53 protein-coding genes and 3 pseudogenes are annotated in these 52,709 nt (G+C 70.9%); 29 read left to right on the forward strand and 27 right to left on the reverse strand.

Translation table 11 applies throughout. From position 1 onward, the window contains the following. The 3 genes and pseudogenes from IEY87_RS13380 to IEY87_RS13390 form a co-directional block, all read left to right on the forward strand. Window positions 1-540: patatin-like phospholipase family protein (locus IEY87_RS13380; RefSeq protein ID WP_229699329.1), on the forward strand; the 540-nt coding region annotated here is incomplete at its 5' end. Then, a complete protein-coding gene (locus tag IEY87_RS13385) occupies window positions 533-1,333 on the forward strand; it encodes a patatin-like phospholipase family protein (protein ID WP_189138951.1) in 801 nt (266 codons plus the stop codon). The genes IEY87_RS13380 and IEY87_RS13385, both read left to right, overlap by 8 nt. A 273-nt stretch (window positions 1,334-1,606) precedes the next feature. Then, window positions 1,607-2,380: pseudogene (locus tag IEY87_RS13390) on the forward strand (transposase family protein). 357 nt (window positions 2,381-2,737) lie between these two features. On the opposite strand, the gene IEY87_RS13395 reads toward IEY87_RS13390, so the two are convergent. The 6 genes and pseudogenes from IEY87_RS13395 to IEY87_RS13415 all read right to left on the reverse strand — a co-directional run bounded on the left by IEY87_RS13395 (window position 2,738) and on the right by IEY87_RS13415 (window position 7,509). Beyond that, complete coding sequence (locus IEY87_RS13395; protein ID WP_189138952.1) at window positions 2,738-4,207, reverse strand: hypothetical protein; 1,470 nt, start codon at window positions 4,205-4,207, stop codon at window positions 2,738-2,740. A 161-nt stretch (window positions 4,208-4,368) separates the two neighbouring features. Then, window positions 4,369-4,509: pseudogene (locus tag IEY87_RS45695) on the reverse strand (helix-turn-helix domain-containing protein); the annotation flags it as partial. Window positions 4,510-4,540: 31 nt separating this feature from the next. Continuing rightward, window positions 4,541-4,957, reverse strand: a pseudogene (locus IEY87_RS45700) (recombinase family protein); the annotation flags it as partial. 86 nt (window positions 4,958-5,043) lie between these two features. Further along, a complete protein-coding gene (locus IEY87_RS13405) occupies window positions 5,044-5,823 on the reverse strand; it encodes a hypothetical protein (protein WP_189138953.1) in 780 nt (259 codons plus the stop codon). Window positions 5,824-5,832: 9 nt separating this feature from the next. Beyond that, the gene (locus tag IEY87_RS13410) at window positions 5,833-6,168 is read right to left on the reverse strand and encodes a hypothetical protein (protein ID WP_189138954.1); all 336 of its coding nucleotides are present in this window, start codon (window positions 6,166-6,168) and stop codon (window positions 5,833-5,835) included. 747 nt (window positions 6,169-6,915) lie between these two features. Next, the gene (locus tag IEY87_RS13415; protein WP_189138955.1) at window positions 6,916-7,509 is read right to left on the reverse strand and encodes a TetR/AcrR family transcriptional regulator; all 594 of its coding nucleotides are present in this window, start codon (window positions 7,507-7,509) and stop codon (window positions 6,916-6,918) included. A gap of 107 nt (window positions 7,510-7,616) precedes the next feature. Here IEY87_RS13415 and IEY87_RS13420 point away from each other — a divergent pair, with 107 nt between their 5' ends. Next, window positions 7,617-8,687 (forward strand): glycoside hydrolase family 113 protein, encoded by a 1,071-nt coding sequence (locus IEY87_RS13420; RefSeq protein WP_189138956.1) that lies wholly within the window; start codon window positions 7,617-7,619, stop codon window positions 8,685-8,687. Between the two features lie 31 nt (window positions 8,688-8,718). Here the strand turns inward: IEY87_RS13420 and IEY87_RS13425 are convergent, their stop codons facing one another. Next, entirely contained in the window at window positions 8,719-9,537 is an 819-nt protein-coding gene (locus IEY87_RS13425; RefSeq protein WP_189138957.1) for an SDR family NAD(P)-dependent oxidoreductase, read from the reverse strand. A 93-nt stretch (window positions 9,538-9,630) separates the two neighbouring features. On the opposite strand from IEY87_RS13425, the gene IEY87_RS13430 reads away from it, so the two are divergent. Then, window positions 9,631-10,098, forward strand: coding sequence for a MarR family winged helix-turn-helix transcriptional regulator (locus tag IEY87_RS13430; protein ID WP_189138958.1), 468 nt, complete (start codon window positions 9,631-9,633; stop codon window positions 10,096-10,098). Window positions 10,099-10,187: 89 nt separating this feature from the next. Here the strand turns inward: IEY87_RS13430 and IEY87_RS13435 are convergent, their stop codons facing one another. Then, a complete protein-coding gene (locus tag IEY87_RS13435) occupies window positions 10,188-11,756 on the reverse strand; it encodes an FAD-binding oxidoreductase (protein ID WP_189138959.1) in 1,569 nt (522 codons plus the stop codon). 162 nt (window positions 11,757-11,918) lie between these two features. Continuing rightward, window positions 11,919-12,419, reverse strand: coding sequence for an FBP domain-containing protein (locus tag IEY87_RS13440; RefSeq protein ID WP_189138960.1), 501 nt, complete (start codon window positions 12,417-12,419; stop codon window positions 11,919-11,921). Window positions 12,420-12,487: 68 nt separating this feature from the next. Here IEY87_RS13440 and IEY87_RS13445 point away from each other — a divergent pair, with 68 nt between their 5' ends. Further along, window positions 12,488-13,072 carry a TetR/AcrR family transcriptional regulator gene (locus IEY87_RS13445; protein WP_189138961.1) on the forward strand — a complete coding sequence of 195 codons (585 nt, stop codon included), beginning with the start codon at window positions 12,488-12,490 and terminating at the stop codon, window positions 13,070-13,072. Between the two features lie 39 nt (window positions 13,073-13,111). Here IEY87_RS13445 and lspA read toward each other — a convergent pair whose 3' ends face one another. After that, on the reverse strand, window positions 13,112-13,606 hold the full coding sequence (gene lspA / locus IEY87_RS13450; protein WP_225277363.1) for a signal peptidase II: 495 nt from the start codon (window positions 13,604-13,606) through the stop codon (window positions 13,112-13,114). A 180-nt stretch (window positions 13,607-13,786) separates the two neighbouring features. Here lspA and IEY87_RS13455 point away from each other — a divergent pair, with 180 nt between their 5' ends. Further along, on the forward strand, window positions 13,787-14,692 hold the full coding sequence (locus tag IEY87_RS13455) for a TIGR03620 family F420-dependent LLM class oxidoreductase (RefSeq protein ID WP_225277362.1): 906 nt from the start codon (window positions 13,787-13,789) through the stop codon (window positions 14,690-14,692). Window positions 14,693-14,697: 5 nt separating this feature from the next. Here IEY87_RS13455 and IEY87_RS13460 read toward each other — a convergent pair whose 3' ends face one another. Next, entirely contained in the window at window positions 14,698-15,567 is an 870-nt protein-coding gene (locus IEY87_RS13460) for an LLM class F420-dependent oxidoreductase (protein ID WP_189138963.1), read from the reverse strand. A 144-nt stretch (window positions 15,568-15,711) separates the two neighbouring features. Here IEY87_RS13460 and IEY87_RS13465 point away from each other — a divergent pair, with 144 nt between their 5' ends. Genes IEY87_RS13465 through IEY87_RS13480 form a run of 4 tightly spaced genes read left to right on the forward strand, consistent with a single transcriptional unit; the run spans window position 15,712 to window position 19,716 of the window. Next, entirely contained in the window at window positions 15,712-16,233 is a 522-nt protein-coding gene (locus IEY87_RS13465; protein WP_189138964.1) for a PadR family transcriptional regulator, read from the forward strand. 11 nt (window positions 16,234-16,244) lie between these two features. Next, window positions 16,245-16,928, forward strand: a complete 684-nt coding sequence (locus tag IEY87_RS13470; protein ID WP_189138965.1) for an ABC transporter ATP-binding protein — start codon at window positions 16,245-16,247, stop codon at window positions 16,926-16,928. Continuing rightward, entirely contained in the window at window positions 16,925-19,204 is a 2,280-nt protein-coding gene (locus tag IEY87_RS13475) for an FtsX-like permease family protein (protein WP_189138966.1), read from the forward strand. Before IEY87_RS13470 ends, IEY87_RS13475 begins: the two co-directional genes overlap by 4 nt. A gap of 32 nt (window positions 19,205-19,236) precedes the next feature. Next, window positions 19,237-19,716 (forward strand): hypothetical protein, encoded by a 480-nt coding sequence (locus tag IEY87_RS13480; RefSeq protein WP_189138967.1) that lies wholly within the window; start codon window positions 19,237-19,239, stop codon window positions 19,714-19,716. An 83-nt stretch (window positions 19,717-19,799) separates the two neighbouring features. Here the strand turns inward: IEY87_RS13480 and IEY87_RS13485 are convergent, their stop codons facing one another. The 3 genes from IEY87_RS13485 to IEY87_RS13495 form a co-directional block, all read right to left on the reverse strand. Beyond that, a complete protein-coding gene (locus tag IEY87_RS13485; protein WP_189138968.1) occupies window positions 19,800-20,201 on the reverse strand; it encodes a GNAT family N-acetyltransferase in 402 nt (133 codons plus the stop codon). A gap of 163 nt (window positions 20,202-20,364) precedes the next feature. Continuing rightward, window positions 20,365-21,042, reverse strand: a complete 678-nt coding sequence (locus IEY87_RS13490) for a response regulator transcription factor (RefSeq protein WP_189138969.1) — start codon at window positions 21,040-21,042, stop codon at window positions 20,365-20,367. A 49-nt stretch (window positions 21,043-21,091) separates the two neighbouring features. Beyond that, window positions 21,092-22,225 carry a HAMP domain-containing sensor histidine kinase gene (locus IEY87_RS13495; RefSeq protein ID WP_189138970.1) on the reverse strand — a complete coding sequence of 378 codons (1,134 nt, stop codon included), beginning with the start codon at window positions 22,223-22,225 and terminating at the stop codon, window positions 21,092-21,094. Window positions 22,226-22,332: 107 nt separating this feature from the next. Between IEY87_RS13495 and IEY87_RS13500 the strand changes: the two genes are divergently transcribed. The 3 genes from IEY87_RS13500 to IEY87_RS13510 are packed head-to-tail and all read left to right on the forward strand — an operon-like array spanning window position 22,333 to window position 25,516. After that, window positions 22,333-23,247, forward strand: coding sequence for an ABC transporter ATP-binding protein (locus IEY87_RS13500; protein ID WP_189138971.1), 915 nt, complete (start codon window positions 22,333-22,335; stop codon window positions 23,245-23,247). Beyond that, entirely contained in the window at window positions 23,244-24,758 is a 1,515-nt protein-coding gene (locus IEY87_RS13505) for a hypothetical protein (protein ID WP_189138972.1), read from the forward strand. Before IEY87_RS13500 ends, IEY87_RS13505 begins: the two co-directional genes overlap by 4 nt. Further along, window positions 24,755-25,516 (forward strand): ABC transporter permease, encoded by a 762-nt coding sequence (locus tag IEY87_RS13510; RefSeq protein WP_189138973.1) that lies wholly within the window; start codon window positions 24,755-24,757, stop codon window positions 25,514-25,516. The genes IEY87_RS13505 and IEY87_RS13510 overlap by 4 nt, the downstream gene beginning before the upstream one ends. Before the next feature lie 96 nt (window positions 25,517-25,612). Here the strand turns inward: IEY87_RS13510 and IEY87_RS13515 are convergent, their stop codons facing one another. After that, window positions 25,613-26,047, reverse strand: a complete 435-nt coding sequence (locus IEY87_RS13515; RefSeq protein WP_189138974.1) for a MerR family transcriptional regulator — start codon at window positions 26,045-26,047, stop codon at window positions 25,613-25,615. A gap of 56 nt (window positions 26,048-26,103) precedes the next feature. On the opposite strand from IEY87_RS13515, the gene IEY87_RS13520 reads away from it, so the two are divergent. Then, window positions 26,104-27,039, forward strand: coding sequence for an NmrA family NAD(P)-binding protein (locus IEY87_RS13520; protein WP_189138975.1), 936 nt, complete (start codon window positions 26,104-26,106; stop codon window positions 27,037-27,039). A 7-nt stretch (window positions 27,040-27,046) separates the two neighbouring features. On the opposite strand, the gene IEY87_RS13525 is transcribed toward IEY87_RS13520, so the two are convergent. Beyond that, complete coding sequence (locus IEY87_RS13525; RefSeq protein ID WP_189138976.1) at window positions 27,047-27,469, reverse strand: VOC family protein; 423 nt, start codon at window positions 27,467-27,469, stop codon at window positions 27,047-27,049. 85 nt (window positions 27,470-27,554) lie between these two features. After that, the gene (locus IEY87_RS13530; RefSeq protein WP_189138977.1) at window positions 27,555-29,216 is read right to left on the reverse strand and encodes a pyruvate, phosphate dikinase; all 1,662 of its coding nucleotides are present in this window, start codon (window positions 29,214-29,216) and stop codon (window positions 27,555-27,557) included. A gap of 77 nt (window positions 29,217-29,293) precedes the next feature. Here IEY87_RS13530 and IEY87_RS13535 point away from each other — a divergent pair, with 77 nt between their 5' ends. Then, complete coding sequence (locus tag IEY87_RS13535; protein WP_225277361.1) at window positions 29,294-29,860, forward strand: transcriptional regulator; 567 nt, start codon at window positions 29,294-29,296, stop codon at window positions 29,858-29,860. Window positions 29,861-29,999: 139 nt separating this feature from the next. On the opposite strand, the gene IEY87_RS13540 is transcribed toward IEY87_RS13535, so the two are convergent. From IEY87_RS13540 to IEY87_RS13560, 5 genes are all read right to left on the reverse strand, one after another. After that, window positions 30,000-31,061 (reverse strand): TetR/AcrR family transcriptional regulator, encoded by a 1,062-nt coding sequence (locus tag IEY87_RS13540; protein ID WP_189138978.1) that lies wholly within the window; start codon window positions 31,059-31,061, stop codon window positions 30,000-30,002. Between the two features lie 30 nt (window positions 31,062-31,091). Continuing rightward, window positions 31,092-31,382, reverse strand: coding sequence for a hypothetical protein (locus tag IEY87_RS13545; protein ID WP_189138979.1), 291 nt, complete (start codon window positions 31,380-31,382; stop codon window positions 31,092-31,094). A gap of 188 nt (window positions 31,383-31,570) precedes the next feature. Continuing rightward, entirely contained in the window at window positions 31,571-32,008 is a 438-nt protein-coding gene (locus tag IEY87_RS13550; protein ID WP_189138980.1) for a hypothetical protein, read from the reverse strand. Continuing rightward, the gene (locus IEY87_RS46660; protein ID WP_268241357.1) at window positions 32,005-35,805 is read right to left on the reverse strand and encodes a DUF8744 domain-containing protein; all 3,801 of its coding nucleotides are present in this window, start codon (window positions 35,803-35,805) and stop codon (window positions 32,005-32,007) included. Before IEY87_RS46660 ends, IEY87_RS13550 begins: the two co-directional genes overlap by 4 nt. Before the next feature lie 344 nt (window positions 35,806-36,149). Next, window positions 36,150-36,500 (reverse strand): site-specific integrase, encoded by a 351-nt coding sequence (locus IEY87_RS13560; protein ID WP_189138981.1) that lies wholly within the window; start codon window positions 36,498-36,500, stop codon window positions 36,150-36,152. 212 nt (window positions 36,501-36,712) lie between these two features. On the opposite strand from IEY87_RS13560, the gene IEY87_RS13565 reads away from it, so the two are divergent. Continuing rightward, on the forward strand, window positions 36,713-37,153 hold the full coding sequence (locus tag IEY87_RS13565; protein ID WP_189138982.1) for a pyridoxamine 5'-phosphate oxidase family protein: 441 nt from the start codon (window positions 36,713-36,715) through the stop codon (window positions 37,151-37,153). A 47-nt stretch (window positions 37,154-37,200) separates the two neighbouring features. Here the strand turns inward: IEY87_RS13565 and IEY87_RS13570 are convergent, their stop codons facing one another. The 3 genes from IEY87_RS13570 to IEY87_RS13580 form a co-directional block, all read right to left on the reverse strand. After that, on the reverse strand, window positions 37,201-38,613 hold the full coding sequence (locus IEY87_RS13570) for a nitronate monooxygenase (RefSeq protein ID WP_189138983.1): 1,413 nt from the start codon (window positions 38,611-38,613) through the stop codon (window positions 37,201-37,203). Window positions 38,614-38,618: 5 nt separating this feature from the next. Beyond that, window positions 38,619-38,813 carry a hypothetical protein gene (locus IEY87_RS13575; protein WP_189139454.1) on the reverse strand — a complete coding sequence of 65 codons (195 nt, stop codon included), beginning with the start codon at window positions 38,811-38,813 and terminating at the stop codon, window positions 38,619-38,621. 114 nt (window positions 38,814-38,927) lie between these two features. Then, window positions 38,928-40,193: an MFS transporter gene (locus IEY87_RS13580; protein WP_189138984.1), complete on the reverse strand. Its 1,266-nt coding sequence runs from the start codon at window positions 40,191-40,193 to the stop codon at window positions 38,928-38,930. Window positions 40,194-40,462: 269 nt separating this feature from the next. On the opposite strand from IEY87_RS13580, the gene IEY87_RS13585 reads away from it, so the two are divergent. From IEY87_RS13585 to IEY87_RS13620, 8 genes are all read left to right on the forward strand, one after another. After that, window positions 40,463-41,263: an IclR family transcriptional regulator domain-containing protein gene (locus tag IEY87_RS13585; RefSeq protein ID WP_189138985.1), complete on the forward strand. Its 801-nt coding sequence runs from the start codon at window positions 40,463-40,465 to the stop codon at window positions 41,261-41,263. An 84-nt stretch (window positions 41,264-41,347) separates the two neighbouring features. Further along, window positions 41,348-42,538, forward strand: coding sequence for a CaiB/BaiF CoA transferase family protein (locus IEY87_RS13590; RefSeq protein ID WP_189138986.1), 1,191 nt, complete (start codon window positions 41,348-41,350; stop codon window positions 42,536-42,538). Beyond that, window positions 42,535-43,341, forward strand: coding sequence for a citryl-CoA lyase (locus IEY87_RS13595; RefSeq protein WP_189138987.1), 807 nt, complete (start codon window positions 42,535-42,537; stop codon window positions 43,339-43,341). The genes IEY87_RS13590 and IEY87_RS13595 overlap by 4 nt, the downstream gene beginning before the upstream one ends. A 24-nt stretch (window positions 43,342-43,365) precedes the next feature. After that, window positions 43,366-44,229 carry a DODA-type extradiol aromatic ring-opening family dioxygenase gene (locus IEY87_RS13600; RefSeq protein WP_189138988.1) on the forward strand — a complete coding sequence of 288 codons (864 nt, stop codon included), beginning with the start codon at window positions 43,366-43,368 and terminating at the stop codon, window positions 44,227-44,229. Further along, window positions 44,226-44,588, forward strand: a complete 363-nt coding sequence (locus IEY87_RS13605) for a hypothetical protein (protein ID WP_189138989.1) — start codon at window positions 44,226-44,228, stop codon at window positions 44,586-44,588. The genes IEY87_RS13600 and IEY87_RS13605 overlap by 4 nt, the downstream gene beginning before the upstream one ends. Then, entirely contained in the window at window positions 44,585-45,625 is a 1,041-nt protein-coding gene (locus tag IEY87_RS13610) for a quinone oxidoreductase family protein (protein WP_225277360.1), read from the forward strand. The genes IEY87_RS13605 and IEY87_RS13610 overlap by 4 nt, the downstream gene beginning before the upstream one ends. 257 nt (window positions 45,626-45,882) lie before the next feature. Continuing rightward, window positions 45,883-47,352, forward strand: coding sequence for an amidohydrolase family protein (locus IEY87_RS13615; RefSeq protein WP_189138990.1), 1,470 nt, complete (start codon window positions 45,883-45,885; stop codon window positions 47,350-47,352). Window positions 47,353-47,499: 147 nt separating this feature from the next. After that, the gene (locus IEY87_RS13620; protein WP_225277359.1) at window positions 47,500-47,760 is read left to right on the forward strand and encodes a class I SAM-dependent methyltransferase; all 261 of its coding nucleotides are present in this window, start codon (window positions 47,500-47,502) and stop codon (window positions 47,758-47,760) included. A gap of 156 nt (window positions 47,761-47,916) precedes the next feature. On the opposite strand, the gene tnpA is transcribed toward IEY87_RS13620, so the two are convergent. Then, window positions 47,917-48,345: an IS200/IS605 family transposase gene (gene tnpA / locus IEY87_RS13625; protein ID WP_189138991.1), complete on the reverse strand. Its 429-nt coding sequence runs from the start codon at window positions 48,343-48,345 to the stop codon at window positions 47,917-47,919. 23 nt (window positions 48,346-48,368) lie between these two features. On the opposite strand from tnpA, the gene IEY87_RS13630 reads away from it, so the two are divergent. Continuing rightward, window positions 48,369-49,646: an RNA-guided endonuclease InsQ/TnpB family protein gene (locus IEY87_RS13630; protein WP_225277358.1), complete on the forward strand. Its 1,278-nt coding sequence runs from the start codon at window positions 48,369-48,371 to the stop codon at window positions 49,644-49,646. Further along, complete coding sequence (locus tag IEY87_RS13635; protein ID WP_225277357.1) at window positions 49,591-50,076, forward strand: class I SAM-dependent methyltransferase; 486 nt, start codon at window positions 49,591-49,593, stop codon at window positions 50,074-50,076. Before IEY87_RS13630 ends, IEY87_RS13635 begins: the two co-directional genes overlap by 56 nt. Window positions 50,077-50,162: 86 nt before the next feature. Here the strand turns inward: IEY87_RS13635 and IEY87_RS13640 are convergent, their stop codons facing one another. Next, the gene (locus IEY87_RS13640; protein ID WP_189138992.1) at window positions 50,163-50,741 is read right to left on the reverse strand and encodes a TetR family transcriptional regulator; all 579 of its coding nucleotides are present in this window, start codon (window positions 50,739-50,741) and stop codon (window positions 50,163-50,165) included. Between the two features lie 353 nt (window positions 50,742-51,094). On the opposite strand from IEY87_RS13640, the gene IEY87_RS13645 reads away from it, so the two are divergent. Continuing rightward, window positions 51,095-52,480: an L-lactate MFS transporter gene (locus IEY87_RS13645; RefSeq protein ID WP_225277356.1), complete on the forward strand. Its 1,386-nt coding sequence runs from the start codon at window positions 51,095-51,097 to the stop codon at window positions 52,478-52,480. Window positions 52,481-52,512: 32 nt separating this feature from the next. Further along, the gene (locus IEY87_RS46665; RefSeq protein WP_263652116.1) at window positions 52,513-52,644 is read left to right on the forward strand and encodes an MFS transporter small subunit; all 132 of its coding nucleotides are present in this window, start codon (window positions 52,513-52,515) and stop codon (window positions 52,642-52,644) included. The last annotated feature ends 65 nt before the right edge of the window (window positions 52,645-52,709 follow it).

The raw sequence follows: 52,709 nt of genomic DNA on the forward strand, positions 1-52,709 counted from the left end.
CAAAGGCACTTTTCTCATGTGAACGATCAGCCCGGCTCAAATTCCCCGCGAAAGCCCGAGGCTAACCAAGCCAACGGCGGCCGGGTGGACCGTACGAAGCTGGCCTACCTGGCGCTGGAGGGCGGAGGTGGCAAGGGAGCCACCTTCTTAGGCGCCATCCAGGCGCTGAAAACGATGAAGATCCTGCCGATCGACATCGAGAATCCAGGGACGAGCCAGATCGCCGGGATCAGCGGCTCGTCGGCGGGCGCTATTACCGCACTACTACTCGGCATGGGGATGACGGCGCAGCAACTCAAGGCTGTGCTCTCCCGATCGTCGACCTTCGCGGGCTTTTTCGACGGACCGGCACCGGGCCAGTACCGACTCGTCAACAGCAGAGGCGAATCGGCGGTGGGAGGCAAACCCAGGATCGACCGCCCCAGCACGGCACGAAGGGCTTTGACCATGGCAGCTCCGCTGCCCATGCTTGCTCTCGGTGCCGCTGCCTCGGCGCTGCTCGACGCCTTGCTTGGAACGTTGGACTCTCCGCATGGCTGAGCAGGTACGCCGGGCCCCGCAGGCATATCTCAACAACCTGCTGCTGGATCGGGGCCTGTTCTCCGGGTTCGCTGCCCGGACGTTCTTCCAATCGATGATGTCGCGGCATCTGGGACGCCGCTTGCTCGCCGCAGCGGGTCGCTATCCCGCCAGAGTCCAACCTCCCGAACAGATAGGGTTCGCCACCTTCTATGAACTCACCGGTGTGGATCTGGTGATCACGGGGGTGAATATTTCCAAAGGAATCCCCGCCATGTTCTCCCGACGGCTCACGCCCGACTTCCCCGTGGTGGATGCAGTGACCATCTTCATGAGCCTGCCCATCCTGTTCAAGCCAGCGTACGTGGAAGCCGAGGTGCCGGTCACCGCGTTCAACCCCGATCCCCAGGCCTACCAGGGATTCTGGGTGGATGGCGGCGTGCTGAACAACGTGCCCATGTACGCATTCGATGACAACTTCACCGCCGCTTCCAAGGCTTCCACTCTGGCACCCCTCAACCCGCAGGTGGTGGGCCTGCGGCTCACTCCAGGAGCCCCTGGGCAGCCACCCCCGCCGTTCGCCGATCCGGCGAGCACAGGCCTTGGCATCTTTCTCAAGGGTATGGCGGAAACGCTGCTGTATCCGTCAGAGCAAGGACAGCTGCTCACATGTGCGGAGATCGAGCAGACCATCGATCTGCACACCTACGACCTACAGTTGACGGAGTTCGCGCCTCCACCGAGCCAGTCCGCCGAGCCCATCGCCAACGCGGAAAGGTCGGTCCTGGGCTACTTCAACCCGGGCCTGCATTGATCCGCGATCAAAGTGACGCTGGGCTTTCCCGTGGCATCTGCTTGCTGGAAGTCGTCGTAGTCGCGACGCAACCGCCGTTGGCCTGCTACAACGAGCCGTCTATATCCGACACTATTGTTCTGTGCGGTTGAGACAATGAGCCTTTTTCATCCCCCTGGCGGCGGATCGCTGGTCACAGCATGATCGCGAGCTTGGTGTTCGCCTGCTGACGTAAGAAACCCCTGGTAGATGGATTGATCACCACAACCAGATCCGTCACAACCAGGGGCTCGGATGCTTTTCTATCGTGCTGCCGTCGATTTGTCGCCTCGGACGCTGAACTACGTCGCCGGGATGATCCGGCGTCACCGTAAGGCGATCGGGTCGCTCTGGCGGCGGCTCAACCCCGGCCGGCAGGCGTTGCTGGTGCTGGTCTACCTGCGTAAAGGCGAGACGTTCACCGGGCTCGGGGCAGGCTTCGGGGTCTCCACCGCCACCGCGTGGCGGTACGTGGAAGAGACAGTGACGCTGTTGTCGGCCCGCTCGCCCAAGCTCACGGCGGCGTTGCGCAAGGCAAAGCGGGACGGACTGCACTACCTGGTGCTGGACGGCACGCTGATCCACACCGACCGAGTCAAGGCCGACCGCCCGTACTTCTCCGGCAAGCACCGCGTGCACGGGATGAACGTCCAGGTGATCGCCTCCCCGGACGGGACGATTCTGTGGACCTCCGGAGCGCTGCCCGGCAAGGCCCACGATCTGAGCGCCGCCCGGGTCTGAGGCATCCTGCGCGCGCTGGAGCAGGCCGGGATCATCACCCTGGCCGACAAGGCGTATCAGGGAGCCGAGGGCCCGGTCCGCACCCCGTACAAGGGCAAGAACAAACCCCAGTCCCAGAAGCAGGCCAACCGCACCCACGCCAGGCTCCGCGGACCCGGAGAACGCGCGAACGCCCAGCTGAAGAGCTGGAAGATCCTTCGCAAGCTACGCTGCAGCCCGAGCAAGGCCGGCCATCTCTGCAAGGCCATCGCCGTCCTTCAGAATCACCGCGTTGCTCAGGCCGCCTGAGGATGAAAAAGGGTCAATATGCCGAATAGCGATGCGAAATCGCGCCATCGAGCGATCTAAGTCACACGCGGGCCGGTCGGGCGGGTCTTCAGAAAACGATCGTTCGTGACTCTTGTGGCTGTTCAGGCGTGTTTTCGGTGGATGACCAGAACAGCAGGTGGCACCGCGAACGTGGTCATGGGGGGAAGGTTGGGGAGTTCCTGTCGTGGTGCTGGCTGCAGGGATGGGTGCCGCCGATGCTGGTCGACGCCCTGTCCCGGCCGGAGTATCTGTGGTTTCTGCTTTCAGGGTTCAATGCGGGTGAGGACGGCCAGAACCGGACGATGATGGCCCGCACGATCAAGTTCCGGGGTCGCTTCAGGGGCGAGGCGCAGCGGGTGTGGGAGGGTACGACTGGTCGCGGGTGAGGAGCGCACCGAGGGCGGCGGCGAGGAGGGGAAGGCCGGCGGCGACGGCCACGATCGCCGGCCAGGGGGTCTCGAACGGCACCCGTACCGGTTCCTCCCACGTGGTGCGCACCGTCAGGGGCCACAGCAGCAACATCCCGGCGGGACATCCGGCGATCGCGCCAAGGGCTGTTCCGTACAGGGCGCTCAGACCCGCGCGGAAGGCGCAGAACCATCGGAAGGCCGTGGCTGATCCGTTGCCGGCCCGCCTCAGGACCCGGGCCTGGCGTGCGTTCGCGGCCTTGCCGAAGCCGGCGGCCAGCGCGCACGCGAGGGCGATGAGGAACGCCGCCGCGACGACGGGCAGCCAGCCGGTCGAAGCCTCGAAGCCCCGCTCGATGTATGTTTCCGCGACCGCGTCGTCCAGCCGGTCGTCGAGGCGTTCTTGCTCTTGCACCGTGACCCGGCGGACAGCGGGGTCCACGATCAGTTCGTCCGGTTGGAGCTGGTAGCCGAGGTCCCGGACGATCTTCGAGGGAACGAAGATTGTCTCCATGTGCGGGTCAGCGGTCCTGGCGGTGACCGCCCGGAGGGTCCTGGTGGTCGTCGTCTCGTCGTTCTCGTGGATCTCGTAGGAGAGCTGGACCGAGTCGACCTTCACGTCGGCTGACGTGATCACCACGGCCATGCTCTCGTCGTACGGTGTCGACTGATCGCCCGTGAGGTACCGCAGCAGCTTCTCGTCACCGATGGCCTGGTCCCAGTAGACGGCCTCCTCCGGTATCTCGACGTTCTCCGCCCTCGCACGGAAGTACCAGGATTCGACGGAAGGGCGCTCGCTCTGGGCGATCGGCACCCCGGGCAATTCCCGCTCGATCGCCGCTTGTACGGTGCCCGCATCGGCCGCCGAGAAAGGCTGCTGCGCGAACAAGGCGCTCGACCGGATCAACAAGCTGCCCGGCCGGGCCCGGGGAGAGTATTCGGCCCTGCTCTGCGTCGTTTCGCCGACCGAGATGACCGTCAGCGCGATGCCGAAGGCCGTCGCCATCATCGCCAGCGTGATCGCGAGCACCGCGCGACCACGACGGTGGGCCAGGTCGCGGGCCGCCAGGCGGAAGGGCAGCGGCAGCCGTTCCGCGTACGGACCGGGGAGCTGCAGCAGCCACGAAGGCAGCGGGCCGAGACCGGCGACAACCAGACCCGCACCTATGAGGGAGATCAGCAGCATCCCGATGGATTCGATGGCGCCGTAGCGCGAATCCTCACGCCCCAGCCACGCGCCGAGCCCCATCAATAAGACGCCGGCGAACGACACCAACAGTCCCACGACGACGAATCGCAAGCGCATGAACTTGTGGCGGTTGGGCGGGGCGGAGAGCACCGCGGCAGGGATGGCCCAGGCCGCGGGAAGGCCCGCGAACAGGACGAAAAACACGGCCATGAATGCGTACCGTGCAAGATCGAAAGGCATGGCGGAATAGTAGTGAGCCGCACCGGCGACGCATACGCGCCGTGAACGCAGGGAGGCGGCCCAAGGCGATCAGCCGGTCCCTGTCCCAAGCCAGGGACGATGAGCTTCACGTCGGAGTTGCTGGTGGCCGCCTACTCCGCGTTCTTGTGACGATCGAGTACCCGGTAGACGGTGGGCCGGGAGACGGTGAAGAGTTCGGCGACGTCGGCGATGGTGTAGTCGCCGGTGGCGTGCATCCGGCACAGCTCGCCTTGCTGGCGGGTGGTCAGCTTGGGTTTCTTGCCTTTTGAGTTTGCCTTTGGCTCGAGCTACGGCCATGCCTTCGCGGGTGCGCATGCGCAGCAGGTCGACTTCGAATTCGGCGAAGGTGGCCAGGATGTTGAAGAACATCTTGCCCATCGGGTCGGTGGGGTCGTAGAGGGTGCCACCGAGGGAGAGTTTGACGCCGCGGTGGGCGAGGGAGTCGCCGATGTCGGGGACGGAGCGGGCCAACCGGTCGAGTTTCGGGACGACGAGGGTATCGCCGGCGAGGACGGCGGCCAGGCCTCGATGGCCTCCAGAAGAGCCGGGTCGATGTCGGGCAGGTCGGCCAGGGCGGCGAGGGCGGCGTGCAGCACGAGCTGGAGGTGGGCGGTGAGCAGGGGGTAGAGCTGCTTGCCGGCCATGTGCGGCCAGCGGCGGGCGGTCTCGATCAGTACCGTCAGTGCGGTGCGAGTCCACACAGGTGGCTGGTTCTGGCTGACGGACGTGGTCAGGAGCGGGATGAGTGCGCTGCCTGCCCAGGCGTCCTCGGTGCTCGTGTCGGCTCAGGGGGTGATGTTTTCGGGAGCTGTGTTGCCGGGTGTGGACAGGGCAACGAAGTCCTCGCCGAGCCGGTCGGGATACAGCGGTTCCAGCACCGTGGCCGGATCGTGGGGCGGGTAACAGCGCTGGTGGTCGGTCAGGGCCTGGGCGGCGTTCTCGGGCAGGGTGGCGATCTGGACCCGCGCCAATACCGTCACCCCGTCGGGATGCGATAACGCGCCGGTCAAGGTCGCCGCCCACACCGCCCGCCCCATGATCTGCGGCGGGGTGGGCAACGGGTCGTCGGGGCGGGCGTGCCACTGCTGCCAGTGCGCGCGCTCGCGGCGCAGGAGATAGGCCGAGACCCGCTCCGGATCGGCAGGAATCGAGGTGCCGTGGTGGTGGGCGTCGACGGCGGCTAGCGCGGCCATGTGCACGGTCAGCACCTGCGCAAACCCGGCATCGTCCAACCCGCCCGGCGGATCGATGGCCTGGCAGCCGTCCACGTTCATGGCGGCGGCGAACCGGTCCCGGGCGGTGGTGAACAGCTCGACCCGGTTGACCTCACCGCCCAGCGGCGCCAGCGTCACCTGGTCGGCGGGCAGGTCCAAGTCGGTATCCAGCCATTCCTCCAGGCCCTGCCACCACCCGGCCAAGCGGGCCAGCAGGAGCACCCGCACCGCCGACCCGCCGGGCATGCGCACCGCCAGCGTGCGCAGGTCGGTGAGCAGAGCCTGCAGGTGCGAAAACGCCCACCGGTCGGCGTAGTCCACCACCAGTACGCCCGCCACCCCGGCCGGCATGCTCAGCCGTTAGGGTGAGGTGGCGGTCGGCAGCGGTTGGCGCGCCTGCCACACCTGCCAGCTCTGTGCACCGGCGGTGTGCTCGCGGGCCAGGAAGGCGGCCAGGCGGGTCTTGCCCTGCCCGCCCGGCCCGTGCACCAGCCGCACTGAGACCGGCCCCTCTGGCCCGCCCATCCAGTCCACCAACTTCTGCACCAGCACATCGCGGCCAGGGAACGGCACCACCTCATAGCGGGACAACAACAGCCGAGAGGGTTGCGCACGCGCCTGCTCCACCCCCGGCCGGCTCCGCGGCGAGGGGAAAGCCTCCACCCGGTACACCGGCCTGCTCAACGTGATGGTCAAGTCGATCTCGGCATCGCCGCCGACCCATCGACCTGCCGCACCTCGCCACCGACCTGTGAACCGGTGGCCGACTGCCCGCCCTGCGGCTCCACGAGCGGTGCCGGAGTCGGGGTCGTGGGGGAGGGCTGGGCCGGAGCCGCCTCAGGAGTGGGAGTAGGTGCGGAGGGAACACCGATACGCAGATTACCGGTGACGCCTTTGACCTGAGTGACTCCACCCCTAACGGTGGAATCGGAAACCGACTGCCCCGCCTTTGGATGCGACGTCGTCGCTGAACGGGTGAGGCGATGAGTGACCCACACCCCGCCGACAGGGCGACCGCGATCGGTACCCACCACCACGTCCACTGCCCATCGTTGAGAATCTGATTGCCGGCCACCGCGCCGCCTACCGGCAACACCACCTACGCCGCCAGCAACGATCTGCGCACAGAGGTACCCGTTCCTTCCATAGCGTCACTATGAACGCCAGGCAGCGAGCAGCCCAGCCAAACGCCGCAATCGACCACGTCCTCCAACGGACGCGTCCCGACAGAAGTCACTGTCGCGGTCGGCAGTGGTTCTCAAGACCCTTCATAAACCGATCGTTATCTGAAGGAGAAGGCCGAGTCGACGGCCCTACATATTCAAGATCAATCTCAGCGCCAACGGCTGCTCCGCTGTTCCCCGAGGCCGGGCCTCCCGGGCTCCCGGCCTCGCGGCCTCGCGGCTCGCGGCGGTGACCGTATGACGGTGGTCGGGTGGCGGGTCAGGCGGTCGGCGCGCGTCGCCGTACCAGCGGCAGGTACACCTCGTCGACGATCTCGACGAGGACGTCGTCGGAGGTGGTCGGGGCGCCGCGCATGACGAACTCGTTGCGCAGCAGGACGATGGCCACGGTGGCGACCCGTGGATGGAGGGCTTCGGGCGAGGCTTCACCGCGAGCGACCGCGCGCCCCAGGATGGTCAGCCAGGGGGCGGCCACGGCGTCGCCGGACTGCTCTCGCAGCTGCGCCAGGGCTTGCGACGCGCCGCCGGCCGCGGAGAGCAGCTCGCGCAGGATCGCGCCGAGGGGCGAGCTCCAGTGGCGGTTCGCCTGGCGTAGCAGCTCCAGCACGTCGCCGCGCAGGTCGCCGGTGTCGGGCGGCGGGACCGTTATGGCCAGTTGGCGGTAGGCGGCGATGCCGAGCGCGAGGCGGTTCGGCCAGCGGCGGTAGATGGCGTTCTTGTTGGTGCCGGCGCGGGCGGCGACCTTGTCCATGGTCAGCCCCGCGTATCCGGACGCGGTGAGTTCGGCCACCGCGGCATGCAGGATCGCCTCCTCCAGCGCGGCCCCGCGCCGCCGCGTCCCTCCGGCACCCATCGGATCCCCTCTCCCTACCGGTACTGATCGTACCCTCCCGCGCGGCCTTGTCAGGGCCGTGCTCATAAGTTTAAGGTACGGCCAGTACCGTCAAAGGAGGGCATGAGATGCGAGCCAAGGGCATCAGTTACGACACCGGCTTCGTTCACAAGGGAGTGATCGGCCGCGGGGACCTCAACCCGGAGGTCGTCAGGCGCGAGCTTCGCATCATCCGCGATGACCTGCACTGCACCGCGGTGCGCGTCATGGGAGGCGACCCGGAACGGATGGAGCTCGCCGCGGCGCACGCCGCCGACCTGGGCCTGGAGGTCTGGTTCTCCCCCTACCCGCTTGAGCTGTCCCCGGAGGAGACGCTGTCGCTGTTCGCCGACTGCGCCGCCCGCGCGGAGCGGCTCAGGCTGCGGGGAGCCGAGGTCGTGTTCGTCACCGGCGCCGAGCTCAGCCTGATGAACAAGGGCTTCCTGCCCGGCGACAGCATCGACGAGCGCGTCGCGTTCCTGCTCCGGCCGGAGCACCTGCGCGAGCAACTCGGCGAGGTCAGCACCCGCGTCAACGACTTCCTCGGCCGGGCCGTCACACTCGTCCGCGAGCACTTCGGCGGCAAGGTGACGTACGCCTCCGTACCTCTTGAGCGCGTCGACTGGGCGCCCTTCGACATCGTGTCCGTGGATCTCTACCGGTCGGCCGAGATCGCCGACCGGTTCGCCGAAGGCATCCGCGGCCTCGTCGCGCAGGGCAAGCCGGTCGCGATCACCGAGTTCGGCGCGGCCGGCTACCAGGGCGCCGGCGAGAGGGGCGCGCACGGTCTGGAGATCGTGGAGTACGACAAGGACACGCGCGAACCCGTCCGGCTGAACGGTGCGTACCTCCGCGACGAGGCCGGCCAGGCCGCCTATCTGCGCGAACTGCTGGCCGCCTTCGAGGCCGGCGGCGTCGACAGCGCCTTCGTCTTCACCTTCGCCCTGTACGACCACGTGCACCGCCCCGACGGCGACCCCCGCGAGGACCTGGACCTGGCCAGCTACGGCATCGTCAAGGTCTACGAGGACCGTCTCGGCGTCACCTACCCCGGCCTGCCCTGGGAACCCAAGGCCGCGTTCACCGCCCTGGCCGACCACTACCGCCCGGAGGCCGGCTCACCCACCGACCTTCAGCCGGCCGTACGCCACCTCGGATAGCCACGCGCGCCGGTGGCGGCGCGCCTGTCCTTCATGACGTGGCGGAGCTGACATCGCTGACGTCCTGGAATCCGGCTCTGCGGTTGAGGCCGCCGGTGATCCCGGCGACCGTGCCCCGTGGCAGCAGGCGCGAGGCCCAGGTCGCGGCACGGTTGCAGGCGCGACCTGGATAGGAGACGGACCGGCCGCGTGCGAAGTCGTCGAGCGTGTTCGCCGCGACGCTCGCCGGGGTGTCCGCCTTCGGGTCCATGGACGCGGTCGTCCCGCTGAAGAACCCGGTGTCGGTGGCCCCGGGATGCGCTGCCATCACCCGCAGACCGGTCCCCCGGAGCTCTTCGGTGAGCGCCTCGGTGAACGAGAGCACGAACGCTTTGGTCGCGGCGTAACTCGCCTGGTACGGCATGGGCTGGAAGGCGGCCGTGGAAGCGACGTTGATGATGCCGCCGCGACCGCGTTCGAGCATGCCGGCGCCCACCAGGTGGACCAGGCCCATCAGGGCGGCGACGTTCACCTCGACCGACTGGAGATTGGGTTCGAGAGGGCGGCTCAGGAAGGGGCCGACCGCTCCCAGCCCGGCATTGTTGACCAGGAGGTCCACCTCCAGACCGAGACGCTTGAGCTCGTCGACCACCGCCTGCGGGGAACGCCGGTCCGAGAGGTCTGCGGCGATCACGTGCACGCTGACGTGGTGCGCGGCTTGGATCCGCTCGGCGAGAGTGTGAAGCGCGCCGGCGGAGCGGGCGACGAGGACGAGGTTCGCACCTCGGCGGGCGAGCTCATGCGCATACGCCTCGCCCAGTCCTTTCGAGGCGCCGGTGACCAGGGCCGTGGTGTTCGAGTAGTCGTGCATGGGCGATCGCTTCCTGTCAGATGCGGAAATTACTTCGAGACTCGAATCAACGTAACACTTCGAGTCTCGAAGTACAAAAGCTAGGATGGGGTCATGACCCGGAGCATCCTTGAAGCAGTGGTGGTCGCGAGCCATGAGGTGTCCATGCTGACCGGCGACCGGATCGCGGCCGTACTGGCTGAGCAGGGTCTGACCCCCGCGACCGCTCAGGCCCTCTGGTTGATCGATCCCGATGAGGCGCCGCCGTCGATGAAGACGATGGCCCATCGGTTGTTCTGCAACGCGCCCAACCTCAGCTTCATCACGAACCAGCTCGTCGAGCGGGAGTTCGTCGAGCGGTCCGTCGACCCTGCCGACCGCCGTTCACGCGTGTTGACCCTCACGGAGAGCGGACGGCGCGCGCGGGCCACCGTGATCGCCGCGACGCTGGCCCTGACCCCGTTCGCTCGGCTGAGCCCCGAGGACCTGCGTGAGCTGATGAAGCTCCTGCGGAAGACGCTCGAGCCCGCTGACCAGGAAACCGGCGGCCCGGCTGCGGCAACAGGCGAAATCCAGGGCTGACACCGGCTGCGGTCCTGCCCGTCCGCCGCCCAGAGCTCGACGGCCGACCCGGCCGACGTCCAGAACTCGACGGGCTGGCCGGCCGTCGCTCAGAGCTCGATGGACTGGCCGTGGCGGAAGACGTTGCGGGGGTCCCAGCGCCGCTTGGCACGTTGCAGCCGGGGATAGTTGCCGCCGTAGTAGAGGGTGGACCAGGGCACTCCGGAGGTGTTCCAGGCGGGGTCGCTCAGGTCGAGGTCCGGATAGTTGATGTAGCACCCGTCGGTGGTGTCGTCGGGGACGGGCGCTCCGCCGGGATACATGCCCTGGTAAAGGGTGCGGATCCACCGTAGGTGGTCGGCGCCGTCCTGGTCCTGCGGCCAGTAGATCTGGTGCTGCAGCTTCATGATGGAGTCGCGCTGCGCCATCGCGGTCTCCTCCGGCCGCAGCCGGTTGACGGCGGAGCCGTAGGAGTCGATCTGCACCACCGCCTCGCGGGGAGTCTCCCGATCTTCGGTCAGCCCCTTCCACAGTGCGGTGACCTGCTCCGCGGGCAGCGGCCTGCGCATGTAGGCGGACTTGTACTTGCCGCATTTGTCGTTGGGTTTCGGGGCGCCCATGACCCTGCTGATGACCGTCCAGGGCAGCGCCGGGAGCCTGCGGATCCGGCTCTCCCCGGTGATGAGGCCCACCTGCTCGCCGAACGCCTCGCCGAGGGCGAAGGCCGCGTGCTCGCCGAGCACCTCGGTCAGCGGGTGCAGCGCTCGGCCGACATCCCGGTTGATCTCCCGCTCGAAGTCGACGATCAGGTCGCGGGCGTGCGGGACCTCGGCATCGATCTGGGCGATCAGGCCGATCTCGGGCCGGCTCGCGTGGGTCAGCAGGAGGATGGCGAACAGGTCGGCGTACTCGTCGTCGGGGCCGCCCCGGTGCCGGTCGAAGAAGGCGCCGAAGTTGCCGACGATGCGCCGGAACCGGTCCTCGTCCACCTCCGCCCACTTCCAGCCCCCGGTGGCGAGCAGCACGCTCTTCGGCGCCTGGGGAAGATCGCGGAACCACATCCGGGTGACGATGCCGAAGTTGCCTCCGCCGCCCCCCGTGTGCGCCCACCACAGGTCCCTGAGGTCGGGATCGGCGTCGTCCCTGGTGGCGGTGACCAGCTCCACCCCACCGGCCTCGTCGACGACGGCCACCTCCACGGCGTACAGATAGTCGACGGTGAGGCCGTACTGCCGCGACAGCAGGCCGAAACCGCCGCCGGCCACGTGGCCGCCGAGCCCGACCGTCGCGCACGAGCCACCGGGCAGCGCCTTGCCGGTCGCCTGGTAGAGCTTCTTGTACAGCTGCCCGATGGTGGCGCCGGCCTCCATGCAGACGGCGTCCATGGCGCCGTCGGCGTAGACGCCGTCCATCAGCGACATGTCGATGATCACCCGTACGTCGGGAGAGCAGACGAAGTCCTCGTAGCAGTGACCGCCGGAGCGGACCGTGATGCGTGACCGGTGCGGGGGCGCGGGTTCGCCGACCGCTTCCCGCAGCGCGTGCCTGACCTCGTCACCGGTGCGCGGAAGCCGGATGTAGTCGGGCCGGGCGGCCAGCCACCGGGAGTTGAACCCGCGCCGGAGCGGCTCGTAGCGGGGGTCGTCGGGCTCGATCTTGGTCCCGGAGTGACGTGCCATCGTCGAGCCTTTCGAAGTACGGCCTCCTCGGCGGCCGGCGTGGAGCTAGCCTGACCGTCAGTAATATATCAACTTCGAAGAGTGATGAACGATCGCACGCCTCTCACGCGGCAGGCGGCGATACCGACGCCGATCGGCCTGATGCAGGACGACGTCACGACGTCATTCGAGGACTTTGTCGATGAAGGCGGCCAGGTTGGTCCGGGTGCGGGCGGCTCGCTCGTCCATGGAGAGGGTCTCGTCGAAGTCAGCCCCTACGACCGTCTGCTTCTTGCCCCGGATATAGAGGGAGCAGGCCAGATCGGCGCACAGATACTGCCCGACGGTGTTGCCCAGACGGCCGGCCTCGCCGGTGCGGCGGGCGGTCATCAGCGCCACGCCGCCGCTGGTGTGGGTGGTCAGGCAGAGCGAGCACATGCTGCGCGAGGTGAAGCCTCGCGCGGTGCCGGGGGCCGCCCGGAGCGCGATCCCGGCGAGCGTGCCGTCGTCGCGTTCGGTGACGAGATAGCCGCGCTCGGGGGCGCCGGGATCTCGCCAGCCGAGGAAGTCGAGGTCGTCCCAGGGCTGCTCGTCGAGGTCCCTGGGCACGCCCAGGCGCTTGGTCTCGCCCTTGGAGCAGTTGACGAACGACCCTCGCAGGTCGCTCTCGGTGATGGGTCTCATGTACGGCGAGGCTAGCTACCCTAATACAATTAGACAAATGCTTAATTTTGTTAGCCAGTGGAGGTTCCATGGCACGCGCGGGCATCAATGCCGCACGCCTCACCCAGACGGCGGCGGAGCTGGCCGACGAGATCGGCTTCGACCAGGTGACCGGCTCGGCGGTCGCGCGCCGGCTCGGCATCAAGGACCCGAGCCTGTACGCGCACATCGCCAACGCGCGCGAGCTGAAGGTGCGGGTGGCGCTGCTGGCCCTGGAGGAGATGGCCGACCAGGCCGCCGCCGCGCTGGCCGGGCGCGCCGGCAAGGACGCGCTGGTGGCGCTCGCCAACACCTATCGCGACTACGCCAAGAAGCATCCGGGCCGCTACACCGCCTCCCGGTTCGAGCTCGACGCGCAGACCGCGGCCGCCAGCGCGGGACCCCGGCACGCGGAGATGACGCGGGCGCTGCTGCGCGGCTACGACCTGCCGGAGCCCGACCAGACCGACGCGGTGCGCCTGCTGGGCAGCACCTTTCACGGCTACGTGAGCCTGGAGATGGCGGGCAGCTTCCGCCACACCCCACGCGACGCCGACGCCTCCTGGGCCTGGACCCTGGACACCCTCGACTTCGCCCTCAGAAACCACCCCAGAAGAGACAGCCCACAGGCATGAGCAGCCGTGAGCAGCCGGTCGGTCAGCGTGCGCCGCTTCCTACACCGACGGACTCCCCTTGTCCACCACTCCCCCGATCGGGATGTCGCGCAGGGTGAGCACCATGAGCAGGACACAGCTCCCGGTGAGCGCGATGTCGGCGACGTTGCCGACGAACAACCCGCCGTAGTCGATGAAGTCCACCACATGCCCCTGAGCGAAGCCGGGTGCCCGGAAGAGGCGGTCGAGCAGATGCGAGAAGGCGCCGCCCAGCAGCGCTCCCAGCACGACCGTCCAGGCCGTCGAGCGCAACCGCCGCCCGACGTACAGAATCGCGGCGACCGCGGCGGCGGCCACGAGGGTGAACACCCACGTCACCCCTTCCCCGATCGAGAAGGCGGCGCCGGGGTTGCGCAGCAGCCGCAACTGGATCAGCTCGGGGATCACCACGACGCGCTCGCCGTTCGAGAGCGCGGAGACCGCCCAATACTTGGCGGCCTGGTCCACGACGAGAACCACCGCGGCCAGCATGAGCATCCATCCGTATGGCCGCATGTCTCGTCTCATCTCCTGTGCACATCGTGCTCCCGGCACCCGAAGGTCAAATCTATCGACGTCACCATCATGATCGTCACCTGGCACGGCATCGCGACACGGCAAGTCGTGACCCGGAGTCCGGAGAGCGGCTGCCTATCGTGGTGGGAGGCAGGTGGCGACTGAGGCGGGTGAGCTGTGGTGACTGATGTGGCGGCGCTCAAGCGGCGCATGGGACGGGTAGGGGTCTGGAACGGCACCCTGGGCGGGGAGTCCGCGGCTTTCGAGCGCGAGGCGGCCGCCGAGGTGGAGCGGCTGGGCTTCAAGACGCTGTGGATCGGGGAGACCCCGACCGGCAAGGAGGCGCTGGTCCATTCGGCCCTCCTGCTGGGCGCGACACGGCATCTGATGGTCGCGACCGGGATCGCCAGCATCTGGGGCCGCGACGCGACCGCCGCCGCCAACGGCGCGGACGCGCTGGCCGAAGCGTTCGACGGCAGGTTCGTGCTCGGCCTGGGCGTGAGCCACGCCCCCGCGGTGGCGGCACGCGGTCACGACTACAGCCGGCCGGTCTCGGCGATGCGGACCTACCTGGACGCGATGGACGCGACGAAGTACAGCGGCCCGCTGCCGGAGCCGGCACCACGATTGCTGGCCGCGCTCCGCCCCAACATGCTCGAACTCGCCGCACGACGTGCCCAGGGGGCGCACCCGTACTTCGTGCCGGTCGAGCACACCGCGCGCGCTCGTGCCGTCCTCGGCCCCGAGCCGATCCTGGCGCCGGAGCAGACGGTGGTGCTCGACACCGATCCGGCGCGGGCGCGGCGGACCGCCCGCCGTTTCATGTCGCTCTACCTGGCTCTGCCGAACTACGTGAACAACCTGCGCGAGCTGGGCTGGCGTGACGAGGACTTCGCCGACGGCGGCAGCGACGCGCTGGTGGACGCCATCGTGGCCTGGGGCGAGCCAGACAAGATCATCGATCGGGTACGGGCGCACCTGGACGCGGGCGCGGACCACGTCTGCATCCAGCCGCTCGCCGACACGCCCCGCGACGCTCTGGAGCACCTGCGCGTCCTGGCCGCCGCCGACGCGGTCACGACCTGACGGCCCTAGCCGGTACGCAGGCCGAGCGCGTCCGCGGCGGCGGCCAGGGCGCCGATGTGCTCGTCGGCCGAGCGCAGTCCCGCCTTCATGGTGTTGACGGCGAGGTGCGTGGCGCCGGACTCCCGCCACCGGCGGGCCGACGCCACCAGGTCCCCGGCGTCGCCCGTCCAGCTGACCCGGCCTTCCATGCCGAGCGTGGCCGGGTCACGCCCGGCCTGCGCGGCGGCCTCCTCGACCATCGCCTTGGCCGCGTCCAGATCGGGCCCCGGGGGCATCTGCGGGAACCACCCGTCGGCCAGGCGTCCGGCCCGGCGGTAGGCCGGGGGTGACTGCCCGCCGAACCAGACGGGGATCGGCCGCCGCACCGGCAGCGGCGCCAGGCCCGCTCCCGTCACCCGGTGGAAGGCGCCGCCGAACGTGACCGACTCCTCGGTCCACAACCGGCGCATCAGCCCGACCTGCTCCTCGATCCGCCTGCCTCGGGTGGTGAAGTCCTGGCCGAGCGCCTCGTACTCGACCTGGTTCCAGCCGAGCCCCACGCCCAGCCGCAACCGGCCGGCACTGAGCAGATCGACCTCAGCCGCCTGCTTGGCCACCAGCACCGTCTGCCGCTGCGGCAGGATGATGACGCCGGTGACGAGTTCCAGCGAGGTCAGCGCGGCGAGATAGCCGAACAGGACCATCGGCTCGTGGAAGGTGCTGCGCAGGTCATAGGGCCCCTGCCAGCCCTGGTGGACCGCGGGGTCGGCGCCGACGACGTGGTCGTAGGCCATCAGGTGCCGGAAGCCCAGCTCCTCGGCGGCCTGTCCGTACGCGCGCACCGCACCCACGTCCGCGCCGATCTCGGTCTGCGGAAAAACGACACCGATTCGCATACAGGACTCCCGTCAAGTCGGCTTCTTCCGCCTCCATTCCTGCCCAGAGCACCGCTCCCCCACGCGACGCCCCGGTGGGTGCCCCGCCGTGCGGGCCAGGGCGACTAGACACTCTGTGTATAAACCATGTGTATAGTGATCGGCATGTCCGTTGGTTTCGCCCTCCTGGGCCTGCTGGAGTCCGGTCCACGACACGGTTACGACCTCAAGCGCTTCTACGACGAGCGGTTCGGCCACGGCCGGGCGCTGCACTACGGCCAGGTCTATTCAACCCTCGCGCGGCTGCTGAAGAACGGCCTCGTGGAGGTGGAATCCGAGCCCGGCGACGGCCCGGAGCGCAAGCGGTACGCGATCACCTCGGCCGGCGTCACCGACGTGGCTGGCTGGCTGGCCCAGCCGGAGAAGCCCGAGCCGTACCTGCAGAGCACGCTCTACACCAAGGTCGTCCTGGCGCTGCTCACCGGGCGGGACGCCGCCGACCTGCTGGACGGCCAGCGCGCCGAGCACCTGCGGCTGATGCGCGAGCTGACCCGCCGCAAGAGCGACGGGGACCTGGCCGACCAGCTCATCTGCGACCACGCCCTGTTCCACCTGGAGGCCGACTTGCGCTGGCTGGAGCTCACCGCCGCCCGCCTCGACCAGCTCGCCGACCAGGTCCGCCCGTGATGGCGTCCCCCATGGCCGATGACGCCCTCCTGACCGCCGAGGACCTGCACCTGAGCTTCGGTCCCACTCCGGCGTTGAGCTCCGCGTCGCTGCGGGTGCACGCCGGGGAGGTGCTGGCGCTGATGGGGCCGTCCGGCTCCGGCAAGTCCACGCTGCTGCACTGCCTGGCCGGGATCCTCTCCCCTGACTCCGGCCGGGTGAGGTTCGACGGTCATGACCTGTCGGCGATGTCCGACGCGCGGCGCAGCGCGCTGCGCCGGACCGAGTTCGGCTTCGTCTTCCAGTTCGGGCAGTTGGTGCCTGAGCTGAGCTGCCTGGAGAACGTGGCGCTGCCGTTGCGGCTGGCCGGCGTCGGCCGTCGCCAGGCGCAGCGGTCCGCCGCCGAATGGCTGGACCGCCTGGAGGTCGCCGACGTGGCCGGGAAGCGCCCGGGGCAGGCTTCCGGCGGGCAGGGGCAGCGGGTGGCCGTGGCCCGCGCGCTGGTCACCCGTCCGCGGGTGATCTTCGCCGACGAGCCGACAGGGGCGCTGGACTCCCTGAACGGCGAGCGGGTGATGCGGTTGTTCACCGCGGCGGCCCAGCAGACCGGCGCGGCGGTGGTGCTGGTGACCCATGAGGCACGGGTAGCCGCCTACTCCGACCGGGAGGCCGTGGTCCGCGACGGCCGCGTACGCGAGCAGGAGTATGTGCGGTGAGGGCCGGGCGGTGGGGTGGTGAGCTGGCGTTGGGGGTTCGGCTGAGTGTGGCGGGCCGCTCGGGCTGGGCTCGGCTGGCCATGATCTCCGTCGGAGTGGGACTCGGGGTGGCCATGCTGCTCATCGCCGCGACGATCCCGTCCCTGGTGGCAGCCCGCGACGCCCGGCTCGCCGCCCGCGCGGTCGTCGCGGCGGAGCCGGTGCCCCGGGGCGCCGACACGCTGCTGACGGCCGCCGTCGACTCGCACTACCGGGACCGGACGATCCACGGCCGGCTGGTGCGGCCGGAGGGTGCGCGGGCTCCGCTGCCGCCCGGTGTGACCAGGTGGCCGGCTCCCGGCGAGATGGTGGCCTCACCCGCTCTCGCCCAGCTGCTCACCGCCGAGGAGGGGGCGCTGCTGCGTGGCCGGTGGGGTGCGCGGGTGGTCGGCACGATCGGCGCGCCAGGGCTGGCCGGCCCCGGGGAGTACGCGTTCTACCTCGGCAGCGACCGGCTGACCGAGGACTCCGCCACCCGGATCCGGTCGTTCGGCACGCGGGACGCCGACGAGGGGATCGCGGCGATTCTGCTGCTGCTGGGCGCGGTCGGCCTGGTGGTGCTGCTGCTGCCGGTCGCGGTCTTCCTGGCCACCGCGGTGCGTTTCGGCGGCGAGGCCCGTGACCGGCAACTCGCCGCGCTGCGGCTGGTCGGCGCGGACGCCGCCATGACGCGCCGGATCGCCGCCGGGGAGACCTTGGCCGGCGCGCTGCTGGGGCTCGTCGCAGGTGGGCTGCTCTTCCTCGTGGCAGGCCTGCTGGCCGCCCGGTTCGTGCCGGCCGACCTGAGCTTCTACCTGGCCGATCTCCGGCCGGCCCCGGCTCTGGCGGCGCTGGTCGTGGTGCTCGTCCCGGTCGCCGCGGTGCTGGTCACGGTGTCCTCGCTGCGGCGGGTGCTGGTCGAACCGCTCGGCGTGGTCCGCCGTGGTGGTGACCGCCGTCGCCGGCTGTGGTGGCGGCTCATCCTGCCGGTGACCGGCCTCGGCCTGCTCGCTCCGATGTTCTCCGGCGGTTCCGGCCTCACGGACGGGTTCGCGTACCAGGTCATGGCGGGGGTGGCGGCGCTGCTGATCGGCGTGGCGCTGTTGCTGCCCTGGCTGGTGGCGGCGGCGGTCCGCCGGCTGGGCGGCGGTGGCGTCGCCTGGCAGCTGGCGGTACGCCGGCTGCAGCTCGACAGTGGCACGGCGGTGCGCGCCGTGTCCGGCATCGCCGTCTCGGTCGCGGCCGCGATCGCGGTGCAGGGGCTGCTGGTCGCGGTGCAGGCTCAGTACACGCAGGAGACCGGGCGGGACACCGGCCGGTTTCAGGTCGTGGTGCTGCCGCACGCCGGCACCCAGGAGCGCTGGTCGGCCTCGCTCAGCACGGCTTCCGGGGTCCGCGCGGCCGACTCCGTGGCACAGGTGACGGCCACGCCGGCGCGATCCGCCGCGCAGGCGGCCGGGACCAGGCTGAAGGTCGGCGACTGCGCCGTCTTACGGCAGCTCGCCGCGCTTGACGCCTGCGCCGACGGCGACACGTTCGTGGTCGCCGGGCCGAACGCGGCGGTGCCCCGCGCCGGCAGCGCTTACACCCTCGGCGAACCGGGCGAGCGGGCCCCGGGGTGGACCCTGCCCGCCTCGGCCCGCACCGTCCCCGCCGTCCGGGGCGACCTGCCCCAAGCCGGGACGACCCTCCTGGTCACCCCCGCCGCGCTGCGCGGCACTCGTCCGGACCTGTCGTTCTTCGACCTTTACGTGGGCTTGGATCCCGCCGATCCCGACGCCCTCGACCGGCTCCGCAACGCCGCCGCCCAGGTCGACCCGACCGCCCAGGTCATGCTGATCCAGACGCGGACCGTGGAGGAGACGCTGGTGGGCATCCGGCAGGGGCTTCTCGTCGGAGCCACGGCGCTGCTGCTGCTCATCGGCGCGAGCATGCTGGTCAACATCGTCGAGCAACTCCGCGAACGGCGCCGGCTGCTCGCCGTGCTCGTCGCCTTCGGCACCCCCCGGGCGACCCTGGCCGGATCGGTCCTCTACCAGATGGCCATCCCCGTACTGCTCGGCCTGTCCTTGGCCGTCGTCACCGGCGCCGGCCTGGCGGCGATCCTGCAGGCCACCGCATCAGCCCCGATCCGGTTCGACTGGCTCGGCATCGGCGCCACCTCCGGCGCGGCCGCCCTGGTCATCCTCCTGACCACCACGGCCAGTCTGCCGCTGCTCTGGCGCCTGACCAAGCCAGGCGGACTGCGCAGCGAATGAGATCCCATCCCTGACCGATCAGGAAGACACACATGAACACTCCCGGACGTCCCCGCACCATGACGATCGCCGCGGCCCTTCTGGTCGTCCAGGCGGCCCTCGAACTCACCGACCTCGCCTTATCGTTCGCGCTCCGCGATGTCCTGGGCGGGGAGATGACCGCCGACGCGCTCGCCAAGCAACTCTCCGAGGGGCCCACGAACATCTCCTGGCTCGGCGTCGCCACCTCGGTGCTGATGTCGGCGATCTTCGTCGTCCTGGCCGCGGTGGTGCTCCGGGGCAGCACCACCGCCCGTGTCGCCGCCTGGGTGTTCGCCGGCCTCGGCCTGCTCGGCTTCGTGGCCGGCGCCCTGTTCAGCACCCCGGCGCCGGCGAATCCGTCGGTGCCCGGCTGGTACCTGGAGTACAGCGGGCTCGCCTCCGCGCTGACACTGGCGGCCTATGTCGCGATCATCGTGCTGCTGGCGCCGCGCCCCGCCGGCTTCGCCAGGCGTCCCGTGCCCGCAGGCTGACTCGAACAGCGGGGAGGAGACCCGCGTACGACATCACCGACGATCAGCCGTCACCCGATGAGGTCGGGACGGCGTGCTTCCGGTCAGACGCCGGCCACGGAGCTGCGCCGTTCCATCATCACGACATCGCGCCATACGCCGTAGTGCCGGCCGATTCGCTCACGGACGCTCACCACGCGGAACCCAAACGCCTGGTGCAGGGACAGGCTGGCGGCGTTGTCCGGGAAGATCCCGGTCTGAATCGTCCACACGTTCGCGTCCTCGCTGCCGGTCACGAAGGCCGACAGCAACGCCCTGCCGATGCCGTGGGCCTGGCAGCCCGGATGGACGTAGATGCTGTGCTCGACCACCCCGGCGTACACCGGACGGGCCGACACCGCCGAGGCGGCCACCCACCCGAGGACCTGGCCGGTGCCGGTGTCGCAGGCCACGTACCGCAGATGCGGCAGCCTGGCCGTCGTGAAGCCCGCCCAGTCCGGCCTCATGCGCCATGGCGCTGCTCCTTCACTCGCAGGTGGGCACGGCCGGCGCCGGATGGCCCATGACGACGTCGGCGGCGGTCGGGAAACAGCTCACGCTGGCCTCGTTGATCCGGTAAAAGCTTGAGGTGCCCTGGCCGTTCAATGAGCAAACCCCGTACGGGCGTGGTCAGGCAGGGTCCTCGGGTGCGTCGGCGATGCGGTAGCCGACGCCGGGGGTGGTGGTGATGACGCGGGGATCGCCGAGTTTGCGGCGTAGTCGGCTGATGGTGACGGTGACGGTGTTGGTGAGCGGGTCGGCGTACTCGTCCCAGACCTGTTCGAGGAGGTCCTCGGCGCTGAGGAAGGCGGGGGTGGCGCTCAGCAGGGCTTCCAGAAGGGCGAACTCCTTGACCGACAGGTCCAGGTGGCGGCCGTCGCGGGTGGCGACCCGTCGTACGGGATCGAGTTCGATGCCCGCCGCGCGCAGGACGCGCGCGCGGGCGGCGGGCCGGCGGCGGGCCAGCGCGCGGATGCGCAGGACGAGCTCGGGGAAGTGGAACGGCTTGGCGAGGTAGTCGTCGGCGCCCAGCGCCAGGCCGCTGACCCGGTCGCCGGGCGCGCCGGCGGCGGTCAGCATCAGGACCATCACCCGCTGGTCGTGTTCGGTGATCATCTGGCAGAGGGTGTCGCCGTGGATGCCCGGCAGGTCGCGGTCGAGGACGATCACGTCGTAGGGGTTGAGGTCGAGCTTGGCCGCGGCCTCCAGCCCGTCGTGCGCCACGTCCACGGCCATGCCCTGGTCGCGCAGCCCTTCGGCCAGGACGGCGGCCAGAGCGCGGGCGTCCTCCGCCACCAGCACCCTCACGCTCGAACCTCCGCCCCCGGGGCTGACGGAACCTCCGTCACGAAACCCCTCATGCCAGAACCTCCGCCGGTGGCAGCGTGACGGCGACCCGGAGGCCGCCTTCCGGCCGGGCGCGCAGGTCCACGTCGCCGCCGTGCGCGGTGGCGATGGCGGCGACGATCGACAGGCCCAGCCCGGAGCCGGTGTCGGAGCCGGTGCGATCCGCGGCGAGCCGCTGGAACGGCTCGGCCAGCCGCGCCACCTGCGCCTGGTCGAGCACGCGCCCGCCGGTCTCCACGACGAGCAGCGCGCCCGAGGTGACGGTGACCTTGATCCAGCCGTGCTCGTGGTTGTGCACGATGGCGTTGTCGATCACGTTGCCGACCATGCGGGACAGCAGCGTCGCGCTGCCCCGGGTCCAGGCGTCATCGAGCTCGTCGTGGACGGTGAGGTCCTTGGCGGCGAGGTCGGCGGCCCTGGCGTCCAGGGCGGCCGCCACCAGGCGCCCGAGCGAGACCTCCTGCCGGTCGACGAGAGCGCCGTGCTGGGCGCGGGCGAGGGTGAGGAAGCCCTCCAGGAGGCGGTCGACCTGGTCGAGCTCGGTGCGCAGCCGGTCGGCCAGGGCGACGGTCGGTACGGGCACCGGGCCGGGCTTGGCGATGGCCACGTCAAGGGACGCCCGCATGGTGGCCAGCGGGGTGCGCAGTTCGTGGGAGGCGTCGGCGACGAACCGGCGTTGCGCGGCGAAGGCGCCCTCCAGCCGGCCGAGCAGGTCGTCGATGGTGTCGGCGAGATCCTTCACCTCGTCGGCCGGGCCCGGCACCGCCAGCCGCGCGTGCAGGTTGTCGGCGGAGATCCGGCGGGTGGCGTCGGTGATCGTCCGCAACGGGAGCAGCACCCGGCCCGCGATGAGGTGGCCCAGCACGGGTGACAGCACGGCCACGACGGCGAGGGCGACCGCCGAGCCGATCAGGATCTGGCGGAACTGAGCCTCCCGCGCCTCCAACAACTGTGCGATGAGCGCCTGCGCGGTGGCGTCGGCAGGCCCGCCCGGTGGCTGCCCGGCGGGCGCGCTCTCGCTGATCCGCGTCCCGCTCAGGCCGATGAGGTTGCTGATGACCAGCAGCCCGACGGCGGAGGCGAGGAACACACCCGCGTACAAGAGGGTGAAGCGCCACCGTACGGTGGCCAGGCGTCGCGGCATCGATCTCCCCCAAGAGTGCAGGACTCCAGGATGCCGTGCCGGACCTAACAGCGGTGTGACAGCCCTTGTTCGGCCCACGTAAGGGGCATATGCGTACAACCGATCCCATGCAAGCAACCATCGAAGTGTCCGGGCTGCGCAAGCGGTTCGGCCCGACCCTGGCGCTGGACGGCATGTCCTTCACCGTCCGGCCGGGGCAGGTCACCGGGTTCGTCGGGCCCAACGGCGCGGGCAAGTCCACCACCATGCGGGTGATCCTCGGCCTGGACGCCGCCGACGAGGGGCACGCCCTGGTCGGCGGACGGCCGTACACGAGCCTGCGCACGCCCCTGCGCCACATCGGCGCGCTGCTGGACGCGGCGGCGCTGCAGCCGAGCCGCAGCGCGCGCGACCATCTGCGGTGGCTGGCCCACTCCCAGAAGCTGGCCGTCCGGCGGGTGGACGAGGTGATCGAGCAAGTCGGGCTGACCTCGGTGGCCCGCCGCAGGACGGGCGGTTTCTCGCTCGGCATGCGGCAGCGGCTGGGGATCGCCGCGGCGCTGCTCGGTGACCCGCCGGTGCTGATGCTGGACGAGCCGGTCAACGGGCTCGACCCCGAGGGCATCGTGTGGATCCGCGGCCTCCTGCGCTCGCTGGCCGGCGAAGGACGCGCGGTGCTGATCTCCAGTCATCTGATGAGCGAGCTGGAAGACGCCGCCGACCGGCTCGTTGTGGTCGGGCGTGGCCGGGTCATCGCCGACACCGGCGTGGCCGAGCTGATCGCCGCCGCCGCCGGTGGCAGGGTCACGCTCCGCACGACGGCGCCGGAGCGCGCGCGGGCGGCGCTGGCCCACGCGAGCGCCGCCGTGACCGTCACCGGACCGGACACGCTCGTCGTCGCGGGGCTGCCCGCCGAGCGGGTCGTGGCCCTGCTCACCGCGGGCGGGGTGGCGTTCGCCGAGGTGGCCGCCCACCGCGTGACGCTGGAGCAGGCGTACCTGGAGCTCACCAGGGACGCGGCCGAGTTCCGGGGCACGGCGTGAGGGCGGTGCGCGCGGAGTGGACGAAGTTCAGGACGGTACGCGGCTGGGTGCTCGCCCTGGCCGCGGCGGCGCTGGTCATCGTGCTGCTCGGCCTGTCGTCCGCCTCGGGCAGCCTCGCGTCGTGCGGCGCCGGTCCCGTGGAGAGCGCCTGTCCCGCGGTTCCCGTGGGGCCGGGCGGGGAGGCCGTGGAGGACAAGTTCTTCTTCGTTCACCGGGCGCTGGCCGGGGACGGCGGCATCACCGCCCGCCTGACCTCCATGACCGGCGAGATCCGCAAACCCGACGTCACCCCCGGGGTCCGTAATGTCGTCGCGGGGCTCGTACCGTGGGCGAAGGCCGGAGTCATGGTCAAGGAGAGCACGAAGCAGGGCTCGGCGTACGCGGCGGTGCTGGTCACCGGGGCGCACGGGACGCGGATGCAGCACGACTTCACCCACGACGTGGCCGGGCGTCCGGGCGGCGTGTCGCGGGACGCGCCGCGCTGGCTGCGGCTGACCCGCTCCGGCGACACCCTCATCGGGTACGAGTCCGCCGACGGCACGAACTGGGCCGAGGTCGGCACCGCTCGCCTGACCGGGCTGCCGGCCACGGTCGAGATCGGGCTCTTCGCCGCCTCCCCCGGCGATCTGACGGTGACCCAGGGGGATCTCGGCGGATCCGTCTCGGCCTCGCGCTTCACCGAGGCCACCGCCGTCTTCGACCAGGTCGCCCTGTCAGGCGAGACGTCCGGCGGGTGGCGCGATGACGACATCGGCGCCACGAAGGCGCCCGACGGGTCCGCCCACCATCCGGGCCGCGCCGGCCGCTCCGGCGGCACGTTCAGCGTCACCGGGGTGGGCGACATCGCGCCGTCCATCGAGGGGCAGACCGTCGAGCGCACGCTCACCGGGGTGCTGACCGGCCTGATCGTGGTGATCGTGGTGGCGGTCATGTTCATCACCGCCGAGTACCGGAACGGGCTCATCCGCACCACCCTGCTCGCCGTCCCGGGCCGTGGCCGGATGCTGGTGGCCAAGGCCGTCACGATCGCCGGAGTCACCTTCGCCGCCGGGCTCGCCGCCACCTGGATCACCCTCACGTTCGGCACCCGGATCCTGCGCGCCAACGGCAACCAGATCCTTCCGGTGTCCCAGCTCACCGAGGTGCGGGTGGTCGTCGGCATGGCGGCGCTGCTCGCCGTCGCCGCGGTGCTCGCCCTCGCCCTGGGCGCGCTGCTTCGGCGCGCGGTCGGCGCGGTCATCGCGACCGTGCTGCTGCTCGTGGTCCCGCACGTCCTGGCGACCACCTCCGTGCTGCCCGACGCGGCCGCGCGTTGGCTGCTCAGCGTGACTCCGGCCGCGGGCTTCGCGATCCAGCAGAGCATCCCCGAGTACGCCCACGTGCTCGGGCACTACGCGCCGCTCGCCGGGTTCTACCCATTGGCGCCGTGGGCCGGGTTCGCCGTGCTGTGCGGCTACGCGGCGCTGGCCCTCGGCCTGGCCGTCGTCCAGCTGCGCCGGAGGGACGCATGATGCGATACCTGCACGCGGAATGGACGAAACTTCGCACCCTGCCCAGTACCGGCCGGCTTCTGCTCGCTCTGGTCGCGGTCACCGTCGCCGTGAGCGTCGCGGCGGCCACCGTCGTGTCCTGCGCCTCGGCCGGCTGCGGCTACGACCCCGCCAAGATCAGCCTTTTCGGGATTCAGGCGGGTCAGGCGGTCGTCGCCGTCCTGGCGGTGGGGGCGATCAGCGGCGAGTTCGGCACCGGCCTCATCCGCACCACCCTGGCCGCGATGCCGAACCGGATCGCCGTCCTGGCCGTGAAGGCCGTCCTGCTCACCGGGCTGACACTGGCCGCAGGCGGCCTCGCCGTGCTCGGGTCCGCCCTGGCCGGGCAGCGCATCCTGCTCGGCAACGGCTTCCCCCCGGCCCGGCTGGCCTTCGACGGGCCGATGGTGCGCGCCGCCGTCGGCTCGGTCCTCTACCTCGCGCTGGTCGCCCTGCTCAGCCTGGGCATCGCCACCGCCGTACGGGACTCCGCGGCCGCCATCGGCGTCGTCCTCGGCCTGCTCTACCTCTTTCCCGCCGTCATCCTCATGATTCCCGACCCGGACCTCGCCACCTTGCTGTGGCAGATCTCCCCGACGACCGCCGGGCTCACCATCCAGGCGACCACTCAGCTGTCCGGTCTGCCCCTCAGCCCGTGGGCCGGCCTGGGCGTCCTGGCGGCATGGGCCGGCGCGGCCCTCGTGACCGGCGGGCTGCTGCTGCGGGCACGGGACGCGTGACAGGTCAGCGGCTGAAGGAGCGGCGCGGGTCGTCGTCGATCCGCACCTCTTCACGAGCCGGTCCAGCGCAGCGTGGTGATACCAGCCGCGAAGGGCTCACCCAGGCTCTGCCGCTAACCCGGTGAGCCCCATGCGAAGGCCCACGTGTGGAAGCGGGTTTTCTTCCTGAAGGGTCACGCCGTCCCAACACGCGGCGGCCATCACCTCGTCAAGCAGGCGCAGCGACGCCTGACGCTCCTCGATCTCGCCGATCAGCCGTGCCCGCACCGTTTCCAGCTCCCCGGTCAACTCCCCGGACAGCACGACCCCTTCGGCGTCGCGGCACGCAGCGGGCAGCACCTCGGCGACTTTGGTGCTGGACAGGCCCGCCGCGTACAGCAGTTGGATGCAGCCGACCACGTCCACGGCGGCCTTTGTGTACTCGCGGTAGCCGTTGGCGGCCCGCGCCGGCACCAAGAGGCCCTGCTCCTCGTAATAGCGCAGCGCCCGCACGCTCACGCCGGTGCGCCGCGCCAGCTCACCGATGTGCATGCTCAGGATTCTAGGCGCTTGACCCTCACGCCGACGTGAGGCTTTACGTTTCCCCCATGACCCGCATCGCAGCCCAGCTGGCCGAACATGGAGGAGATATGGCACCGGCAACCGTTCTGGTCATGGGGGCCACCGGGGCGATCGGCTCCGCGCTTGTCGACATGCTCGTTCCCGATCATCAGGAGGGACGCCTGCGCCTGGTCGTCGCCACCCGCCGTCCGGATGCCGCGGCCTGGTTGCGGGAGCGTGCGGTCGAGGTGCGCCGTCTCGATCTGGACGAGGCGGAGACCGCCGGGCTGGAGGCGGTGCGGCCCGCGTTCGCGGGTGTCGACCGGGTGTTCCTGGTCACCGGATACGACGTGAGGATGCTGGCGCAGTCCAAGGCGGCCGTGGACGCGGCCAAGGCCGAAGGCGTCTCCCATCTGGTCCATGTCGGGGTGTCCGCCGCCGAGGACACCACCATCGTCCACTTCGCCTGGCATCAGCTCGTCGAGGCGTACATCGAACGCTCTGGGCTCGGCCACACGCACCTGCGCCCCGCTTCCTTCATGCAGAACCTGCGGTTGAGCGTCGGGGCGCCGGGCGTGCTCACGCACTTCGTCGGCGAAGCACGGCCGAACTGGGTGGACGTCTCCGACATCGCCGAGGTCGCGGCCACTGTGCTGCGCGATCCCGGACCGCACGATGGCCGGGCCTACGACCTGGCCGCCGAAGCCGCATCGCTGAGTGAGATCACCGAACTGCTGGGCAAGGTGACCGGACAGCCGTGGCGGTACGAGCCGGCAGAACCACCGGCGTTCTACGACAACATGGTCGCGGCAGGCGCTGACCCCGTTTACATGGCGTGCGTCCGCAACGTCTTCGAGCGTACGCGGAACGGCTCCCTGATCGAGCCGGACGGCGTTTTCGGCACGATCGAGGCGGTGGCGGGCCGCCCGGCGACGTCTTTGCGGGAATTCCTGGAGAGGAACCGGGAACTGTTCTCCGGATGACCAGCCGTCAAGAGCCGGGGATCCGGTCCATGGCGACGAGTTCGACCTCGAACCCGTCCATGTCCTCCAGATAGGCGGCGTAATGCCGTTCGCCACCGGCGTGCGGGTGGCGATCGGGGAACATCAGGGTCCAGCCGTGGGCGGGCGCCTGCTCGGCCAGAGCCTCGACCAGGGCGCGGCTTTCCACGTGGAAGGCCAGGTGGTTCACTCCAGGGCGGCAGCGGTCGTGCCGGTCGGTGCTGAGCGCGGAGGACTGTTCCAGGACCAGGTAGGTGGCCCCCAGCCGCCAACTGCGCCCTGCGCTCCAGTCCTGGAAGAGGGTGTATCCGAGCGCCTGCAGCAGCCACTGCCAGCTGATGACAGCGCGCTGAAGGTCAGGCACCCATACTTCGACGTGGTGCAGCGTTCCGGTGGTGATCTTGTCGTTCATGCCGGCGACCCCTTCTGGACGTTCGACGAGCTTGCCGCCGATGCAGGTGGTTCCCGCACGGACCAGGGCGGCCAGATGGGCACGTTCACGGCTCGCCGGCGTATCTGGGTGCGGCTTCGTCGGCCCAGGTGAGCAGGCGGCCCAGGTGGGGGTCGCTGGTGGCGGTGGTGGCGCGGTGGGCGCCGGCGGCGACCTCGCCACTGGTCCCGTCGATGGTGATGAGCGTGCCTTCCGCATACGTACGCGCCCCCATCCGTACGCGGCCCTCAGCGACGTCGACCGTGAGGTCGGTGACCCCGACGACGGCGGGTTTGCCCATCGCCCGCGCGACCACGGCGGCGTGGCTGGCCGGTCCGCCGCTCGCGGTGAGGACGCCGGCGGCGGCGGCCAGGCCGTGCATGTCGAGCGGGGAGGTGTGCGGGCGCACGAGGATGACCGGGCCGTCGGCGGCCATCCGGGCGGCCCTGTCGGCGGTGGTCGCGATGGCGCCTGTGGCGACGCCCGGGCAGGCGCCGAGCCCCCGGGTGAGGACGTCATCGGTCGCCAGCCGGGGTGTGCGAGCGTGCCGAAGATGATGCGGGGAGATCCTGAGCAGTGCCTCCTGGCGGCTGATGACGCCCTCGTCGGCCAGGTCGACCGCCACGCGGACGGCGGCGCGGCCGGCCAGGCCGGCGGGCCGCACCTGGAGGATCCACAGCTCGCCCGCTTCGAAGGTGAACTCCACGTAGCACGCGTCCCGGTAGTGCTCCTCGATCCGGTTCAGGGCTCGTACCAGGCCGGTCCACACATCCGGCTCGCGTCCGGCCAGGTCCGTCAGCGGCCGGGTGGACGACGTACCGGAGACGACCTCTTCGCCCTGGCCGCCGAACAGGACCTCACCGAAGGGAGCCTGCTCGCCGGTGTTCGGGTCGCGGCTGAAGGCGACGCCGGTGCCGCTGTGCCGGTCACGGTTGCCGAACACCATCGCCTGCACGGTGACGGCGGTGCCGAGGTCGTGCGGGATGTCGTGCAGCTCGCGGTAGGTCTTGGCACGCGGCGTGTCCCAGGACGCGAACACCGCCCGGACTGCCAGCTGCAACTGCCGTCCGGCGTCCTCCGGAACCGGCGCTCCCGCCCTTTCACGGATAAGAGCCTCAACGCCCGCAACGGCATCGGCCAGCCGCTCCGCGCCGGCGGCATCCCAGGCGTCAGTGGGATGCTCCGGGCCGGTGGCGTCGCGGGCCTGGGTGCCCGTAGGGACTTGGGTGTCTGCAGGGACTTGAGTGTCTGCAGGGACTTGAGTGTCTGTTGGCCGTCGCAGGGTCTCCGGGGCCAGGCCGAGGGCGGTGGAGGCGAAGCCGGTCAGGAATCGCAGGCGTGAGTCGAGCGCGAACCGCGGGTCGCCCGTCTCGGCTGCCAGTCCCTTCGTGGCCTCGGTGGTGAGGCCGAGGTTGAGGATCGTACTCAGCATGCCGGGCATCGACACGCTGCCACCCGAGCGGACCGACACCGTCAGGGGCCGTTCGGGGCCGCCGAGCCGCCGCCGGGTGACGGTTTCGAGCTCGGCGACGGCAGCCGCCAACTCGGCGTCGAGGCCGTCGGCGAGCCGCCCGTCGCGCAGGAAGGCGCGGCCCGCCCCGGTGCCGATGACGAACCCGGGCGGCACCGGCAGCCCCAGTCGCTTCAAGGCGATCAGTCCGTACGCTTTGCCGCCAAGAACGCGGGCGTTCTCCTCGACTTCCGCCGAAAGCGGGTGAATCCAGATCATCCGTGTACCCTGTCGCCGTGCCGAACTCGCCTCATTCGACGAGCATTGACTTGCTGGTCCTCCACACCCTCCGCTGCATGGGCTTCACCGCGCTGTCCCGGCTGGCGGAAACGGCCGGGCTCCCCGAGGCCGACGCGGAGTCCGAGCTGATCGATCTCGCGGTGGCCGGACTCGTCACACGGGTGCCCGGTGAATTCGGCGGGTGGGGGCTGACCGAGGCCGGCCGCGCCGCGGACGCCGAGCGGATCTCCGCCGAGCTGGACGCGGCCGGCGCCCGCGCGGCGGTGACGCAGGCGTTCGACGGCTTCCTGGTGCTCAACCCGGAGTTGCTCGATCTGTGTACGGCCTGGCAGCTGCGACCCGTCGACGGTGTCGCGACCATGAACGACCACACCGACGCGGCCTACGACGCCCGGGTCCTGGACCGGTTCGTGGAATTCGATCAGCGTGCCGACGTCGTCTGCACGGCGCTGTCGCGTGCGATGCCGCGATTCGGGCGGTATCGGACCCGGCTCACCGATGCGCTCACCCGCGCCAGGTCCGGTGAGCTGGACTACCTGACGGACGGCATGGCGTCCTATCACGCGGTGTGGTTCCAGCTTCATGAGGACCTACTCGTCACCTTGGGCATCCCACGCGGGTGACGGTCAGCGGACCTGCTCGTCACCTTGGGCATCCCACGCAAGTTACGGTCAGCGGACCTGCTCGCCACCCTGGGCATCCCACGCAAGTTACGGTCAGCGGACCTGCTCGCCACCCTGGGCATCCCACGCGGGTGACGGGTCACCGGTGTTCTGCCGTCGCCACGGCGTAGGCGGCGCCTCGGCCTCGGGCGCGGGCGACGATCTTGCCCGCTTGGACGCGTACCGCGGCCTCGGTGGAGTCGCCGGTGTCCAGGATTCCTGCGGCCGAGGCGACGGCGGAGCCGAGGACGAGGTGGGGGCCCTGCCAGGCGTCCGGCGCGAGCACGCCGCGCAGGCACCCGACGAGGTCGCCGATCCTGAGCCGGATGAGGCGCCCGATCTCGGCCGGATCGCTCGTCACCACGGCCACGGTGACCCGGTCGCCCGGACGGGCCGCGCGGACGGCCTCCTCGGCGGCTTCCAGCCGGCCGGCGCCGAGGACCGCGATCACGCCGTCGGCGTCGAATCCGACCTGGCGGCCGGTGATCTCGTCCGGCGACGACGCGGGCGGCTGCCAAGGCTCCTCGACGTCGTCCGCCAGAGGGACGAAGGGCAGGTGCGGCGGATCCCAGGTGTCGGCGAGGTCGAGGCCCGCCAGGTGCTCGCAGGCGCGTGCCACGTCGAAGGGGTCGACGAAGCCGGGCGCGGCGTCGGCCAGGTGGCCGGCTCCGTTCAGCAGGGTGAGGACCAGCTCGGCCAGCCGTACCCGGCGTCCCGTACGCGGTGCTCGTGATTCCAGGGCAAGCGCGAGCAGCAGCGCCTCCAGTCTGGTGACCTGCGCCAGCGCGGTGCGGCCCGGCTCGTCGTCGAAGACCCCGGCCAGTGAGCGCAGCCGCAGCTTCCCGCCGGCAGCGGTGTCACCGGTCAGCGGCAGCCGGTCGAGCCGGGCACGGGCGAACAGGCCCAGCGCCTCGGCGAGGCCGGGTGAGTACGGCGTCCCGGCGATGCCCGCCGGCTCGATCGAGTCGACCAGGACCGCCAGGTAGAGCGCGCGTTTGCTCGGGAAGTTGGAGTAGACCGCGCCACGGGTCAGCTCGGCCCGCTCCGCGATCCGGTCGATCTTGGCGTCGTTGTATCCGCGCTCGGCGAACTCCTGTTCGGCCGCGGCCAGCACGGCCGCTCGGGTACGTTCCTGCTGTTGCGCTCGGGTCAGCCTGACCATCACGCCCCCTTCACTCCCCCACTAAGATACTCACACCACTCCGATGCCGTGACCATCCCAGTGCAGGAGGAGACGCTCTACCGGGTCGCCGGCGACCTGCCGCGAACGCGGCTGCTGGTCCAAGCCATGCACGCCGAACATCTCACCCTGCGCGAACTGGCCGGCGACCTCGCCACCGCCGGCACGCAAGGGGAGATCATCGGCCCGGCCGCCGCGCTGAATGCCATCTTCCAGGCACATCTGGACAAGGAGAACGAGATCCTGCTGCCGGCGCTGATCGACGCCGGGGTCGATCTCGCGGCTCTTCTCGACGGGATGCACGAGATCCTCGGCGAGGCCGGCAGCGGCGAGCCCCAGGAAATGCAGCCGGCGGATCGGACGCCCCTGACGGCTCAGGTCGCCGGTAGGGCGGTGGCTGGTGACCTGAGCCGTCAGGTCGCCGGTAGTGCGATGGCCGGCGGCCCGAGTTGTCAGGTCGCCGGTAGGGCGATGGCCGGCGGCCCGAGTTGTCAGGTCGCTGGTAGGGCGGTGGCGAGCAGGATGATGCCGATCGAGCCGATCAGGGAGGCCACTGCCAGGGCACGGGCCGAGCGCCGGTGCCCTGCGCCGTTGGCCCAGCCGTGCAGGGCCGCGGCGACCATGACCGCGCAGAACAGCCCCAGCTTGGCGGCCAGGATCCGGCCGTAGCCGGGCTCGGCCAGCGACGCCCAGGTGACCCCCTTGTGCCAGGCGATGGCCACGCCCGTGGCGAGCTGCACGGGCAGGAACACGGCACCGGTGATCATCCCGAACCGGCGGCCGACCGCGGTCAGCATCCGGCCGCGCCGCTCGGCGTCCAACTGGTGGCGGGCCAGCGGCAGCACCACCAGGGAGACCGTGAGCTGCCCGCCGACCCACAGCGCCGCCGACAGCACGTGCAGGAATCGCACCACTGACCACCAGGTCACCGGGCCCCCACCTTGAACAGGCCGTGCGCGCCGCCCTCCGCCTGGCGCATCGTGTGGTCCACCACCGGGTACGTGCCCGCCTCCGGGAAGACCAGCTCGGCGAAGCCGCCCTGGGCCGGGGCCAGATCCAGCACCTGGGCGCCGCCGGGATCGCTCTCACGCAACTGGTACGCACCTTCTCTGTAGATCGTGTCGAACGGCGCCCCCACCACGTGCAGCGCCGTGCCGGAGCTGGGGCCGGCGGCCACGGCCCAGATCCGCACCCGCTCGCCGGCCTTCGCCGTCAGGGGCGCGTGATCGTACCCGGCGGCGGTGCCGTTGAACATCCAGCCGTCCGGGCGGCCCTCGCGGATCTTGGCCACCTGGGCGTCGCTGCCCAGCTCACCGAGGTGGAGCTCACCCTGCACCAGCAGGTACTCGCGGTCGACCTTCGGCAGGCGGGGCGGGTCGATGATCACCGCGCCGTACATGCCGTTCGCGATGTGCTGCGTCATCGGCATGGTGGAGCAGTGATAGAGCCACGCTCCGGCGAACTCGGCCCGGAAGCGGTAGGTGAGCCGCTCCCCCGGCGCGATGCTCCGCATCACGCCGTCGGGCGCGTTCGCCCCGGCGTGGAAGTCGATGCCGTGATCCATGCTGCCGCCGTTCACGAAGGTGACCGTGAAGACGTCGCCGACGCCGCCGCGCAGCACCGGCCCGGGCACAGTGCCGTTGTACGTCCACACGCGCTGACGCACGCCAGGGGCTACTTCGCGTACGACCTTGTCATCCACCCGGAGCTCGACGGCGTGCTCCGTTCCGCCGGGCGCGGGTTCGAGCGCCGCGTCGTACGGCGTCCAGCCCGGCGACATCGGCGCCGCCAGGTCAAGAGGTCGGCTGGCACCACTCATGCCAGTCGCACCCGTAGTGCCGGTCGTGCCGGTCTCGCCCGTAGTGCCGGTCGTGCCGGTCTCGCCCGCAGTGCCTGTCATGCCCGTCTCGCCCGTGCCCGTCGCGCTGTGCCCAGTGTGCCCGGGGTCGGCGGGGTGTGCCGTGGTGCCCGTCGGAACGATTCGCATGGTCATGCCAGCGGCGCGGTGCCCGGCGACGGTGCACCAGCCGTCCACCGCCTCGCCCAGGGGCCGCAAGGTCAGCGTGGCGCTCTGCCCGATCCCCAGCATGGGGGTGCGCTCGCCGGTGGCCAGCCGCAGGTCGTGCCGCTGGGCGTCGGCGTTGGTGACGCGCAGCGTCAGGACGGTACCGGCGGCGGCCTCGATCACCGAGGGCCGGATGCTCATCCCGGACAGCGTCACCTCGACCGTCTGCACGCCGGTGGCGGTGACCCGCGTCTGCGGCCCGGCCCCGCCGGTCGTCGCCACCACGACCGCGGCGGCCGTCAGCAGGCACCCGGCCGCCACCCCGGCCACTGCGGGCCAGGCCCGCCCGCGCCCCTCGCGGTCGCGGGCGGGCCGATCCGCGGCCGCCCCCGCCTTCGCCCCCTCGGCCACCCCCGCCTTCGCCGCCTCGGCGGCCCGCGCCCGTGTCAGCGCGATCACGGCCAGCATGATGAACGCGGCCCCGGCGGCCAGCACCAGCGCCCAGCCCAGCAGCCCGAGCGGCGTGGGCACCGGCAGCGCCAGCAGCGGGACGCCGAGGTTGAGCGCCGCCAGCCGGGCCGTCCAGCCGCGCTCCAGCAGCGCCGCGTTCTCCTTGAACCGGGCCGGGCCGCCGCCCAGCACCGCGGGCAGCAGGTGTAGCAGCGAGCCGAGCAGCACCTGGGCGATGAACCCGACTAGCACGAGCGGCAGCAGCGGCGCCAGGGCGGCGGCCACCTCCCCCGCCGGGCGGGTGGCGACGATCACCAGGTCGGCGACGAGGGCGATCTCGAACCAGACGACGGAGGCCCCAAGCATCCAGGCCGCCCCGGTGTGCGGGCGGCGCCGGCGGGCCGCCTCGGCCAGTGGCACCAGCGCGGTCAGGGTTCCGGCCGCGTACGCGACCAGCCCGGCGAGCGCGATCCACCGCCAGCCGGCCACCAGCCCGGCGACGGCCACGGCCAGGCCCGCCGCCACCAGCGGCAGCCCCGCCCGCGACGCCCGGCGGGTCCGCTCCGACATACGGGTACGCAGCACCGTCGGCCACAGCGTGAACAGGGTGCCCAGCACGGTCAGGCCGATCCAGCCGAGCAGGTTCACCTGGGCGTGCGCGGCGTGCAGCCGCTCGTGCGTCTCGCCGTGGCCCACCTGCGCCGCCAGCAGCCCGCCGAGGACGCCGCCGGCGGCCAGCGCCCCGGCCGCGCACACGTACCAGCCGATGACGTGCCCGAACCGGCCCGGCAGCGCGTGCCGTACCAGCGAGATCAGGGTGTGGGCGTGCCACAGCACGACTCCCACCGCCATGGTCGCCCCGGCGGCGGCGAGCTGCCAGGGGCCGGCCGCGACGCCGTACAGGATCGCGACCGTCGCGACGTTGAGCAGCGCGAGCCGCGTCAGGCTGCCGCGCCGGCCGGGCGTGCGCGCGCGGAGCAGCGCCACGGTGAAATGCTCGCTCCAGATGAGGATGGCGGTGGAGACCGCACCCAGCAGGAACACGTGGATGAGCAGCCAGCGCGGGGCGGGCAGTGCCTCCCCGGCGAGCGCCACCGCGACGGTCAGGCCCAGCCACGCGAGCACGATCGCGTTCGCCCGCAGGTGCCAGGACGCGCGCGGACGCGGCGGCGTGAGCGGCTGCGGGCCCTTCTGTATGCGTACCTCGAGGGGGTTCACCGCAGGTGCCTTCCTATCGTGACCGGCGCGCGAGCGCGCCACCGCGATCGCGCATCCGGCGAACAAGAGCAGAGCGAGTTCGGACAGCACGCCGCCCAGCGTGCGTACCGGGCCGATCGCGGTCAGGTCCCCGATGACGCGGGCCGCCACCGCCACGTGCAGCAACGCCAGCGGCGCGTACAGCACCGGCCGGTACGGCAGCCGCACGCGCAGCAGCGCGGGCAGGATCACCGGGGCGTGGCCGAAGACCATCGACATGACGAAGCCGAGGAACAGCGCGTGCAGGGCCGCGTCGTAGAGGTAGCCGCCGGTCGACAGGCCCGTGACGATCCACAGCGCCCCGGCCGTCGCCAGCCAGCCGTATCCGGCGAGCAGGCAGACGGCCGCGTACCGGGGCAATCCCGAGCCGCGGACCGTCCGGCGGGCCACGTCGTACCAGGCCAGCCAGGCTGCCACCGCGACCATCGCGGCCCCCGCCGTCCGCGCGCCCAGGCCCGGGTCCGCGAGGGAGAGCACCGCTGCGGCGCCGAGCAGCGCGGCCGCGCCCACCAGTCCGCCCCGGGCGCTGGTCCGCAGGAAGACGACGTGCGCCAGCTCCAGCCGTTCGGCGGCGATGGTCAGCACATGGAAGGCGGCGAACCAGACGATCAGCTCCGGGATCGGCCGTCCGGCCAGCCAGAGCAACCCGCCGGCGAACCAGGCCAGTCCCCCGGCCAGTTGCAGGGCCGTCTCGCAGCTCAGCCGCCGCCCCAGCAGCGCCACGTAGACGCCCACCAGCCAGCCGCCGGCGGCGGTCAGCGCGAGTTGGCCGGCCCGCTCGGCGCCGGCGGCCAGCGCGACGGCGCCCAGCCCGGACAGGGCGGGGGCGAGGTAGGCCCAGCGGTGGCGCAGCGCCACCGCGCGCTCCAGCGCGATCAGCGTGCCCAGGAAGCCCAGCGCCATCAGCGGCCCGTGCTGCTCGGTGAACGCCACCGGCGCGGGCACCTGGGCGATCAGCAGGGCCAGTCCTCCGGACAGGCCCGCGATCAGCGCGACGGCGACCCCGGCCAGCACGGCGAGCCTGCCGACCGCCAGACGCGCGCGAGCCCGCCCCGGCCCCGGTCTCGGTCCCGGCCTCGGCCTCGGCGGGGCAGGCGTGCGGGGCCGCGCTGACGTGGGTGGTGTGGACACTGCCTGGGGCGCTCTCTGCTGGTGGTCAGGTGAAGTGGTGCTCTCCGCTGGTGGTCAGGTAGAAGTGGTGCTCTCCGCTGGTGGTCAGGTAGAAGGGGTACTCCCCGCTGGTGGTCAGGTGGAGCGGACGTGCCTCACGCTAGACCCGGCCGGGTCGCGGCGACCGGGCCGAAGGTCACCTTCGCCGGGACTAAAGTCCTTCGCCCGGGGCGCCTGCCCGAGAGGGCTCAGCGAGGGCCGGTGGCCGGTACGGGGGTGCTCGGCTGACGGATCCCGGTGGCGCCCAGGCCGCGGCGGGTGTAGAGGTCGTCGATGGCGACCAGGACGCTGTTGATCGTCGCCGGACTGTAGCCGCGGTCGTGCAGGTGGCGGCGGTAGCGGTGGGCTGTCCGGACGGCGGCGGACGTGTCCGCCGGCACGCCGTCGCCGGACCCGGCGACCCAGGTGAGGAAGCCGCGAACGCGGTGAAAGTACGCGGTTCGGCTGGTGTCGGCCAGCGATGAGCAGGTCAGGTCGGCGGCGTAGGCCGACAGCATCGCCGCGCAGTCGGGCGTCATCCGGTCCTCTGTCACACTCATGAGCGACTCCTTGTTCCCCTCTCGACCTCTCGCAAGCCCAGCTCCCGAAAGCTCACCTCGCGCAAGCCGACCTCCCGAAAGCTCACCTCCCGCGAGCCACCATCCCGAAAGCTCACCTCGCGCACGCGCAAGCCCCCCTCCCGCACGACCACCTCTGGGAAAGAGGGGACTTTCGTCCCTGTCACGGACGCGCGGGCAACCGGGAGGATGGCATGGTGAAATCCAGCACGGCGGGCTTGCGGCAGCTCAAGAACCTGTCCGAGGAAGAGGCGCTGCGGCGCCTGGCTGGCGTGCCACTCGGCCGGATCGTCTTCACCCGCCAGGCCCTTCCGGCCGTCCGGCCGGTGAACCACATCGTCGTCGACGGGAACGTGATCATCCGCTCCAGCCAGGGGACCATCCTCAGCACCGAGGTGGCGCCGGCCGGAGCGGTCGTGGCCTTCGAGGCCGATGAGCTCGACGGGGCCGAGCGGCTGGGCTGGAGCGTGATCATCACGGGCATGGCGCGCCTGGTCACCGATCCGCGGGAGATCGAGCGTTTCCAGGCCCGCCTGCACCCCTGGGTGGCCGGGACGATGGACCAGGTCATCCGCATCCGTCCCGAGATCGTCACCGGCTTCGAGCTGGTCCCCGCGGCCAACGCCCCGGCCTGAGCGCACGCCCCGGACCAGCGGTCCGGAGGTCGTCGGCGGTCCGGAGGTCATCGGGCCACGTCCTTCAGGATGTGGCGCACGACGTCGGCGGCCGAGTGGTCCGCTGGCAGGCCGGCGAGGAAGCCGGTGTCCTGGCCAAGGGTGAGCAGCGCGGGTTCGTGATAGCCGTCGGCCCGGTGCTGGCCCAGGCCGATGGCCGCGACCAGGGCGTTGCACAGGCAGCGGCGGCCGTCGGCCTCCTCGGCCGGACGCCCCTTGCGCACATAGATGTCGACCGGCTCGGCGGGACAGCGGTAGCCGACCCCGCCCTCCTGCTTGATGTACGGCGTGCGCAGGTAGCCCAGGTCGCACAGGCGGGGCCGCTCGTCGTACACCAGGGTGTCGGACAGCGTGCCGGGCAGGCCGGCGACTTTGAACGGGAAGCCCGTCGGCGAGGCGAGCGGGTCGTTGCGCACCTCCAGTGTGCCGTCGGCGGCCCGCCGCAGCAGCCGCTGCCTCAGCTCGCCGTCGAGCCCGGACTCGCGGCACAGCGCGAACGCCGACCCCACCTGGACCCCGTTCGCCCCGGCGGCCAGTGCCCTGGCCGGCCCGCCGGGCGCGCCGTAGCCGCCGGCCAGCCAGAACGGCAGCTCGAGCGCCGCCACCTTGCCGGTGTCGACCTCGTCGCGCGGCCCGTAGACGGGCTCGCCGTCGGGGTCGAGCCGCATCCGGCCGCGTGGGGGCGCGCTGTGCCCGCCCGCGATCGGGCCTTCCAGGACGAATCCGTCCGGCCGGGTGTTCGCCGAGCGGGCCAGGTAGGCGGCCAGGACGTGCGAGGAGACGATCGCCAGCAGCCGGGGCCGCGCCAGCGGGGGCATGGAGCGGCCGAGGAGGGCGCGCGGGTCCAGGCCGACGGTGTGGACGGCGTCGCCGGCTCCGGCCACGGCGATCGTGACCTGCCCCGGCCGGTGCGCGGCGAGCTCGTCGAGCAGGTGCGGGATCTCCGCCGGGATGCCGGCGCCCATCAGCACGTAGTCGACACCGGCCAGCAGTGCGCCGTAGACGGCGGCGGGCGTGGCCATCTGGATCTTCTCCAGATAGTTGACGCCGACCGGGCCGTCGTGGCCCTGCTTGGCGAGGAAGACCTCGGCGAAGTTGGCGACCACGGTGAGCTCGTCACGGGCGCGGCTGGGCCGCAGCCCGAGCCGGGGCACCGGCCGGTAGGGCGTTCCGGGTTCGACGCCGCCGGGGATGAAGTAGCGGCCGAGCACCCGGTCGGCGATCGCGGCCACCGGGAAGCGGGCCAGCGCCTGCCGCAGGTGCCCGCCGGGGTCTCCCTCCTGCAGCCGCCGGGCCAGGGTGACGTCCAGCGCGGTCCCCGACACCACGCCGAGTTGGCCGGTGCGGGCCACGGCCCGCGCCAGCCGCCACCCGGATACGCCCACTCCCATGCCGCCCTGGATCAGGATCGGCTCGGACACCCGGTTCACCGGTCGTTCAGACCGAGCACATCGGGTACGGGACGGCGCGGCGGGCCGTACCCGAGCGTGCCGAGCATCTGGACGTGCCCGAACGGGCGGGCCGGATCGCCGCCGTGCCGGGCGGCGCTCAGGTCGAGTGACCGGCTGGGCGGGGAGGCGGGCTCGGTGGCGAACCGGCGGGTGATGAGTGCGGCGGACATGGCACAAGATTCCCGGCATGAGCCAGGGCGGCGGCAGGGACCAAAGTCCCTACAGCGACGTCCGATGGACCATCTCCGGCGTCGTCGGCGGACATGGTCCCGGTGCGCCGGGCGCTATTTCGCGGCTTGTCGCGGCAGCACCATCTTGGAGGTCTGCAGCAGGGCGACCGCGGCGATGCCGACGATGGGCAGGATGGTCAGCTGCCACAGGCCGGCGCCGTCCCAGCCGAGCAGTCCGACCAGCCGGGCGAACAGCAGTCCGGAGAAGGCGGCGGCGACGTAGTAGAAGAGGATGAACAAGCCGGCGCCGCGTCCGACGTGCTCAGGTCGTACGGCACGCTGCATAGCGGTGGCGCAGTTGGTGAACAGGAACCCGCTGCCGAAGGTGCCGACCAGGAAGGACAGCACGTACTGGGCCGACGGCGTGGTGGCGACCTGGTACATGAAGTAGGTGCTGACGGCGGTCGCGGCGAGGGCGAAGGCGAGCAGGCGCGGCTGGCTCATGCGGTCGCCCAGCCACCCGGCGGGCAGCGCCATCATCGCGCCGAAGCCGAAGAAGGAGACGGCCAGCGCGGCGTCACCGGGGGTGAAGCCGAGCGACTCGCGGAGGAACGTCGGGTAGAGCCCGAGGTAGCCGTAGACGACCAGGCCGGACACGGCGGACACGAGGCCCACGCCGAGGACGTTGCGGTTGTACGGCGAGGCGGGGACGTGGTCGTAGGAGACGGCGGCGCTCTCGCCGGTGCCGCCGGTCACGGCCTCGGTCAGCTTGCGCGACACGAACAGGGCGGTGAGCAGGCAGAGCAGCAGCCCGACCGAGGCGAACAGGAAGAAGGGGGCGCGCCAGGTGCCGAAGCCGCCGGCGAGGTTGGTGCCGAGGAGGGGGCCGAGGAAGACACCGGCGCCGAAGGCGACGCCGATCACACCCGCGGCGACCGAGCGGCGATGGAAGAAGAACGCTCCGACGACCGCGTACAGCGCGGTGGCCTGGACGCCTTCGCCCACGCCGGAGACGAGCCGGTAGACGCTCATGTCGGCGATGCCCACCGACAGCGGGATCGCCAGCGTGCCGAGGGAGTAGACCAGGACGCTGACCATGATGATGGCCTTGCGGGAGAGCCGGTCGGCCAGGTAGCCGGTGGGCAGTCCGGCCAGCGCGAGCCCCAGCGTGAAGCCCGTCGCCAGCCACCCCGACTCTGCGAGGGAGAACCCGAGCTCCTTGGAGATGTCGGGGAGCAGGGGGTAGAAGAGCTGCCGGTCCATGGCGTTGAGCATGTAGGTGGCGCACAGGACGGCGAAGCCGACGGCGATGGACACCTTGGTCAGTTGATCGGACCGGGCGGTGCTCTGCTCGGGTGGCTGTTGAGCGGTGCTGCTCATTGTGCTGCTCCATTCGGCGGGGGGACGCGCGCAAGGGGCCGCATGGTGGCGCTGGTTCGGACTTTGGTTCCGGACGTTCGTCCGCATCACGGTCGCTCACGGGTGGCCCTAGAATGATGTGACGAATGACACCTGTCAAGAGTCCGGGTTCACCGGGACCGATACAGGTCTGTGGTCCGGGTGTCCGAGTCGCGGACAGCGCAGGACCCATCCCCTAGAGTCGGCTGCACAGCCGTACCTGGAAATGCTCCTAAGGAGTAGTGATCGCCGTGGCCCGTCGAAGCAGCGACCCTGACTTCATCGAAGCGCTCGCCCGAGGCCTCGACGTGATCCGGGCCTTTCGCCCCAACCGGCCGGTGATGACGCTGTCCGAGGTGGCCACCGAAGCCGGCCTGGCCAGGCCCACGGCGCGGCGCATCCTGCTCACCCTGGAGGAGCTCGGCTACGCCCGCGCCGACGACAACGGGTTCGCGCTCACCCCGCGGATCATGGAGCTCGGGGTGGCGTACGTGCGGTCCATGGGACTGTGGGAGATCGCCCGGCCGCACATGGAGTGGCTTGTCGCGCGCACCCACCAGTCGTCCTCGATCGCCCAGCTGGACGGCTCCGACATCGTGTACGTCGCCCGCGTCGCGGTGCCCAAGATCGTGACGCTGCGGGTGGACATCGGCACCCGGTTCCCGGCCGCGGCCACCTCGCTGGGCAAGGTCCTGCTGGCCGCGCTGCACCCCGCCGAGCTGACGAAGGTGCTGGCCGAGCCCGGCCGCTCCGGCGTGCAGCCGAGCGCGAGCCCCTGCGAGGAGGAGCTGACGGCGGCGCTGCGCGAGGTGCGGGCCAAGGGCTGGGCGCTGACCGACCAGCAGCTCGCGCCCGCGATCCGCTCGGTGGCCGCGCCGCTGCGCGACGGGTCCGGCCGGACCATCGCGGCGCTCAACGTCAACGCCCACGCCGCGGAGACCTCGCTGGAGACCCTGGCCGAGGACTACCTCCCGCTGCTGCTGCAGGCCGCCGGCGCGATCAGTGCCGACTGGGCGCGGCACGAGTCGGTGCCGTACGTCACGGCGGGCTGAGCGACTTGACAGGAGAAAGCGGCACCTCGGAGACTGGGTCCAGCGGACAACCGTCCGCTTGACGGACGGAGAGGTTCTGAGCGGATGACCAAGCGCACCGACGAGCGACAAGGTCCCGCCGGGCCACTGGCCGGGCTGCTCGTGGCCGACTTCTCCCGCATCCTGGCCGGGCCGTACTGCACGATGCTGCTCGCCGACCTGGGCGCCGAGGTGATCAAGGTGGAGTCGCCCGGCGGCGACGACACCCGGACCTGGATGCCGCCCACCCGCGACGGCGTGTCGACCTACTACCTGGCCATCAACCGCAACAAGCGCTCGATCGCCCTGGACCTGCGCGACGAGGGCGACCTCGCCGCCGCGCGGGAGCTGGCCGCGCGGGCCGACGTGGTGGTGGAGAACTTCAAGCCCGGCGGGCTGCGCCGCTTCGGCCTGGACTACGACAGCGTCAGCGCGGGCAACCCGGCCGTCGTCTACGCCTCGATCAGCGGGTTCGGCTCCGGCAAAGGGGCCGCGATCCCCGGCTACGACCTGATGGTGCAGGCCATCTCGGGCCTGATGAGCCTGACCGGCGACCCCGAGGGGCCGCCCTACCGCGCCGGCATCTCGGTGTTCGACGTGATGACGGGGCTGCACGCCACGATCGGCATCCTCGCCGCGCTGCGGCACCGCGAGACCTCCGGTGACGGCCAGCACGTCGAGGTCAACCTGCTGTCCTCGGCACTGTCCGGGATGGTCAACCACGGCAGCGCCTACGTGGCCGGCGGCGAGGTGCCGTTCCGGATGGGCAACGCCCACCCCAGCCTGTTCCCGTACGAACCGCTGCCCACCGCGGACGGCGAGCTGATCATCACCGCCGGCAACGACGGCCAGTTCGCCAAGCTGTGCCAGGCGCTCGGCCTGCCCGAGCTGGTGGACGACCCCCGCTTCGCGCGCACCGAGGACCGCACCGCCAACCGGGAGGAGCTGCGGCCGCTGCTGGTGGAGCGGCTGCGCACCCGGCCCAAGATGGACTGGTTCCGCGAGCTGACCGCCGCCGGCGTGCCGGCCGGGCCGATCAACACCATCGACGGCGGCGTGGCCTTCGCCGAGGAGGTCGGCCTGGACCCCGTCGTCTCCGTCGGCGAGGGCGACCAGGCCATCCCCTCGGTGCGCAACCCGATCGGCTTCTCCGCCACCCCCGCTCGCTACGACCTGCCGCCGCCCTCGCTCGACGAGCACGGCGCGGAGATCCGTAAGTGGCTCGCGAGCACCGACCCGACCAGGAGCGACACGTGACCGACGGCGGCCCCACGCCTTCCTTCCCCACCTCGATCGGCACTTCCGACGAGACCACGATCCGGCTGCTCGGCCACGATCTGTCCCACGACCTCATCGGCAAGGTCGGCTTCGGCGAGCTGGCCTTCTGGCTCGTCGCGCAGCGCCGCCCGACGCCGTCACAGGTGCGGGTGTTCGAGGCGGTCCTGGTGGCGCTGGCCGACCACGGCTTCACCCCCACGGCCATCGCCGCCCGGCTCACCTATCTGAGCGCGCCCGAATCCCTGCAGGGCGCGATCGCCGCCGGGCTGCTCGGCGGCGGCTCGCGCTTCCTCGGCGTCACCGAGGACTGCGGCCGCTTCCTCGCCGACACCCTCGCCGGCCACCAGGGCGAGCCGCCCGGCACCGACGAGGAGTGGGACGAGCTAGCGCTGACCGCCGTGACCGCGGCCCGCGCCGCCAAGCGGTTCGTGCCCGGTCTGGGCCACCCGGTGCACAAGAGCGCCGACCCGCGCACCGCCGCGCTCATCGGCATCGCCGAGGAGGAGGGCCTGCGCGGCGCGCACCTGCGGCTGTTCGAGGCCATCGGGCGGGTCCATCCGCAGGTGCTCGGCCGCACGCTGCCGCTGAACGGCGCCGGGGTGTGCGGCGCCGCGCTCGCCGACCTCGGCCTGCCGGTCGAGCTGCTGCGCGGCTTCGCCCTGCTCGCCCGCACCGCGGGCCTGCTCGGGCACATCGCCGAGGAACGCACCCGGCCGATCGGGATGGACGTCTATCGGACGGTCGACCGTAACGCCACCTACCTCAGCCCCGAATCCGACTAGTCACCTACCCCCCAAGGAGCCGCCATGGCCACCATCACCGCGGTCATCGCCTCGACGCACCATCCGTTCTACTATCGGGCGAGCACCGCCCAGGGCGAGGACCGGCCACCCTTCGCCGACGAGTGGGTGCGCAAGGTCGAGGGGTTCCGCGAAACGCTGACCAGGGCCAACCCGGACGTGCTGGTCATGGTCGGCTCCGACCACTTCCACCAGCTGTGGCTGGACAACATGCCGCAGTTCCTGGTCGGCAAGGCGCCCTTCTACGACGCCAACTGGTACAACGAGGAGCGCGAGTTCGGCCTGCCCCGGATGCGGATGCGCGGCCAGGAGGACCTGTCCGCGCACATCCTGCGCGGCGGCCTGGACGCCGGCTTCGACCTGGCCTTCAGCAACGAGCTGCGCATCGATCACAGCGTGACCTGCCCGATCATCACGCTGCGCCCGCAGAACGACCTGCCGATCGTGCCCATCTACACCAACATCTTCGCCCCGCCGCTGCCGCAGCCGAAGCGGTTCGTGCAGCTCGGCAAGGCCATCCGGGAGCTGGTGGAGTCCTGGCCGTCGGACCTGCGGGTCGCCGTCATCGGCACCGGTCACCTGTCGCTCGAGCTGGGCGGGCCGCGCCAGTTCGGTCCGCACGGCCCGGATCCGGAGTTCGACGCCAGGGCCGTGGAGTGGATCGCGCAGGGCGACATCGAGGGCTGCCTGTCCGAGGTCACCCTGGACAGCCTGCACAGCCCCGGCAACGCCACCCATGGATTCATGGACTTCATGCTCATGATGGGCGTCGCGGGAGAGGGCAGGAAGGCCGACTACGTCGACACCCTCGACCTGTTCCACACCATGGAGGCCTACTTCACCTGGTACCCGAAGGGAGCGCCCGCATGAGCAAGTATCTGCTCAACAAGTTCCTCTACACCGTGGACCGTGACCCCGAGCTGGTCGAGCGCTATCGCGAGCAGCCGGTGGAGACCGTCGCCTGGTGGGAGCGCGAGCGCGCCAACGTGATCCTCAACGTGCCGGAGGCCGAGGCCAGCACCTGGCTGGCGTTCACCGACGGTGAGCGGGAGGCGCTGAGCACCCATGACTACAGCGCACTGTTCGAGCTGGGCGCCCATCCCTTCTTGACGCTGACGCTGTTCATCGCCATGTTCGAGCGCGACCATGACGAGCCGCTCGGGTTCCAGCTCGCGTACGCGGCCCGGCTCGCGCACTTCTCCCTGCCGTATCCGGACATCGCCACATGATGCGGGCCGCGACCATCCGTACGTGCGGCCAGCCGCCCACCGTCACCACGCGTGAGGCTCCGGAGCAGCCGGACGGCACCGCACTCGTCGGCGTGATCGCGGCCCCGATCACCCCGCTCGACGTGCTCTGCGCCACCGGCACCTCCTACTTCGGCACCCCGGCCCTGCCGTACGTGCCGGGTGTGCAGGGGGTCGGCGTGGTCGAGCGAGCCAGCACGAATCCCGGCAGCGTGGAGCGAGCCGGCACGAACTCCGGCGGCGTGGAGCGAGGCGCCACGATTCCCGGCGGGACCACCGTCTGGTTCAGTACGACGGCCGGGATGCGGACGGGCGACGGCAGCATGGCCGACTACTGCGTGGTGCCGGAGAGCGACCTCGTGCCGCTGCCGGACGGCGTCGAGGCGCCGCTCGTGGCCGCACTCGGCCTGTCGGCGATCGCCGCCTGGATGGCGCTGACCTGGCGGGGCGAACTGCGCGCCGGTGAGCAGGTCGTCATCCTCGGCGCGGGAGGCGTCGTCGGACAGGTCGCCCTGCAGGCGGCCCGCCTGCACGGCGCCCGGCGGGTGATCGCCGCCTGCCGTTCGCGTGCGGGCCGCGAACGCGCCTACGAGCTGGGCGCCGACGCCGTGGTCGACTTGTCGGGCGCCGACGACGTCGGCACGCTGGCCGTACGACTGCTCGAAGCCTGTGACGGGCCGGTGGACCTGGTGCTCGACACGCTGTTCGGGCTGCCGGCCGCGGCGGCGGCGCGCACGTTGCGGCCGCACGGACGCCTGGTCAACCTCGGCAGCTCGGCCGGTGAGACCGCGCCGTTCGACTCCGCCACGCTGCGCAGCCGCTCGCTGCGGGTGCTCGGCTACACCAACAACGAGCTGACCGCCGAGCAGAAACGGGACGCCCTGGTCGCGATCGTCGAGCATGCGGCGGCGGGCCGGTTGACCATCCCCTACGACACCGTGCCGCTGACGGACGTCGCCGCCGCCTGGGAACGGCAGGCCTCGGGGCGGGCGCCGCACCGCAGCGTGCTCACCACCTGAACGACGCAAGGGACCAGCTCGACCCACCGGCCCCGAGCGCAAGGGGACCGGCTGAACGGACAGGTGTCCGCCGACGGCCCCGCTTGGTCTTTTTTCTTGGCCGGATAGGGTTTCTACCTGGTATTTCGCTCCTCTGGCAGCCCTGGAGCGGGGGTATTGACATGAAGACCAAATGCCTTCATCGTTACAGCAACATTTCACATGTCCGCTGTGCGGCGGCTTGTCCGTCACTCCGGTGATGAGAGAACTGGGACATCATGAGCGAGACGACCACCTCCGATACCTCTGCCACCGATCGCCCTGTGGTCTTCCGTGGCGGGACCGTACTGACCATGGACGACCGGCACACCGTCCTGCGTGACGCCGACGTCCTGGTGATCGGTGAACGCATCGAGGCCGTCGGCCCGCATCTCGACGTCCCGGCGGAGACCCTCGAGATCGACGCCCGTGGCGGCATCATCATGCCCGGCATGATCGACACCCACCGGCACCTGTGGCAGACGGCCATGCGCGGCTATGGCGCCGACTGGACCCTCACCCAGTACTTCGTCTGGTACTACCTGGAGTCGGGCAAGTTCTTCCGGCCGGAGGACATCTACGCGGGCAACCTGCTCGGCGCCATCGAGGCCCTGGACGCCGGCGTGACCACCACGGTCGACTGGTCGCACGGGCTGCAGACGGTGGATCACGCCGACGCCGCGGTCGACGCCCTGGAGGCGGTCCCCGGCCGGTTCGTGCTCGGCTACGGCAACATCCAGCAGGGGCCGTGGGACTGGTCGGCCAAGCCGGAGTTCAGGGACTTCGTCACCCGGCGCATCGACGGCCGCGGGGACATGCTCGGCTTCCAGATGGCCTTCGACGTGACCGGCGACCCGGAGTTCCCCGAGCGCGCCGCCTTCGAGGTGGCCCGCGACCTCGACGTGCCGGTGAGCACGCACGCCGGCGTCTGGGGCGCCACCAACGACGACGGCATCCGGCTCATGCACGAGAACGGGTTCATGACCCCGGCGACCATCTACGTGCACGCCGCCACGCTCAGCCCCGACTCCTACAACCGGATCGCCGCCACCGGCGGCTCGGTGTCGGTCTCCACCGAGAGCGAGCAGAGCGCCGGCCAGGGCTACCCTCCCACCTGGCGGCTGCGTAAGCATGACATCCCGGTGTCGCTGTCCATGGACACCAGCGCCTGGTGGAGCGGCGACCTGTTCTCCGCCATGCGCACCACGCTCGGCGCCGACCGCTCCCGCGAGCACCTGGAGGCCCACGCCCGCCAGGAGACCATCACCCACTGCACCCTGCGTGCCGAGAACGTGGTCGACTGGGCCACCCGGGGCGGCAGCAAGGCCCTCGGCCTGGACAGCGCCATCGGCAGCCTCGAACCCGGCAAGAAGGCCGACATCGTCCTGATCAAGAACGACCGCTCACCGGTGATGTTCCCGATCTTCAACCCGTACGGCCACATCGCTCTGCAGGCGCAGCGCGGAGACGTGCACACGGTCCTGGTCAACGGGCGCATCGTCAAGCGCGACCACCAGCTCGTCGGCATCGACCTCGACCGGGCCCGGCAGGTCGTCGAGCAGACCGTCGACTACCTGCGGGCCGAGCTCGGCGAGGAGGCGTGGGAGAAGGGCATGAACCCCGACGTCCCGCAGGTCGAGGTCCTCGACAACCCGTACACCTACACCGACTACGGCACGTCCGCGACGCACACCGACAGCTCCGAGTAGACGCCCCGCGCGAATCCCGTGGACTCCTGTGGCCGGCATCGTGACGGTGCCGGCCACTGGCGATCCCCCTGCATACAGGCCAGGTAGGAGCTGAACCACGTCCCGCTTGAGGCCGGCAGCCGGCAGCCGGCATGCGATCATGGGCCGATGCCGACAACCTGGGACGAGGCGTTCGCCGGCCGGTACGACGAATGGTCGGCCCACATGACGGCCGACATCGCCTTCTACGTGGATCTCGCGCGGGCGGCCGACGGGCCGCTGGTCGAGCTGGCGATCGGCAACGGGCGGGTGGCCATCCCGGTCGCGCGGGAGACCGGCCGGCCCGTCGTCGGCATCGACATCTCGCCGGCGATGCTCGCGCAGGCGCGCGCCCACCGCCGGGGTGACACTCGACCTGCGCGAGTGTGACCTGCGCGAGCTCGCCCTGGACGAGCCCGCGGCGCCGATCTACCGATTCCGTCTGTAGTGCTCCGGCCTTCAGGCCGGGGGTGAAGCGGACTGTCCCGCGTAGTGGGGCAAGAACAGCCGATTCGCCACCAGGTGAACCGGCGTCCACCCTCCCGATCAGACCGGCCGGTTCTGCTGCTCGATGTACTGCTTGACCACAGTCAGCGGGGCCCCGCCAACCGACCCGGCGAAGTAGGAGCCAGACCAGAAACGGCCACCGGACTGGTGGTCGCGGACGTGCGTGCCGAACTCCTTGCGCAGCATCCGAGCCGAGACCCCCTTCAGCGAGTTGACCAGCTTGGACAAGGCGACCTTGGGCGGATAGTGGACCAGTAGGTGAACGTGGTCGTCTTCGCCGTTGAACTCGCGAAGCTCGACCTCGAAGTCGGCGCAGACCTCCCGCATGATCTGTTCGCAGCGGACCAGCATCGGGCCGGTGAAAGCCCCCCGCCGGTACTTGGTGAGGAATACCAAATGGGCATGAAGGTGATATTCGACGTGTCTTCCGGTACGCACATCGGGGTTCGGTTCCCATCTCGGTGACATAAACCAAATGATACGATCACGGTGTGGAGTTGGTGAAACAAGCGCGGGCGCAGGTGGCCCGGCTGGAGTTGAGCGCGGCCCAGGTGGCGGTGCTGGACGGTCAGGCGCACACCGCCCGCGCGCTGTGGAACCTGCTGCACGAGTACGTCACCTTCCGGCAGGGCCGCCTCGCGACCTTGAAGCAGTGCGACGACGCCATCCGGGCGGCCCGCCGCGAGATCGACTGGCTGGGCCAGTTGCCCGCCCAGGCGGCTCAGGCGGTGCTGAAGACCTACCGGCAGGCATGGGCCAACTTCTTCAACCCCGAGCATCCCGCCGAACGCCCGACGTTCAAGGCCCGGTTCCGATCCCGGCCTGCCGTCGACGTCCCGCAGGCCCGCGACCTGCAGATCAAGCGCATCAACCGGCGCTGGGGCGCGGTCAGCCTGCCCAAGATCGGGCGGGTGCGGTTCCGCTGGACCAAGGACCTGCCCGGCGTCACCCAGGGCGGCCCGGCCGGGCGGATCACCGGAGCCCGGCTGGTCAAGGACGCCTTCGGCTGGCAGATCGTGTTCCGCACCGAGACCATGGCCGCCCCGGTCACCGTTCCCCATCCCGGTCCGGCTGTGGGGATCGACCGGGGGATCACCGTCGCCCTGGCGTTGTCGGACCAGACCACACGCGAGCACGGCCCCTGGTTGAGCGCCGGTGAGAAAGAGCGCCTGCGCCGCCTGGAGAAGAAATCCGCCCGCCAGCGCGCCACTCGCGCCACTCGCACCCCCGGACAGCCGGCCTCGCATCGGCTCGGGCGCACCTATGGCCAGATCGCCCGGCTCCGCGCGACAGCCAAGCGCCGAGCCGTCGACTGGCAGCACCGGACCACCACCGAACTCGCCGCCACCTTCGGCGTGGTCGTGGTGGAAGATCTGAAGATCGCGAACATGGTCCGCTCCGCCAAGGGCACGATCGAACGACCCGGCCGCAACGTGCGGCAGAAGGCAGGGCTGAACCGCTCCATCGCCGGAGAGGCGTGGGGCCGCACGGTCACCCTGATGGAGTACAAGACCCGTGACCGCGGCGGCCAAGTGCTGAAGGTCCCCGCCCCCGGCACCTCGCAGACCTGCCACCGGTGCGGGCACCGCGACCCGGCCTCCCGTGACGGCACCCGGTTCTCCTGCACCAACCCCGCGTGCGGGTGGACCGGCCATGCCGACACCAACGCCGCGATCAACATACACAACGCCGCAGGAACTGCGGTGTCAGGACGTGGAGACCTCGGGGATACCCGGTCCACGAAGCGTCAACCCCCGCACGCCGCTTAACCGCTACGCGACGGGAGAATCTCCGGCTTCAGGCCGGGGAGGAGTTCAATGCCCGTTCCGGTCGCTCCAGCACCTGCCCACGTGGGCCGACCGCCGCCGTACGTTCGAGCGCGTCGCCGCCTCGCTCCGGCCGCAGGGCCGCTTCGCCTTCAACGCCATCGCCTTCGACCACCAGATCGCCGCGCGACTCGACGGCGAGCGGCAGGAGCGGCCCGTGCCGCACACGATCCGCTACGCGGTCGGGGACAACCGGATCGACCTCGTCCTCGACGACGGCGCGACGAGCTCCTTCTGGTGGGCGACGAAGAACGAGTGGCTCGGCCTCCTCGACGTCGCCGGCCTCGAACTGGAGGCCCTTTACGGAGGTTTCGGACGCGAGCCGTACACCGAGGACAGCCGGGAGTACGTGTTCGTCGCCCGTCGCCCGTAGCGCGAGGGCGGAGCACGTCGCCCGTAGCGCGAGGGCGGAGCACGTCGCGCCGGCCGCCGTCGCGGCGATCGTACGGGCTGAGGGCTTCAGAGGCGTAGGCCGGACTCCAGGTGGGCCAGCGCCCGGTCGATCTCGGCGGGGCCGTCCAGGGCGGGGTCCTCGGCCCACTGCAGCCAGACCATCGCCACGACCCCGAAGACCGCGCCGATGACGTCACGCAGCCGGGGGTCGTCCGGGGCGCAGCCGGCCCTGTCCGCCAGGATCTCGCGAATCTCCCGCACGAGGGCGGGACTTCCGCGCAGGTTCGCCGTCACCAGCTCGGGGACGGTGGCCGCGAACACCTCGCGCGCATGCCCGGCGGCGATCTCCTCGGCGGGCAGGGTGGCGAACGCCGTGCGGAAGGCGCCGCGCAGGACGGCGACCGGGGCGCCCGGCGGCTGAGCGGTCAGAGCCTCCATGAGGGGTGGGAAGCGGTCGAGCGTGGCCAGATCTTCCTTCGTCGGGAAATAGCGGAAGAAGGTGGCCGGGGAGATCTCGGCGGCCTCGGCGATCTGCTCGATGGTGGTGGCGCCGTAGCCGCGTTCACGGAAGAGCCTGAACGCCTCGCGCAGGATCGCCTCCCGGGTCCTGGCCTTCTTGCGCTCGCGCAACCCACCCGTACCCATGACCGAATTCTATGGTGACGGTCGACTTTCATATTTTGTCCGGCACCGCGCTCAGCCGACGGGCTCCACAACTCCCGCCAGGCCCTGTCCCGTGCCCCTCAAGCGGCCCCGGCTGCGGTGACCGACTACCTGACCGCCGCCGTGCTCACCGTTGACCACCGCGCCGTGGGCGGTGCGCCGCACGCATGGCCTGCCGGCCCAGCACCACCTGAGGGTCCACACCGTAGGCCCGGCGGCACGGATCGTCTCCGAGGCGAAGCCGCCATCGCATCCGTCCGGAAGTAGCGAAAAATTCAATCAATCAACGCATTTCGGTCTCGACTGCGGACTGCTCACCACATACCGTATACGGCATGTCCGGCGATATGATCTCCCCGGCTCGATCCCCGTTCACCCCCGCCTTCCTCGACCGCTCGCGAACCGTGGCACCCCCAGGCTGGAGCCGCTGGCTGATCCCCCCAGCTGCTCTGTCCGTCCACTTGGCGATCGGGCAGGCGTACGCGTGGAGCGTGTTCAAGCCGCCATTGGAGTCCTCCCTCGGCCTGTCCGGCACGATGAGCGCCCTGCCGTTCCAGCTCGGCATCGTGATGCTCGGCCTGTCCGCCGCGTTCGGCGGCACGCTGGTCGAGCGCAACGGGCCACGGTGGGCCATGTTCGTCTCGATGACCTGCTTCTCCAGCGGCTTCCTGCTCTCCGCGTTCGGCGTGGCGATCGGGCAGTTCTGGCTGGTGGTGCTGGGATACGGCTTCATCGGCGGCATCGGACTCGGCATCGGCTACATCTCCCCCGTCTCCACCCTGATCAAGTGGTTTCCCGACCGGCCCGGCATGGCCACGGGCATCGCCATCATGGGCTTCGGCGGCGGGGCGCTGATCGCCTCGCCCTGGTCGGCGGGCATGCTCAGCACGTTCGGCACGGACACGACCGGCATCGCCCAGACCTTCCTGGTGCACGGGATCGTCTACGCGGCGTTCATGTCGGTAGGGGTGCTCCTGGTCCGGGTGCCGCCCGAGGGCTGGCTGCCCCAGGGCTGGACCCCCTCCCGGGCCGCCGCCAAGCCGCTGGTCACCACCGCGGACGTCTCCGCGCGCAACGCGATCCGTACCCCGCAGTTCTGGTGCCTGTGGATCGTGCTGTGCCTCAACGTGACCGCGGGCATCGGCATCCTGGAGAAGGCCGCCCCCATGATCAGGGACTTCTTCTCCGGCACCGCCACCCCCGTCGCGGTCGGCGCGGCGGCCGGCTTCGTCGCGCTGCTCTCCCTGGCCAACATGGCCGGCCGGTTCGTCTGGTCCTCCACCTCCGACCTGATCGGCCGCAAGAACATCTACCGCGTCTACCTCGGCGTGGGCGGGCTGCTCTACCTGACGATCGCGCTGGCCGGCGACAGCTCCAAGCCGCTGTTCATCATGTGCACGATCGGCATCCTGTCCTTCTACGGCGGCGGATTCGCGACCGTGCCCGCCTACCTCAAGGACCTGTTCGGCACCTATCAGGTGGGGGCCATCCACGGCCGGCTGCTCACCGCCTGGTCGGTCGCGGGCGTCCTCGGCCCACTGATCATCAACGCGATCGCCGACGCGCAGCGGGCCGCCGGCCGGTCGGGACCCGCCCTGTACACGACCTCCCTGTACATCATGATCGCACTGCTCGTGATCGGGTTCGCGGCCAACGAGCTGATCCGCCCGGTCGCCGAGAAGTTCCACGAGCGCGTGCCGGAAACCCCGGCCACCCGCTGACCGTGACGTGACGAGCCGATGAGGACTCCCCCATGAGCGACTCCCGCATGAGCAACGACAGCCGCACCCTGCTGATGGTCCTGGCCTGGGCCTGGGTCGGAGTGCCCTTCGCCTTCGGTGTGTACGAGCTGGTCCTGAAGCTCACCCAGCTCTTCGCCGGGTGACTTACGGGGATTCTCCGCTTCGCGGCGGGGTGGTAACGCCGGGTGGTGGCGGGCCTGAACGGAGG

Origin of the sequence: Nonomuraea glycinis (genome assembly GCF_014646515.1) — a bacterium.
Taxonomy (GTDB): Bacteria; Actinomycetota; Actinomycetes; order Streptosporangiales; family Streptosporangiaceae; genus Nonomuraea; species Nonomuraea glycinis.

What these genes read in the sequence shown, in the direction of transcription:
- IEY87_RS13385 (WP_189138951.1), top strand. Translation starts at nt 533, where the DNA reads ATGGCTGAGCAGGTACGCCGGGCCCCGCAGGCATATCTCAACAACCTG.
- IEY87_RS13395 (WP_189138952.1), bottom strand. Translation starts at nt 4,207, where the DNA reads ATGGCCGTGTTTTTCGTCCTGTTCGCGGGCCTTCCCGCGGCCTGGGCC.
- IEY87_RS13405 (WP_189138953.1), bottom strand. Translation starts at nt 5,823, where the DNA reads ATGCCGGCCGGGGTGGCGGGCGTACTGGTGGTGGACTACGCCGACCGG.
- IEY87_RS13415 (WP_189138955.1), bottom strand. Translation starts at nt 7,509, where the DNA reads ATGGGTGCCGGAGGGACGCGGCGGCGCGGGGCCGCGCTGGAGGAGGCG.
- IEY87_RS13420 (WP_189138956.1), top strand. Translation starts at nt 7,617, where the DNA reads ATGCGAGCCAAGGGCATCAGTTACGACACCGGCTTCGTTCACAAGGGA.
- IEY87_RS13425 (WP_189138957.1), bottom strand. Translation starts at nt 9,537, where the DNA reads ATGCACGACTACTCGAACACCACGGCCCTGGTCACCGGCGCCTCGAAA.
- IEY87_RS13430 (WP_189138958.1), top strand. Translation starts at nt 9,631, where the DNA reads ATGACCCGGAGCATCCTTGAAGCAGTGGTGGTCGCGAGCCATGAGGTG.
- IEY87_RS13435 (WP_189138959.1), bottom strand. Translation starts at nt 11,756, where the DNA reads ATGGCACGTCACTCCGGGACCAAGATCGAGCCCGACGACCCCCGCTAC.
- IEY87_RS13440 (WP_189138960.1), bottom strand. Translation starts at nt 12,419, where the DNA reads ATGAGACCCATCACCGAGAGCGACCTGCGAGGGTCGTTCGTCAACTGC.
- IEY87_RS13445 (WP_189138961.1), top strand. Translation starts at nt 12,488, where the DNA reads ATGGCACGCGCGGGCATCAATGCCGCACGCCTCACCCAGACGGCGGCG.
- lspA (WP_225277363.1), bottom strand. Translation starts at nt 13,606, where the DNA reads ATGCGGCCATACGGATGGATGCTCATGCTGGCCGCGGTGGTTCTCGTC.
- IEY87_RS13460 (WP_189138963.1), bottom strand. Translation starts at nt 15,567, where the DNA reads ATGCGAATCGGTGTCGTTTTTCCGCAGACCGAGATCGGCGCGGACGTG.
- IEY87_RS13465 (WP_189138964.1), top strand. Translation starts at nt 15,712, where the DNA reads ATGTCCGTTGGTTTCGCCCTCCTGGGCCTGCTGGAGTCCGGTCCACGA.
- IEY87_RS13470 (WP_189138965.1), top strand. Translation starts at nt 16,245, where the DNA reads ATGGCCGATGACGCCCTCCTGACCGCCGAGGACCTGCACCTGAGCTTC.
- IEY87_RS13480 (WP_189138967.1), top strand. Translation starts at nt 19,237, where the DNA reads ATGAACACTCCCGGACGTCCCCGCACCATGACGATCGCCGCGGCCCTT.
- IEY87_RS13485 (WP_189138968.1), bottom strand. Translation starts at nt 20,201, where the DNA reads ATGAGGCCGGACTGGGCGGGCTTCACGACGGCCAGGCTGCCGCATCTG.
- IEY87_RS13495 (WP_189138970.1), bottom strand. Translation starts at nt 22,225, where the DNA reads ATGCCGCGACGCCTGGCCACCGTACGGTGGCGCTTCACCCTCTTGTAC.
- IEY87_RS13500 (WP_189138971.1), top strand. Translation starts at nt 22,333, where the DNA reads ATGCAAGCAACCATCGAAGTGTCCGGGCTGCGCAAGCGGTTCGGCCCG.
- IEY87_RS13510 (WP_189138973.1), top strand. Translation starts at nt 24,755, where the DNA reads ATGATGCGATACCTGCACGCGGAATGGACGAAACTTCGCACCCTGCCC.
- IEY87_RS13515 (WP_189138974.1), bottom strand. Translation starts at nt 26,047, where the DNA reads ATGCACATCGGTGAGCTGGCGCGGCGCACCGGCGTGAGCGTGCGGGCG.
- IEY87_RS13520 (WP_189138975.1), top strand. Translation starts at nt 26,104, where the DNA reads ATGACCCGCATCGCAGCCCAGCTGGCCGAACATGGAGGAGATATGGCA.
- IEY87_RS13525 (WP_189138976.1), bottom strand. Translation starts at nt 27,469, where the DNA reads ATGAACGACAAGATCACCACCGGAACGCTGCACCACGTCGAAGTATGG.
- IEY87_RS13530 (WP_189138977.1), bottom strand. Translation starts at nt 29,216, where the DNA reads ATGATCTGGATTCACCCGCTTTCGGCGGAAGTCGAGGAGAACGCCCGC.
- IEY87_RS13535 (WP_225277361.1), top strand. Translation starts at nt 29,294, where the DNA reads ATGGGCTTCACCGCGCTGTCCCGGCTGGCGGAAACGGCCGGGCTCCCC.
- IEY87_RS13540 (WP_189138978.1), bottom strand. Translation starts at nt 31,061, where the DNA reads ATGGTCAGGCTGACCCGAGCGCAACAGCAGGAACGTACCCGAGCGGCC.
- IEY87_RS13560 (WP_189138981.1), bottom strand. Translation starts at nt 36,500, where the DNA reads ATGAGTGTGACAGAGGACCGGATGACGCCCGACTGCGCGGCGATGCTG.
- IEY87_RS13565 (WP_189138982.1), top strand. Translation starts at nt 36,713, where the DNA reads ATGGTGAAATCCAGCACGGCGGGCTTGCGGCAGCTCAAGAACCTGTCC.
- IEY87_RS13575 (WP_189139454.1), bottom strand. Translation starts at nt 38,813, where the DNA reads ATGTCCGCCGCACTCATCACCCGCCGGTTCGCCACCGAGCCCGCCTCC.
- IEY87_RS13580 (WP_189138984.1), bottom strand. Translation starts at nt 40,193, where the DNA reads ATGAGCAGCACCGCTCAACAGCCACCCGAGCAGAGCACCGCCCGGTCC.
- IEY87_RS13590 (WP_189138986.1), top strand. Translation starts at nt 41,348, where the DNA reads ATGACCAAGCGCACCGACGAGCGACAAGGTCCCGCCGGGCCACTGGCC.
- IEY87_RS13600 (WP_189138988.1), top strand. Translation starts at nt 43,366, where the DNA reads ATGGCCACCATCACCGCGGTCATCGCCTCGACGCACCATCCGTTCTAC.
- IEY87_RS13605 (WP_189138989.1), top strand. Translation starts at nt 44,226, where the DNA reads ATGAGCAAGTATCTGCTCAACAAGTTCCTCTACACCGTGGACCGTGAC.
- IEY87_RS13610 (WP_225277360.1), top strand. Translation starts at nt 44,585, where the DNA reads ATGATGCGGGCCGCGACCATCCGTACGTGCGGCCAGCCGCCCACCGTC.
- IEY87_RS13615 (WP_189138990.1), top strand. Translation starts at nt 45,883, where the DNA reads ATGAGCGAGACGACCACCTCCGATACCTCTGCCACCGATCGCCCTGTG.
- IEY87_RS13620 (WP_225277359.1), top strand. Translation starts at nt 47,500, where the DNA reads ATGCCGACAACCTGGGACGAGGCGTTCGCCGGCCGGTACGACGAATGG.
- tnpA (WP_189138991.1), bottom strand. Translation starts at nt 48,345, where the DNA reads ATGTCACCGAGATGGGAACCGAACCCCGATGTGCGTACCGGAAGACAC.
- IEY87_RS13640 (WP_189138992.1), bottom strand. Translation starts at nt 50,741, where the DNA reads ATGGGTACGGGTGGGTTGCGCGAGCGCAAGAAGGCCAGGACCCGGGAG.
- IEY87_RS13645 (WP_225277356.1), top strand. Translation starts at nt 51,095, where the DNA reads ATGTCCGGCGATATGATCTCCCCGGCTCGATCCCCGTTCACCCCCGCC.
- IEY87_RS46665 (WP_263652116.1), top strand. Translation starts at nt 52,513, where the DNA reads ATGAGCGACTCCCGCATGAGCAACGACAGCCGCACCCTGCTGATGGTC.